At 71.1% G+C, this 57,061-nt stretch carries 49 protein-coding genes, 1 tRNA gene and 2 pseudogenes; 41 read left to right on the top strand and 11 right to left on the bottom strand.

All coding sequences use genetic code 11. The annotated features are described in order from the left end of the window. Positions 1–14: 14 nt before the first annotated feature. The 19 genes and pseudogenes from BUE48_RS22050 to BUE48_RS21960 all read left to right on the top strand — a co-directional run bounded on the left by BUE48_RS22050 (position 15) and on the right by BUE48_RS21960 (position 20,569). On the top strand, positions 15–1,046 hold the full coding sequence (locus tag BUE48_RS22050) for a threonine ammonia-lyase (protein ID WP_012854733.1): 1,032 nt from the start codon (positions 15–17) through the stop codon (positions 1,044–1,046). A gap of 13 nt (positions 1,047–1,059) precedes the next feature. After that, positions 1,060–1,317 carry a DUF4229 domain-containing protein gene (locus tag BUE48_RS22045; protein WP_012854732.1) on the top strand — a complete coding sequence of 86 codons (258 nt, stop codon included), beginning with the start codon at positions 1,060–1,062 and terminating at the stop codon, positions 1,315–1,317. Positions 1,318–1,381: 64 nt separating this feature from the next. Beyond that, positions 1,382–2,092, top strand: coding sequence for a demethylmenaquinone methyltransferase (locus tag BUE48_RS22040; RefSeq protein ID WP_286990886.1), 711 nt, complete (start codon positions 1,382–1,384; stop codon positions 2,090–2,092). A 173-nt stretch (positions 2,093–2,265) separates the two neighbouring features. Further along, the gene (locus BUE48_RS22035) at positions 2,266–3,522 is read left to right on the top strand and encodes a geranylgeranyl reductase family protein (RefSeq protein WP_012854730.1); all 1,257 of its coding nucleotides are present in this window, start codon (positions 2,266–2,268) and stop codon (positions 3,520–3,522) included. Positions 3,523–3,846: 324 nt separating this feature from the next. Then, the gene (locus BUE48_RS22030; protein WP_012854728.1) at positions 3,847–4,206 is read left to right on the top strand and encodes an NADH-quinone oxidoreductase subunit A; all 360 of its coding nucleotides are present in this window, start codon (positions 3,847–3,849) and stop codon (positions 4,204–4,206) included. A 91-nt stretch (positions 4,207–4,297) separates the two neighbouring features. Further along, positions 4,298–4,849, top strand: a complete 552-nt coding sequence (locus BUE48_RS22025) for a NuoB/complex I 20 kDa subunit family protein (protein WP_012854727.1) — start codon at positions 4,298–4,300, stop codon at positions 4,847–4,849. Continuing rightward, positions 4,850–5,596: an NADH-quinone oxidoreductase subunit C gene (locus BUE48_RS22020; RefSeq protein ID WP_012854726.1), complete on the top strand. Its 747-nt coding sequence runs from the start codon at positions 4,850–4,852 to the stop codon at positions 5,594–5,596. It abuts the gene before it with no gap. Further along, positions 5,596–6,895 (top strand): annotated as a pseudogene (locus BUE48_RS22015) (NADH-quinone oxidoreductase subunit D). The gene BUE48_RS22020 and the pseudogene BUE48_RS22015 overlap by 1 nt, the downstream one beginning before the upstream one ends. Further along, positions 6,895–7,617 carry an NADH-quinone oxidoreductase subunit NuoE gene (gene nuoE / locus BUE48_RS22010; protein ID WP_012854724.1) on the top strand — a complete coding sequence of 241 codons (723 nt, stop codon included), beginning with the start codon at positions 6,895–6,897 and terminating at the stop codon, positions 7,615–7,617. Before BUE48_RS22015 ends, nuoE begins: the two are co-directional and overlap by 1 nt. Further along, positions 7,614–8,915, top strand: a complete 1,302-nt coding sequence (gene nuoF / locus BUE48_RS22005) for an NADH-quinone oxidoreductase subunit NuoF (protein ID WP_012854723.1) — start codon at positions 7,614–7,616, stop codon at positions 8,913–8,915. The genes nuoE and nuoF overlap by 4 nt, the downstream gene beginning before the upstream one ends. After that, positions 8,912–11,328, top strand: a pseudogene (locus tag BUE48_RS22000) (NADH-quinone oxidoreductase subunit G). The gene nuoF and the pseudogene BUE48_RS22000 overlap by 4 nt, the downstream one beginning before the upstream one ends. Further along, positions 11,325–12,641, top strand: coding sequence for an NADH-quinone oxidoreductase subunit NuoH (gene nuoH, locus BUE48_RS21995; protein ID WP_012854721.1), 1,317 nt, complete (start codon positions 11,325–11,327; stop codon positions 12,639–12,641). The pseudogene BUE48_RS22000 and the gene nuoH (BUE48_RS21995) overlap by 4 nt, the downstream one beginning before the upstream one ends. After that, positions 12,628–13,212, top strand: coding sequence for an NADH-quinone oxidoreductase subunit NuoI (gene nuoI / locus BUE48_RS21990; protein WP_012854720.1), 585 nt, complete (start codon positions 12,628–12,630; stop codon positions 13,210–13,212). Before nuoH (BUE48_RS21995) ends, nuoI begins: the two co-directional genes overlap by 14 nt. Beyond that, positions 13,209–14,135, top strand: a complete 927-nt coding sequence (locus tag BUE48_RS21985; protein ID WP_012854719.1) for an NADH-quinone oxidoreductase subunit J — start codon at positions 13,209–13,211, stop codon at positions 14,133–14,135. Before nuoI ends, BUE48_RS21985 begins: the two co-directional genes overlap by 4 nt. Continuing rightward, entirely contained in the window at positions 14,132–14,431 is a 300-nt protein-coding gene (gene nuoK / locus BUE48_RS21980; RefSeq protein WP_012854718.1) for an NADH-quinone oxidoreductase subunit NuoK, read from the top strand. Before BUE48_RS21985 ends, nuoK (BUE48_RS21980) begins: the two co-directional genes overlap by 4 nt. 10 nt (positions 14,432–14,441) lie before the next feature. After that, a complete protein-coding gene (gene nuoL, locus BUE48_RS21975) occupies positions 14,442–16,352 on the top strand; it encodes an NADH-quinone oxidoreductase subunit L (RefSeq protein ID WP_012854717.1) in 1,911 nt (636 codons plus the stop codon). Positions 16,353–16,419: 67 nt separating this feature from the next. Next, the gene (locus BUE48_RS21970; protein ID WP_286990885.1) at positions 16,420–17,970 is read left to right on the top strand and encodes an NADH-quinone oxidoreductase subunit M; all 1,551 of its coding nucleotides are present in this window, start codon (positions 16,420–16,422) and stop codon (positions 17,968–17,970) included. Then, complete coding sequence (gene nuoN / locus BUE48_RS21965) at positions 17,967–19,532, top strand: NADH-quinone oxidoreductase subunit NuoN (RefSeq protein ID WP_012854715.1); 1,566 nt, start codon at positions 17,967–17,969, stop codon at positions 19,530–19,532. The genes BUE48_RS21970 and nuoN overlap by 4 nt, the downstream gene beginning before the upstream one ends. Positions 19,533–19,627: 95 nt before the next feature. Then, positions 19,628–20,569 carry a polyprenyl synthetase family protein gene (locus BUE48_RS21960; RefSeq protein ID WP_286990961.1) on the top strand — a complete coding sequence of 314 codons (942 nt, stop codon included), beginning with the start codon at positions 19,628–19,630 and terminating at the stop codon, positions 20,567–20,569. On the opposite strand, the gene rarD is transcribed toward BUE48_RS21960, so the two are convergent. Beyond that, positions 20,545–21,459, bottom strand: a complete 915-nt coding sequence (rarD, locus tag BUE48_RS21955; RefSeq protein WP_012854713.1) for an EamA family transporter RarD — start codon at positions 21,457–21,459, stop codon at positions 20,545–20,547. The two genes, BUE48_RS21960 and rarD, sit on opposite strands and share 25 nt — an antisense overlap. A 110-nt stretch (positions 21,460–21,569) precedes the next feature. On the opposite strand from rarD, the gene msrA reads away from it, so the two are divergent. The 5 genes from msrA (at position 21,570) to BUE48_RS21930 (ending at position 26,899) form a co-directional block, all read left to right on the top strand. Next, positions 21,570–22,202: a peptide-methionine (S)-S-oxide reductase MsrA gene (msrA, locus tag BUE48_RS21950; protein WP_041442658.1), complete on the top strand. Its 633-nt coding sequence runs from the start codon at positions 21,570–21,572 to the stop codon at positions 22,200–22,202. 702 nt (positions 22,203–22,904) lie between these two features. Further along, entirely contained in the window at positions 22,905–23,435 is a 531-nt protein-coding gene (locus BUE48_RS21945) for a nuclear transport factor 2 family protein (protein ID WP_041442655.1), read from the top strand. Further along, a complete protein-coding gene (locus BUE48_RS21940; RefSeq protein WP_286990883.1) occupies positions 23,432–24,292 on the top strand; it encodes an LLM class F420-dependent oxidoreductase in 861 nt (286 codons plus the stop codon). The genes BUE48_RS21945 and BUE48_RS21940 overlap by 4 nt, the downstream gene beginning before the upstream one ends. 103 nt (positions 24,293–24,395) lie before the next feature. Further along, entirely contained in the window at positions 24,396–25,052 is a 657-nt protein-coding gene (locus BUE48_RS21935) for a TMEM175 family protein (RefSeq protein ID WP_012854709.1), read from the top strand. A gap of 833 nt (positions 25,053–25,885) precedes the next feature. After that, positions 25,886–26,899, top strand: coding sequence for an SDR family NAD(P)-dependent oxidoreductase (locus tag BUE48_RS21930; RefSeq protein ID WP_012854708.1), 1,014 nt, complete (start codon positions 25,886–25,888; stop codon positions 26,897–26,899). Positions 26,900–26,947: 48 nt separating this feature from the next. Here the strand turns inward: BUE48_RS21930 and BUE48_RS21925 are convergent, their stop codons facing one another. Further along, positions 26,948–27,532, bottom strand: a complete 585-nt coding sequence (locus tag BUE48_RS21925; protein ID WP_041442649.1) for a TetR/AcrR family transcriptional regulator — start codon at positions 27,530–27,532, stop codon at positions 26,948–26,950. 176 nt (positions 27,533–27,708) lie between these two features. On the opposite strand from BUE48_RS21925, the gene BUE48_RS21920 reads away from it, so the two are divergent. Beyond that, positions 27,709–29,265: an MDR family MFS transporter gene (locus BUE48_RS21920; protein ID WP_148233078.1), complete on the top strand. Its 1,557-nt coding sequence runs from the start codon at positions 27,709–27,711 to the stop codon at positions 29,263–29,265. 898 nt (positions 29,266–30,163) lie between these two features. Here BUE48_RS21920 and BUE48_RS21915 read toward each other — a convergent pair. Beyond that, entirely contained in the window at positions 30,164–30,775 is a 612-nt protein-coding gene (locus BUE48_RS21915; RefSeq protein WP_286990882.1) for a TetR/AcrR family transcriptional regulator, read from the bottom strand. A gap of 82 nt (positions 30,776–30,857) precedes the next feature. On the opposite strand from BUE48_RS21915, the gene BUE48_RS21910 reads away from it, so the two are divergent. Continuing rightward, the gene (locus BUE48_RS21910) at positions 30,858–32,474 is read left to right on the top strand and encodes an MDR family MFS transporter (RefSeq protein WP_012854704.1); all 1,617 of its coding nucleotides are present in this window, start codon (positions 30,858–30,860) and stop codon (positions 32,472–32,474) included. Positions 32,475–32,538: 64 nt separating this feature from the next. Here the strand turns inward: BUE48_RS21910 and BUE48_RS21905 are convergent, their stop codons facing one another. The 5 genes from BUE48_RS21905 to BUE48_RS21885 form a co-directional block, all read right to left on the bottom strand. After that, positions 32,539–33,174: a SecDF P1 head subdomain-containing protein gene (locus tag BUE48_RS21905; RefSeq protein WP_286990880.1), complete on the bottom strand. Its 636-nt coding sequence runs from the start codon at positions 33,172–33,174 to the stop codon at positions 32,539–32,541. Positions 33,175–33,625: 451 nt separating this feature from the next. After that, positions 33,626–34,699, bottom strand: coding sequence for a 2-oxoacid:ferredoxin oxidoreductase subunit beta (locus tag BUE48_RS21900; protein WP_012854702.1), 1,074 nt, complete (start codon positions 34,697–34,699; stop codon positions 33,626–33,628). Continuing rightward, a complete protein-coding gene (locus BUE48_RS21895; protein ID WP_286990877.1) occupies positions 34,692–36,533 on the bottom strand; it encodes a 2-oxoacid:acceptor oxidoreductase subunit alpha in 1,842 nt (613 codons plus the stop codon). The genes BUE48_RS21900 and BUE48_RS21895 overlap by 8 nt, the downstream gene beginning before the upstream one ends. A 591-nt stretch (positions 36,534–37,124) precedes the next feature. Beyond that, positions 37,125–38,321: a hypothetical protein gene (locus BUE48_RS21890; RefSeq protein WP_286990875.1), complete on the bottom strand. Its 1,197-nt coding sequence runs from the start codon at positions 38,319–38,321 to the stop codon at positions 37,125–37,127. 252 nt (positions 38,322–38,573) lie between these two features. After that, a complete protein-coding gene (locus BUE48_RS21885; RefSeq protein WP_286990874.1) occupies positions 38,574–39,830 on the bottom strand; it encodes a hypothetical protein in 1,257 nt (418 codons plus the stop codon). A gap of 145 nt (positions 39,831–39,975) precedes the next feature. Here BUE48_RS21885 and BUE48_RS21880 point away from each other — a divergent pair, with 145 nt between their 5' ends. The 4 genes from BUE48_RS21880 (at position 39,976) to nuoH (BUE48_RS21865) (ending at position 43,020) form a co-directional block, all read left to right on the top strand. Continuing rightward, complete coding sequence (locus BUE48_RS21880) at positions 39,976–40,392, top strand: NADH-quinone oxidoreductase subunit A (RefSeq protein ID WP_245536916.1); 417 nt, start codon at positions 39,976–39,978, stop codon at positions 40,390–40,392. 63 nt (positions 40,393–40,455) lie between these two features. Beyond that, entirely contained in the window at positions 40,456–41,427 is a 972-nt protein-coding gene (gene nuoB / locus BUE48_RS24620) for an NADH-quinone oxidoreductase subunit NuoB (RefSeq protein ID WP_286990873.1), read from the top strand. Beyond that, a complete protein-coding gene (locus BUE48_RS21870) occupies positions 41,424–42,059 on the top strand; it encodes an NADH-quinone oxidoreductase subunit C (RefSeq protein ID WP_012854696.1) in 636 nt (211 codons plus the stop codon). The genes nuoB and BUE48_RS21870 overlap by 4 nt, the downstream gene beginning before the upstream one ends. Next, complete coding sequence (nuoH, locus tag BUE48_RS21865; RefSeq protein ID WP_012854695.1) at positions 42,052–43,020, top strand: NADH-quinone oxidoreductase subunit NuoH; 969 nt, start codon at positions 42,052–42,054, stop codon at positions 43,018–43,020. Before BUE48_RS21870 ends, nuoH (BUE48_RS21865) begins: the two co-directional genes overlap by 8 nt. Before the next feature lie 30 nt (positions 43,021–43,050). On the opposite strand, the gene BUE48_RS21860 is transcribed toward nuoH (BUE48_RS21865), so the two are convergent. Next, positions 43,051–43,713: a ComEA family DNA-binding protein gene (locus tag BUE48_RS21860; protein ID WP_286990870.1), complete on the bottom strand. Its 663-nt coding sequence runs from the start codon at positions 43,711–43,713 to the stop codon at positions 43,051–43,053. Positions 43,714–43,924: 211 nt separating this feature from the next. Here BUE48_RS21860 and BUE48_RS21855 point away from each other — a divergent pair, with 211 nt between their 5' ends. From BUE48_RS21855 to htpX, 7 genes are all read left to right on the top strand, one after another. Beyond that, on the top strand, positions 43,925–44,461 hold the full coding sequence (locus tag BUE48_RS21855) for a NuoI/complex I 23 kDa subunit family protein (RefSeq protein WP_012854693.1): 537 nt from the start codon (positions 43,925–43,927) through the stop codon (positions 44,459–44,461). Beyond that, complete coding sequence (locus tag BUE48_RS21850; protein ID WP_012854692.1) at positions 44,458–45,012, top strand: NADH-quinone oxidoreductase subunit J family protein; 555 nt, start codon at positions 44,458–44,460, stop codon at positions 45,010–45,012. The genes BUE48_RS21855 and BUE48_RS21850 overlap by 4 nt, the downstream gene beginning before the upstream one ends. Beyond that, on the top strand, positions 45,012–45,398 hold the full coding sequence (gene nuoK / locus BUE48_RS21845; RefSeq protein WP_012854691.1) for an NADH-quinone oxidoreductase subunit NuoK: 387 nt from the start codon (positions 45,012–45,014) through the stop codon (positions 45,396–45,398). Before BUE48_RS21850 ends, nuoK (BUE48_RS21845) begins: the two co-directional genes overlap by 1 nt. After that, the gene (locus tag BUE48_RS21840; RefSeq protein WP_286990869.1) at positions 45,395–47,491 is read left to right on the top strand and encodes an NADH-quinone oxidoreductase subunit 5 family protein; all 2,097 of its coding nucleotides are present in this window, start codon (positions 45,395–45,397) and stop codon (positions 47,489–47,491) included. The genes nuoK (BUE48_RS21845) and BUE48_RS21840 overlap by 4 nt, the downstream gene beginning before the upstream one ends. Then, entirely contained in the window at positions 47,488–48,993 is a 1,506-nt protein-coding gene (locus BUE48_RS21835) for a complex I subunit 4 family protein (protein ID WP_041440217.1), read from the top strand. Before BUE48_RS21840 ends, BUE48_RS21835 begins: the two co-directional genes overlap by 4 nt. Positions 48,994–49,060: 67 nt before the next feature. Further along, on the top strand, positions 49,061–50,566 hold the full coding sequence (locus tag BUE48_RS21830) for an NADH-quinone oxidoreductase subunit N (protein ID WP_012854688.1): 1,506 nt from the start codon (positions 49,061–49,063) through the stop codon (positions 50,564–50,566). A gap of 114 nt (positions 50,567–50,680) precedes the next feature. Then, entirely contained in the window at positions 50,681–51,535 is an 855-nt protein-coding gene (gene htpX, locus BUE48_RS21825) for a zinc metalloprotease HtpX (RefSeq protein WP_012854687.1), read from the top strand. A 30-nt stretch (positions 51,536–51,565) separates the two neighbouring features. Here htpX and map read toward each other — a convergent pair whose 3' ends face one another. Continuing rightward, on the bottom strand, positions 51,566–52,333 hold the full coding sequence (map, locus tag BUE48_RS21820) for a type I methionyl aminopeptidase (RefSeq protein ID WP_012854686.1): 768 nt from the start codon (positions 52,331–52,333) through the stop codon (positions 51,566–51,568). Positions 52,334–52,381: 48 nt separating this feature from the next. Between map and BUE48_RS21815 the strand changes: the two genes are divergently transcribed. Next, on the top strand, positions 52,382–52,660 hold the full coding sequence (locus tag BUE48_RS21815; protein ID WP_012854685.1) for a helix-turn-helix domain-containing protein: 279 nt from the start codon (positions 52,382–52,384) through the stop codon (positions 52,658–52,660). 319 nt (positions 52,661–52,979) lie between these two features. Here the strand turns inward: BUE48_RS21815 and BUE48_RS21810 are convergent, their stop codons facing one another. Then, positions 52,980–53,468: a YajQ family cyclic di-GMP-binding protein gene (locus BUE48_RS21810; protein WP_012854684.1), complete on the bottom strand. Its 489-nt coding sequence runs from the start codon at positions 53,466–53,468 to the stop codon at positions 52,980–52,982. A 164-nt stretch (positions 53,469–53,632) separates the two neighbouring features. Between BUE48_RS21810 and BUE48_RS21805 the strand changes: the two genes are divergently transcribed. The 3 genes from BUE48_RS21805 (at position 53,633) to folP (ending at position 56,104) form a co-directional block, all read left to right on the top strand. Then, positions 53,633–53,717 (top strand) — tRNA-Tyr (locus tag BUE48_RS21805). 299 nt (positions 53,718–54,016) lie between these two features. After that, entirely contained in the window at positions 54,017–55,108 is a 1,092-nt protein-coding gene (locus tag BUE48_RS21800) for a hypothetical protein (protein ID WP_286990868.1), read from the top strand. 90 nt (positions 55,109–55,198) lie between these two features. Beyond that, complete coding sequence (folP, locus tag BUE48_RS21795) at positions 55,199–56,104, top strand: dihydropteroate synthase (protein WP_286990867.1); 906 nt, start codon at positions 55,199–55,201, stop codon at positions 56,102–56,104. The last annotated feature ends 957 nt before the right edge of the window (positions 56,105–57,061 follow it).

The following is a 57,061-nucleotide window of genomic DNA, read 5'->3' as shown; positions in this document are numbered from 1 at the left end:
ATAGTCTCAGCCTCATGTCCGGAGTGACCCGACACGATGAGACGGTCCTGCGGCAGCCGGCGCCGGAAGGGCGTGGCGGATCGCCGGCCGCCGAACTGGTGACGCTGACCGACATCAAGGCGGCGGCGGCCCGGCTGAGCGGGGTGTGCGTCCGCACCCCGCTGATCCCCTACCCCCTCGCCGAGCCGCCCCTGCTGATCAAAGCCGAGTCCCTGCAACCGGTGGGGGCGTTCAAGCTGCGCGGCGCCTACAACGCCATCGCCCGGCTGCCGCGGGAAGTGCGCGCCCGCGGGCTGGTCGCGCACTCCAGCGGCAACCACGCCCAGGCCGTGGCCTACACCGCGCGCCGCCTGAAGATCCCCGTGGTGCTGGTCATCCCGCACACCGCCCCCGGGGTGAAGGTGGAGGCCTGCCGGCGGCTGGGCGCCGAGATCGTCTTCGTCGAGCCCACCCACGAGGCCCGCGTCGCCACCGCCGAGCGCCTGGCCGAGGCGCACGGCTTCGCCCTGGTTCCCCCGTTCGACCACCTGGACGTCATCGCCGGCCAGGGCACCGTCGGGCTGGAGATCGCCCAGGACGCGCCGGAGGTGGAGGTGGTGCTGGTGCCGGTCGGCGGGGGCGGGCTGATCGCCGGGGTGGCCGCCGCCGTGCGCGCGATGCGCCCGCAGGCCAAGGTGATCGGGGTGGAGCCGGAGCTGGCCGCCGACGCCCGCGCCTCGCTGCTGGCCGGCCGGCCGGTGACCTGGCCCGCCGAGGACGTCGGCCGCACGATCGCCGACGCGCTGCGCGCCCAGCGGGTCGGCTCGCTCACCTTCGCCCACATCAAGGAGCATGTGGACGACATCATCACGGTTCGCGAGCCGGAGATCCGCGAGACCATGCGGCGCCTGGCCCGGCAGGCCCGCCTGATCGCCGAGCCCGGGGGAGCGGTCGCCGTCGCCGCCTACCTGTTCCACCGCGACGAGCTGCCCGCCGCATCGGCGTACGTGGCGGTGCTGTCGGGGGGCAACGCCGACCCTGCGCTGCTCACCGAGGTCCTCGCATAGACTCGGCAGCGCCATGCGTTCCGTACTCGTTTACACCGCCGCCAGGCTGGCCGTGTTCGCCGTCACAGCCGGCATCCTCTACCTGGTGCTGCCGCTGGACTACGCCGACTCCGCCTCCTGGATGGTCCTGCTGGCGGTGGCCGTGCTGGTCAGCGGGATCGTCAGCTACGTGCTGCTGGCGCGCCAGCGCGAGGCGTTCTCGGCGGTCGTGGTCTCCGGCATCGAGGAGCGGCGCCGCAGATTCGAGCAGTCCCGCGCCAAGGAGGACTGAGCCCGGGCGCGTCCACCCCTCACCGCCGTGGGCGCGGCCCGGCGCGCCTCCTAAGGTGTTGGACATGACCAGGGCTTCTCTTGACAAGCGGCCGGAGGAAGTGGCCGCCATGTTCGACGGCACCGCCGAGCGGTACGACCTGCTCAACAGCCTGATGACCGGCGGGCTGGACCGGCGGTGGCGCCGTGCGGTGGTGGCCGCGCTGGACGTCCGGCCCGGGGAGCGGGTCCTGGACCTGGCGGCGGGCACCGGCACCTCCTCAATCCCCTTCGCCGAGGCCGGTGCGCGCACGGTGGCCTGCGACTTCTCCTTCGGGATGCTGACGGTGGGCCTGCGGCGTACCGGGCGGCTGCCGGAGGGGAGCCGGCCGCGCTTCGTGGCCGGGGACGCGCTGCGCCTGCCCTTCGCCGACGGCGTCTTCGACGCCGTGACCATTTCGTTCGGATTGCGCAACGTAGCCGATACCGATCTGGCGCTGCGCGAGCTGCGCCGGGTCACCAAGCCCGGCGGCCGGCTGCTGGTGTGCGAGGTCAGCCACCCTCCCAACAGGCTGCTGGCGCTGGGGCACCGGCTGCATCTGCGCTACGGGCTGCCCCTGCTGGCGCGGGTCAGCTCCAACCCCGACTCCTACCGCTACCTGGCCGAGTCCACCCTGGCCTGGCCGGGGCAGCGGGAGCTGGCGCAGCGGCTGATCGCGGCCGGCTGGGGGTCGGTGCGCTGGCGGAACCTGACGTTCGGCGTGGTGGCCCTGCACCACGCGGTCAACCCCGCCTGAGTCTCAATCAGATCGCAAAAACGGGACGAACGGCCCCTTGGATCCGGACAAGGATGTTCGGACCGCTCCAAAGGCGGCGGGGAGTTAGGTACACATCACTCTCGCCGAAGGAATAGACTCCCTCTGGATCCTTGTGAAGTCCTTCACAAGCGAACGAGCGAAGGAACACCGCAGTGACCGAATCCTCCGGGCGGGCGGACGCCATCGTCGTCGGTGCGGGACCCGCCGGCTCGTCCACCGCCTACTGGCTGGCCCAGGCCGGCCTGGACGTGCTGTTGCTGGAGAAGGCCACCTTCCCCCGCGACAAGATCTGCGGTGACGGCCTCACCCCCCGAGCCGTACGGGCCCTGATCTCCATGGGCGTCGACCTCGATGCGCCCGGCTGGGCCCGCACCAGGGGCCTGCGCATCTACGGCGGCGGGGTCAAGATCGAACTGGACTGGCCCGAGCTGGCCTCCTTCCCCGACTTCGGCCTGGTGCGCGCCCGCACCGACCTGGACCGGCTGCTGGCCGAGCACGCCGCCAAGGCCGGCGCCCGGCTGCAGCAGGGCTGCAACGTCACCGGCCCCATCGTCGACGAGCGCACCGGCCGCATCGTCGGCGTCACCGCCAAGTACCAGGGCCAGGAGGTCTCCTACCGCGCCCCGCTGGTGGTCGCCGCCGACGGCAACTCCAGCCGGCTGTCGCTGGCCATGGGGCTGCGGCGGCGCACCGACCGCCCGATGGGCGTGGCCGTCCGCCGCTACTACCGCACCCCCCGCCACGACGACGAGTACCTGGAGTCGTGGCTGGAGCTGTGGGACGGCCAGCGGCTGCTGCCCGGCTACGGCTGGGTGTTCCCGCTCGGCAACGGGCTGTCCAACGTCGGGCTGGGCCTGCTCAACACCAGCAAGGCGTTCCAGAACGTCGACTACCGGGCCATGCTGCGCAAGTGGACCGCCGGCATGCCCGAGGAGTGGCAGATCGACGAGGACCACGCCACCGGCCCGATCCGCGGCGCCGCCCTGCCCATGGGCTTCAACCGCCAGCCCCACTACACCCGGGGCCTGCTGCTGGTGGGCGACGCCGGCGGCATGATCAACCCTTTCAACGGCGAAGGCATCGACTACGGGCTGGAGTCCGGCAAGCTGGCCGCCGAGACCATCGTGCAGGCGCTGGCCCGCTCCACCCCCGGCCGGCGGGAACGCACCCTGCACCAGTACCCGCGCATCCTCAAGGAGCAGCACGGCGGCTACTTCACCCTCGGCCGGATCTTCGTGCAGGCCATCGGAGATCCCCGGGTGATGAAGTTCCTGACCAGGCACGGGCTGCCGCATCCCACCCTGATGCGCTTCACCCTCAAGCTGCTGGCCAACCTCACCGACCCGCGCGGCGGCGACGCGATGGACCGGGTGATCAACGCCCTGAAGAAGGCGGCGCCGGCGGCATGAACTCGGCGAGGGGACGCATCGTGACACGGCCGGGCACACCGGGCCCGGCCGTGCTGCGGCGATCCCACTGCGCCGCACGTCCGGGAGCGCAAAAGACGGCGTTCCGGACGTTCGCCACAGAACCGACCGACATGGGGCACCCCCCGCGGGACGTGCACATCGGCGTCCTGGCTAAGGTGGCCACCCGTGGCCATGGCGCATCTCACAACCGCGCCGTGACCGGTGCCACGGTGGCGAGCTCGCCCCGCGCCTCGCTGGAGGCGACCCCATCGGCGGCGTCCAGCCCGTACAACGCCGTACGAACCGAGGAGGGGGTGTAGAGACATGGATCTCTACGTTCCGATCGTCGTGCTGGGAGCACTGGGATTCGCCTTCGCGGCCTTCTCGGTGTTGATGTCCGCCGTCGTCGGCCCCAAGCGCTGGAACCGGGCCAAGCTCGAAGCCTATGAGTGCGGCATCGAGCCCACCCCCCAGCCGGTGGGCGGCGGACGCTTCCCGATCAAGTACTACCTGACGGCGATGCTGTTCATCGTCTTCGACATCGAGATCATCTTCCTGTACCCGTGGGCGGTGGCCTTCGAGAGCATGGGGATCTTCGCGCTGGTCGAGATGGTGCTGTTCATCGTCACCGTCCTGGTCGCGTACGCCTACGTGTGGCGGCGCGGCGGTCTGGAGTGGGACTGAAGATGAGCCGCGAGTCCAGCCGCATGCAGCCGGCGCTGCGGCGCAAAGACGGTGAACCGGCCGCACAGCGAGTGAGGAGGGCGGGCGAGCCATGGGCCTAGAGGAGAAACTCCCCAGCGGATTCCTGCTGACCACGGTCGAGCAGGTGGTGGGCTGGGCTCGCCGGAGCTCGACCTGGCCGGCCACCTTCGGGCTGGCCTGCTGCGCCATCGAGATGATGGCCGCCGGCGACCCCCGCCACGACTTCTCCCGCTGGGGCATGGAACGCGCCTCGGCCACGCCGCGGCAGGCCGACCTGATGATCGTGGCGGGCCGGGTGAGCCAGAAGATGGCGCCGGTGCTGCGGCAGATCTACGACCAGATGACCGAGCCCAAGTGGGTCATCGCCATGGGCGTGTGCGCCTCCTCCGGCGGCATGTTCAACAACTACGCCGTCGTGCAGGGCGTGGACCACATCGTCCCGGTCGACATCTACCTGCCCGGCTGCCCGCCGCGGCCGGAGATGCTGATCGACGCCATCGTCAAGCTGCACGACAAGATCCAGAACACCAAGCTGGGCCCGCACCGCAAGCGGCAGATCCAGGAGCTGGAAGAGGCCAAGCGCCGCCGCCTGCCGCTGCTGGGACAGCAGGGAGCGATCTAAATGAGCAGTCAGAACCCCGAGCAGCAGGCCGAGCAGGCCGCCGACCGGCTGCCCGCCCCGGCTGCGGCCGACCCGCTGGCCCAGCCGATCGTCCGCAAGGGCATGTTCGGCGCCAAGACCAGCGGCGACACCTCCGGCTACGGCGGGCTGGTCGTCCGGCAGGCCCCCAAGGTCTCCAGCCCCCGCCCCTACGGCGGCCCGGAGGGCACCGGCACGCCGGGCGAGTTCGACGAGGTCGCCGACGCGCTGGAGCGGGCCTTCCCCGACTTCGGCGAGGCCGTGGAGCGGGTGGTGGTGGACCGCGGCGAGATCACCTTCGTGGTGCGCCGGCAGTACCTGCCGCAGGTCGCCCAGACCTTGCGCGACGATCCCGCCCTGCGTTTTGAGCTGTGCACCGGGGTGTCGGGCGTGCACTACCCCTCCGACACCGGCGCCGAGCTGCACGCCGTCTACCACTTCCTGTCGATGACCCACAACCGGCGGATCCGCATCGAGGTCACCTGCCCCGACGCCGACCCGCACATCCCGTCGATCGTGTCGATCTACCCGACCAACGACTGGCACGAGCGGGAGACCTACGACTTCTTCGGGATCATCTTCGACGGGCATCCGGCGCTGACCCGCATCGAGATGCCCGACGACTGGGTGGGTCACCCCCAGCGCAAGGACTACCCCCTTGGCGGAATCCCGGTCGAGTACCGAGGCGCGGAGATCCCGCCGCCCGACCAGCGGAGGTCGTACGCCTGATGAGCTCTGCCAAATACACCGAGTACGACGCCTACGCCGCCGAGGAGGCGACCGAGGGCAAGGTCCTGGGCGTGCAGGGCGGCGACTGGGACCAGGTCGTCACCGCCGCCGCCGAGGACGGCTCCGATGAGCGGCTCGTGGTCAACATGGGCCCCCAGCACCCCTCCACCCACGGCGTGCTGCGGCTGATCCTGACGCTGGACGGCGAGACCGTCGACGAGTGCCGGGTGAACATCGGCTACCTGCACACCGGCATCGAAAAGAACATGGAGTTCCGCACCTGGGCGCAGGGCCCGGCGTTCTGCACCCGGATGGACTACCTCTCGCCGATCTTCAACGAGACCGCCTACTGCATGGCGGTGGAAAAACTGCTGGGCATCACCGACCAGATCCCCGAGCGGGCCCAGATCATCCGCGTGATGATGATGGAGCTCAACCGGATCTCCTCCCACCTGGTGGCCATCGCCACCTTCGGGCTGGAGCTGGGCGCCACCACGGTGATGCTCAACGGCTTCATCGAGCGCGAGTACGCCCTGGACGTGTTCGAGGAGATCACCGGGCTGCGGATGAACATGGCCTACGTCCGGCCGGGCGGCGTCGCCCAGGACATCGGGCACGGCGGGTTCACCAAGGTCCGCGAGTTCCTGGACCGCATGCCGGGGCGCATCAAGCAGCTGCGCAAGCTGATGGACGCCAACCCCGTCTTCCTGGCCCGCACCAAGGACATCGCCTACCTGGACCTGGAGGGCTGCATGGCCCTCGGCGTCACCGGGCCGGTGCTGCGCGCCACCGGGCTGCCGTGGGACCTGCGCAAGACCCAGCCGTACTGCGGCTACGAGAAGTACGAGTTCGAGGTGGCCACCCAGGACACCTGCGACGTGTACGGCCGCTACCTGGTGCGCATGCAGGAGATGGAGGAGTCCCTCAAGATCATCGAGCAGTGCCTGGACCGGCTGTCGGTCACCAAGGGCCCGGTGATGATCGAGGACAAGAAGATCGGCTGGCCCGCCCAGCTGGCCATCGGCACCGACGGAGGCCCTCATCCACCACTTCAAGCTGGTGACCGAGGGCTTCAGGGTCCCGGCCGGCCAGGCGTACGCGGCGGTGGAGTCGCCCCGCGGCGAACTGGGCGTCCACGTGGTCAGCGACGGCGGTCCCCGCCCCTACCGCGTGCACTTCCGAGACCCGTCCTTCACCAACCTGCAGGCGACGCCGGCCATGACCGAAGGCGGCATGGTCGCGGACGTGATCGCGGCCGTCGCCAGCATCGACCCCGTGATGGGAGGGGTGGACCGCTGATGGCGTACTCACCCGAAACCCGCGCCCAACTCGAACGGGACGCCAAGGAGATCATCGCGCGCTACCCCAAGCCGCGCTCGGCCCTGCTGCCGCTGCTGCACCTGGTGCAGTCGGTGGACGGCCACATCACCTCCGACGGCATCGAGTTCTGCGCCGAGCAGCTGGGCATCACCCCCGCCCAGGTCACCGGGGTCGCCACCTTCTACACCATGTACAAGCACAAGCCCGTCGGCGAATACCACGTCGGGGTGTGCATCAACACGCTGTGCGCGGTGATGGGCGGCGACCAGATCTGGGAGGAGCTGTCCGAATACCTCGGCGTCGGGCACGACGAGGCCACCGAGGACGGCAAGATCTCGCTGGAGCGCCTGGAGTGCAACGCCGCCTGCGACTACGCGCCGGTGGTCATGGTCAACTGGGAGTTCTTCGACAACATGACTCCCGAGAAGGCCAAGCAGCTGGTCGATGACCTGCGCGCCGGCAAGGAGGTCGCCCCCACCCGCGGCCCGAAGCGGCTGTGCACCTGGAAGGAGGCCTCCCGGGTGCTGGCCGGCTTCCCCGACGGCCGGGCCGGCGAGGGCGTGCAGGCCGGCGAGCCGACCCTGGCCGGGCTGAAGCTGGCCAAGGAACGCAACTGGCAGGCTCCCCCGCCGCAGGCGTCCGCTCCCGAGGCCGACGAGCCCGCCGCAGGCTCCCAGACACAAGGGGACACCCACAAATGAGCACGACTCTCACCCCGGTGCTGTCCCGCAACTGGGACCAGCCGGACTCCTTCACCCTGGCCGCCTACGAACGCACCGGCGGCTACCAGGCCATGCGCAAGGCGCTGCGGATGGAACCGGACGCCATCGTCCAGGCGGTCAAGGACTCCGGGCTGCGCGGCCGCGGCGGCGCCGGCTTCCCCACCGGCATGAAGTGGGGCTTCCTGCCGCCCAACAGCCCCAAGCCCCGCTACCTGGTGGTCAACGCCGACGAGTCCGAGCCGGGCACCTGCAAGGACATCCCGCTGATGATGGCCAACCCGCACGTGCTGGTCGAAGGCATCATCATCAGCGCCTACGCGATCCGCTCCCACCACGCCTTCATCTACGTGCGCGGCGAGGTGCTGCATGTCATCCGCCGCCTGCAGCAGGCGGTCGCCGAGGCCTACCAGGCCGGCTACCTCGGCAAGGACATCCTCGGCACCGGCTACGACCTGGACGTGGTGGTCCACACCGGCGCCGGCGCCTACATCTGCGGCGAGGAGACCGCGCTGCTGGACTCCCTGGAGGGCTACCGCGGCCAACCCAGGCTCAAGCCTCCCTTCCCGGCCGTGGCGGGGCTCTACGGCGGCCCCACCGTGATCAACAACGTGGAATCGATCTCCTCGGTTCCCTCGATCGTGGCCAACGGGCCCGACTGGTTCGCCTCGATGGGCACCGAGAAGTCCAAGGGTTTCGGGATCTTCTCGCTGTCGGGGCACGTGACCCGGCCCGGCCAGTACGAGGCGCCGCTCGGCATCACGCTGCGCGAACTGCTGGAGATGGCCGGCGGCATGCGCAAGGGCCGCGATCTGAAGTTCTGGACCCCCGGCGGCTCGTCCACCCCGCTGTTCACCAAGGAGCACATGGACGTGCCGCTGGACTTCGAGAGCGTCGGCGCGGCCGGCTCCATGCTCGGCACCCGGGCGCTGCAGATCTTCGACGAGACCACCTGCGTGGTGCGGGCGGTGCTGCGCTGGTCGGAGTTCTACGCGCACGAGTCGTGCGGCAAGTGCACCCCCTGCCGCGAAGGCACCTACTGGTACAAGCAGATGCTCAGGCGGCTGGAGAACGGCCAGGGCACCGAGGAGGACCTGGAGACGCTGCTGGACCTGTCCGACAACATCCTCGGACGGTCCTTCTGCGCGCTGGGCGACGGCGCCACCAGCCCGGTGACCTCGTCCATCAAGCTGTTCCGCGACGAGTACATCGCGCACATCACCGAGGGCGGGTGCCCGTTCGACCCCGCCAAGTCGACCGTTTGGGCAGGTGAGCAGTGACGGTCACCGACAAGACCTCCGCAGAGGTCGAACAGCGGCCGAAGATGGTCAAGTGCACCATCGACGGCTTTGAGATCGAGGTGCCCGAGGGCACGCTGATCATCCGGGCCGCCGAGCTGCTGGGCATCCAGATCCCCAGGTTCTGCGACCACCCGCTGCTGGACCCGGTGGGCGCCTGCCGCCAGTGCCTGGTGGAGATCCCCGACGCCGGCAACGGGCGCCCGATGCCCAAGCCGCAGGCCTCCTGCACCACGCAGGTGATGCCCGGCATGGTGATCAAGACGCAGCTCACCTCCCCGGTGGCCGACAAGGCCCAGCACGGGGTGATGGAGCTGCTGCTGATCAACCACCCGCTGGACTGCCCGATCTGCGACAAGGGCGGCGAGTGCCCGCTGCAGAACCAGGCGATGTCCAACGGCGCACCTTCCCCAAGCCGATCGCGCTGTCGTCGCAGATCCTGCTGGACCGCGAGCGGTGCATCCAGTGCGCCCGCTGCACCCGCTTCTCCGACCAGATCGCCGGCGACCCGTTCATCGACCTGTTCAAGCGGGGCGCCCAGGAGCAGGTCGGGGCGGCCGACGGCCGGCCGTTCCAGTCCTACTTCTCCGGCAACACGGTGCAGATCTGCCCGGTGGGCGCGCTCACCGGGGCCGCCTACCGGTTCCGCTCCCGGCCCTTTGACCTGGTGTCGGTGCCCACGGCCTGCGAGCACTGCGCCTCCGGCTGCGCGCTGCGCACCGACCACCGCCGCGGCAAGGTGACCCGGCGGCTGGCCGGCGACGACCCGCAGGTCAACGAGGAGTGGAACTGCGACAAGGGCCGGTGGGCCTTCACCTACACCACCCAGCCCGACCGGCTCGTCTACCCGATGGTCCGCAACGCCGACGGGGTGCTGGAGACCACCTCCTGGCCGGAGGCGCTGGCCGCCGCGGCCCGCGGCCTGGCCGCCGCCCGCGGCCGCGCCGGGGTGCTCACCGGCGGGCGGCTCACGCTGGAGGACGCCTACGCCTACGCCAAGTTCGCGCGGGTGGCGCTGGGCACCAACGACATCGACTTCCGGGCCCGGCCGCACTCGCCCGAGGAGGCAGACTTCCTGGCCTTCGCGGTGGCCGGGCACGGCATCGAGGTCTCTTACGCCGACCTGGAGAAGGCCCCGGCGGTGCTGCTGGCCGGGTTCGAACCGGAGGAAGAGTCCCCGATCGTCTTCCTGCGGCTGCGCAAGGCGTACCGGAAGAAGGGCCTGAAGGTCTACTCGATCGCCCCGTTCGCCACCCGCGGGCTGGCCAAGATGGGCGGCACGCTGCTGCGGTCGCTGCCCGGCGGGGAGGCCGAGGTGCTGGGCGCCCTGGTCACCGGGGACGAGCCGGCCGTCGAGGAGCTCAAGGCCCCCGGCGCGGTGATCCTGCTCGGCGAGCGGCTGGCCACCAGCCCCGGCGCGCTGTCCAGCGCGGTGCGGCTGTCCCAGGTCACCGGCGCCCGCTTGGCCTGGGTGCCGCGGCGGGCCGGGGAGCGCGGCGCGCTGGAGGCCGGGGCGCTGCCCACGCTGCTGCCGGTGGGCCGTCCGGTCGCCGACCCGGCCGCCCGCGCCGAGGTCGCCCGGGTCTGGAACGTGGCCGAGCTGCCGGCTGCACCCGGCCGCTCCACCGGCCAGATCCTGGCCGCCGCCGCGGCCGGGGAGCTGGAGGCGCTGCTGATCGGCGGGGTGGACCCCTACGACCTGCCCGATCCCGAGGGCGCGCTGGCCGCCATCGAGGCCGCTCCGTTCGTGGTGAGCCTGGAGCAGCGGGCCAGCGCCGTCACCGACCGCGCCGATGTGGTGCTGCCGGTGGCCGCGGTGACCGAGAAGGCCGGCACGTTCGTCAACTGGGAGGGCCGCGGCCGCCAGTTCGACGTGGTGCTGAAGGTCCCCGGCAGGCTGTCGGACCTGCGGGTGCTGGACGCGCTGGCCGGTGAGATGGACGTCCACCTGGCGCTGCCGGGGCCGGAGGCGGCCCGCCGCGAGCTGGCCGAGCTGGGCACCTGGCGGGGCGAGCGGGCCGGCGCCCCGTCGGCGACCGCCGCGGTCACCCGCGAGCCGCTGCCGGGCGAGGCGCTGCTGGCCACCTGGCGGCAGCTGCTGGACCTGGGCCGGCTGCAGGACGGCGAGCCGTACCTGGCGGGCACCGCCAAGCCCTCGCTGGCCCGGCTGTCGCCCGCCACCGCCGCCGAGATCGGCGCCGGGGACGCGGTGACCGTCAGCCACGGCGACCGGTCGCTGACGCTGCCGCTGGAGATCACGCCGGACCTGCCGGACCGGGTGATCTGGCTGCCCACCAACTCGCAAGGCTGCGCCCTCTACCGCGACCTGGGCGCGGACACGGGCGCGATCGTCTCGATCGCCGCGGCCGAGGCCGACAGTGGAGGTGCCGAATGAGCGTGCCGCTGGCCGCCACCGCCGATCCCACCATCTCCTCCTTCGGGCGCGACCCGTGGTGGCTGATCGGCGGCAAGGTGCTGGCCATCTTCATCTTCCTGGTGCTCACCGTCTTGATGACCATGTGGATCGAGCGCCGGGTCATCGGCCGGATGCAGCTTCGGGTCGGTCCCAACCGGGCCGGGCCCTTCGGGCTGCTGCAGGGCCTGGCCGACGGCATCAAACTGGCCCTCAAGGAGGACATCACCCCACGTCAGGTGGACAAGGTGGTGTTCATCCTGGCCCCGGTCATCGCCGCGGTTCCGGCGTTCGTGTCGTTCGTCATCATCCCGTTCGGCCCGACGGTGTCGATCTTCGGCCACCAGACCCCGCTGCAGGGCACCGACCTGCCGGTGGCGGTGCTGCTGGTGCTGGCGATGGCCTCGATGGGCGCCTACGGGATCGTGCTGGCCGGCTGGTCGTCGATGTCGCCGTACGCCCTGCTGGGCGGGCTGCGCTCGGCCGCCCAGGTGATCTCCTATGAGATCGCCATGGGGCTGTCGTTCGTGGCGGTGTTCCTGTTCGCCGGCACGATGTCCACCTCGGGGATCGTGGCGGCCCAGGCCGACCGCTGGTTCGCGGTGATGCTGCTGCCCTCGTTCATCGTCTACGTGATCACGATGATGGGCGAGTCCAACCGCATCCCCTTCGACCTGCCCGAGGGCGAAGGCGAGATCGTCGGCGGGTTCCACACCGAGTACTCGTCCCTGAAGTTCGCGATGTTCTTCCTGGCCGAGTACATCAACCTGGCCACCCTGTCGGCCCTGGCCACCACGCTGTTCCTGGGCGGCTGGCGGGCCCCGGCGCCGATCTCCACCATCTGGCCGGGCGCCAACCAGGGCTGGTGGCCGGTGCTGTGGTTCATGATCAAGATCGGCCTGTTCATCTTCTTCTTCATCTGGCTGCGCGGTTCGCTGCCGCGGGTGCGCTACGACCAGCTGATGAAGCTGGGCTGGAAGGTCCTGATGCCCTTCTCCCTGGGCTGGATCCTGCTGGTGGCCACCGTCCGCGGGCTGCGCAACGCCGGCTACGACATGACCCAGGTGGCGATCTGGTCGGCCGTGGCCATCGGAGTGCTGCTGGTGCTGTCGATCGTGTGGGACATGGCCCGCGGCGACCGGGACTCCGGCAAGGAGATCGTCCCGGACCTGCAGGCCGCCGAGCCGGAGCGCGCCGGGGCCTTCCCGGTGCCGCCGCTGGACGCCCCGCACTACCACGGCGTCGGCCGCCGCGACGTCACCGCGCACAAGGAGGTGGCCAGTGGGTCTCACTGACTTCCTGAACCCGGTCAAGGGCTTCGGTGTCGCTTTTCACCAGATGTTCCAGAAAAGCGAGACCGTCCAGTACCCGGAGGTGAAGAAGCCCACCGCCCCCCGGTTCCACGGCCGGCACCAGCTCAACCGCTGGCCGGACGGGCTGGAGAAGTGCATCGGCTGCGAGCTGTGCGCGTGGGCCTGCCCGGCGGACGCCATCTACGTGGAGGCCGCCGACAACACCGAGGAGGAGCGCTACTCCCCGGGTGAGCGCTACGGCCGCGTCTACCAGATCAACTACCTGCGCTGCATTCTGTGCGGGATGTGCATCGAGGCGTGCCCCACGCGCGCGCTGACGATGACCAACGAATACGAACTGGCCGACGACAACCGCGAGAGCCTGATCTACACCAAGGACATGCTGCTGGCGCCGCTGCGCGAGGGCATGGAGGCGCCGCCGCACCCCATGCGGCTCGGCGAGACCGAGGAAGACTACTACCGCCTCGGCCTCAAGGAGACCGACGACTCCGATGGGGGGCGGCGTTCCGGCGGCGATGCGGCGGTCCGCGCCGAGAGCGGTGAGAAGAAGTGATCGAGCAACTGACCGGCTCCGCGACCCCGGTGCTGGCACAGACCGACGCCCAGCCGGGTGAACCGGTGGTGTTCTGGCTGCTGGCCGTCGTCAGCGTGGCCGCCGCCTTGGGCATGGTGTTCCTGCGCAAGGCGGTGCACTCGGCGCTGATGCTGGCGGTGGTCATGCTGTCGCTGGCGGTGCTGTACGCGGTGCAAGACGCCCCCTTCCTGGCGTTCGTGCAGGTCATCGTGTACACCGGCGCGGTGCTGATGCTGTTTTTGTTCGTCCTCATGCTGGTGGGCGTCTCCTCCACCGACTCGCTGGTGGAGACCATCCGCGGCCAGCGGATCTGGGCGGCGATCGCCGGGCTGGGCTTCGCCGTGCTGGTGATCTCCGGCCTGGGCAACGCCGCGCTGTCGGACTCGATGGGGCTGGCGGCGGCCAACGCCGAGGCCGGCGGCAACGTCCAGGGCCTGGCGCGGCTGCTGTTCACCAAGTACGTGTTCGCGTTCGAGGTGACCAGCGCGCTGCTGATCACCGCGGCGCTGGGCGCGATGGTGCTGGCCCACCGCGAGCGCACCAGCCCCAAGCCCACCCAGAAGGAACTGTCCAAGCGCCGGTTCCGTCCCGGCGGCCACCCGACCCCGCTGCCCGGCCCCGGCACCTACGCCCGGCACAACGCGGTGGACATGCCGGCGCTGCTGCCGGACGGCAGCATCTCGGAACTGTCGGTCAACCCCGTCATCGCGCGCCGCGCCGGCACCGCCCGGATGCACGCCGACCTGGAGGGCCAGACCGAAGAGCAGGCGGTCGAGCGGGACGTGACCGCGGTGCGGGCGGTCACCGACTCCGCACGCGACGCCGACGCCGAGTCCCGGGAGGTCAAGTCGGGCACCCCCGCCGCCGGCGGGGACGCGAGTGAAGGCGAGGCAGGCTCATGAGTCCCGGCCACTACCTGACGCTGTCGGCGCTGCTGTTCACCATCGGCGCCACCGGCGTGCTGGTGCGCCGCAACGCCATCGTGATGTTCATGTGCGTGGAGCTGATGCTCAACGCCGCCAACTTGGCGTTCGTGTCGTTCGCCCGCATGCACGGCAACCTCGACGGCCAGATCATCGCCTTCTTCGTGATGGTGGTCGCCGCCGCCGAGGTCGTGGTGGGGCTGGCGATCCTCATGACGATCTTCAGAACCCGCAGGTCGTCGTCGGTGGACGACGCCAACCTGCTGAAGTACTGAGAGGCGGGAGATGAAGGCAGAAGGCATCCAGGCCGCAGCCTGGCTTCTCATCGCCCTCCCGCTGGCGGGCGCGGCGATTTTGCTGCTGGGCGGCAGGCGCACCGACAAGTGGGGCCACCTGCTCGGCACCGGCATGTCGCTGGCGTCGTTCGCGGTCGGGTTGGCGATGTTCGTCCAGATGCTCGGCTACGACCCCGGCGAGCGGCGGCGGCTGGTGCATCTGTACGAGTGGTTCACCGTCGGGGACTTCCACCTCGACATGGGCCTGCTGATCGACCCGTTGTCGATCAGCTTCGTGCTGCTGATCACCGGTGTGGGTTCGCTGATCCACATCTACTCCATCGGCTACATGGCCGAAGACGAGCACCGGCGGCGGTTCTTCGCCTACCTGAACCTGTTCGTGGCGGCGATGCTGCTGCTGGTGCTGGCCGACAACTACGTCGGCCTGTTCATCGGCTGGGAGGGCGTCGGGTTGGCGTCCTACCTGCTGATCGGGTTCTGGCAGTACAAGCCGTCGGCGGCGACCGCGGCCAAGAAGGCGTTCGTGGTCAACCGGGTCGGCGACCTGGGCATGGTCATCGGCATCTCGCTGATGTTCGCCACGTTCGGCACCGTGGCCTTCACCGACATCCTCGGTGAGGGAGCCCACCACGTCGGCGCCGCCCAGCAGATCAGCGAGGGCACCGCCACCGCGATCGGGCTGCTGCTGCTCCTGGGCGCCTGCGGCAAGTCCGCCCAGCTGCCGCTGCAGTCCTGGCTTCTGGACGCGATGGAGGGCCCCACCCCGGTCTCGGCGCTGATCCACGCGGCCACCATGGTGACCGCCGGCGTCTACCTGATCGTCCGCTCCGGCCCGATCTTCGAGATGGCGCCGGACGCCCAGCTGGCGGTGACGATCGTGGGCGCGGCCACGCTGCTGGCCGGTGCGATCATCGGGTGCGCCAAGGACGACATCAAGAAGGCGCTGGCCGGCTCGACCATGTCGCAGATCGGCTACATGGTGCTGGCGGCGGGGCTGGGCCCGGCCGGGTACGTGTTCGCCATCGCCCACCTGATCGCCCACGGCTTCTTCAAGGCCGGGCTGTTCCTGGGCGCCGGGTCGGTCATGCACGCCATGAACGACGACGTGAACATGCGCCACTACGGCGGGCTGCGCACCGCCATGACGATCACCTGGGCCACCTTCGGGCTGGGCTACCTGGCGATCATCGGGGTGCCGCCGCTGGCCGGCTTCTTCACCAAGGAGGGCATCATCACCGCCGCCTTCGACAAGGGCGGCACCTCCGGCATGATCCTGGGCACCTGCACGGTGGTGGGCGCGGCGATCACCGCCTACTACATGTCCCGGGTGATGTTCATGACCTTCTACGGCGACAAGCGGTGGGAGGACGACGTCCACCCGCACGAGTCGCCGAAGGTGATGACCATCCCGCTGATGCTGCTGGCGGTCGGCTCGGTGGCCGCCGGCTGGGTGCTGGTGCTCGGCTCCTTCCCCGGCTTCCTGGAGCCGGTGGTCGGTGAGGAGGGGCACCATGAGTTCCACTGGATCACCGTGCCGAGCGTGACGGTGCTGGTGCTGATGCTGGCCGGTGTGGCGCTGGCCTGGCGGCAGTACGGGGCCCGCCCGGTGCCGCGCAAGGCCCCGGCCGGCTCCTTCCTGACCGTGGCCGCCCGCAAGGACCTCTACGGCGACTCCATCAACGAGTCGCTGTTCATGCGGCCCGGCCAGTGGCTGACCCGGCTGGCGGTCTTCTTCGACAACAAGGGCGTGGACGGGATCGTCAACGGCCTGGCCGCCGCGATCGGCGGCACCTCGGGCCGGGTGCGCCGGCTGCAGACCGGCTTCGTGCGCTCCTACGCCCTGTCCATGTTCCTCGGCGCGGCGGTCGTCGTGGCGGCCCTGCTGGCGGTGAACGCCTGATGCGCCCTGTCCAAGCCTGCCCGATTGCCGCCGCCGCGGCGGCGGCCCTGCTGGTGGTGAACGTCTGATGAACGACTTTCCCTGGCTGAGCGTCCTGATCGCGCTGCCCGCGCTGGGCGCGCTGGGCGTGGCGCTGCTGCCGCGCGGCCGGGACGCACTGGCCAAGCAGGTGGCGCTGGGAGTGTCGGTACTGGTCGCCGCCTTGGCCTTCGTCATGGCGGCCGGCTTCGAGGTCGGCGGCCCGCGCCACCAGTTCGAAGAGGTCTACGAGTGGATCCCCGCCTTCGGGGTGCACTGGGCGCTCGGCGTCGACGGCGTCGCCCTGGTGCTGATCCTGATGTCGGTGATCCTCGTCCCGCTGGTCATCGTGGCCTCCTGGGGCGAGGCCGACCGCTACGGCGGGGTGGTCGCCGAGGGCGAGCGGCCCCCGGCCAAGTCGGTCAAGACCTACTTCGCGCTGATCCTGGCCCTCGAGGCCATGATGGTCGGGGTCTTCGCGGCCACCGACGTCTTCCTGTTCTACATCTTCTTCGAGGTCATGCTGGTCCCGGTGTACTTCCTCATCGGGATCTTCGGCGGCCCGCAGCGCTCGTACGCGGCGGTGAAGTTCCTGCTGTACTCGCTGCTGGGCGGGCTGCTGATGCTGGTCGCGGTGATCGCCCTGTACGTGCAGGGGCCGAACACCTTCCTGATGTCGGAGCTGCAGGGCCTCAAGCTCGACCCGGCCGTGGCCAAGTGGCTGTTCCTGGGCTTCTTCATCGCCTTTGCGATCAAGGCGCCCATGGTGCCGGTGCACACCTGGCTGCCGGACACCGCCGCCCAGGCCCCGGCCGGCGCGCTGGTGCTGATCGTCGGCGTGCTGGACAAGGTCGGCACCTACGGCATGCTCCGGTTCTGCCTGGAGCTGTTCCCCGAGGCGTCCAAGTGGGCCGCCCCGGTGGTGCTGACCTTCGCGGTGATCAGCGTCATCTACGGCGCGGTGCTGGCGATCGGGCAGGTGGACCTGAAGCGGCTGATCGCCTACACCTCGATCTCCCACTTCGGGTTCATCGTGCTGGGCATCTTCGCGATGACCTCCCAGGGCCAGTCCGGCGCCGCGCTCTACATGGTCAACCACGGGTTCTCCACCGGCGCGCTGTTCCTGATCGTCGGGTTCCTCATCGTGCGCCGCGGCTCGGCCCGCGTCGACGCCTTCGGCGGGGTGCAGAAGGTGGCGCCGCTGCTGGCCGGGGCGTTCCTCATCGCCGGGCTGTCGGGACTGTCGCTGCCGGGGCTGGCGCCGTTCGTCTCGGAGTTCCTGGTGCTGGTCGGCACCTTCAGCCGCTACCAGGTCGCCGCGGTCATCGCCGCGCTGGGCATCGTGCTGGCCGCCGTCTACATCCTGTGGATGTACCAGCGGACCATGAACGGGCCCACCGCCGAGGCCGTCGCCGGCTTCAAGGATCTGTCCCGGCGGGAGCTGACCGCCATCGCCCCGATCCTGGCGATCATCGTGGCGCTGGGCTTCTTCCCCAAGCCGGTGCTGGATGTGATCGACCCGTCGGTCCAGCAGACGCTCCGTCAGGTCCAGGTGAGCGATCCCACGCCCACCGTCGCTGAGAAGGGGGCTCGTCCGTGAGCGCCGGAGTGCACATCATCGCGGCTCCCGGGAGCATTCCCGCGCCGCACATCGAGTACGGCCAGCTGGCGCCGCTGCTGATCGTCTTCGGCGTGGCGGTGGCCGGGGTGCTGGTGGAGGCGTTCGTCGGCCGCTCCTGGCGCTACCGCGTCCAGGTGCCGCTGGCCTTCGCCGGGCTGCTGGCCGCCCTGGTGTGGACGGTGGTGCTGGCCTGGCGGGAACAGCCGTTCCACGTGGCGGCCATGGGCGCCATCGGGGTGGACGGGCCGACCCTGTTCATCCAGGGCACCATCCTGGTGCTGGCGCTGGTCAGCCTGCTGCTGATCGCCGAACGCAGCGCCGCCCACTTCACCGCCCAGGCCTCGGCGCTGCCGGGCAGCGAGGCCGAGCAGCAGACCATGACGGCGGGGATCCGGCAGACCGAGATCTTCCCGCTGATGATGTTCGCGGTGGGCGGGATGCTGCTGTTCCCGGCCGCCAACGACCTGCTGACCATGTTCGTGGCGCTGGAAGTGCTGTCGCTGCCGCTGTACCTGCTGTGCGGCCTGGCCCGCCGGCGGCGGCTGCTGTCGCAGGAGGCGGCGGTCAAGTACTTCCTGCTGGGGGCGTTCTCCTCGGCGTTCTTCCTGTACGGGGTGGCGCTGCTGTACGGCTTCGCCGGGTCGGTGCGGCTGTCGGACATCGCCGACCAGGCCGGCCGCGGCGCCGGCGGCGAGCCGCTGCTGCTGGGCGGGATCGCGCTGGTCAGCGTCGGGCTGCTGTTCAAGCTGGGCGCGGCGCCGTTCCACATGTGGAAGCCGGACGTCTACCAGGGCGCCCCGACCCCGGTCACCGCGCTGATGGCCTCCACCACGCTGGTGGCGGCCTTCGGGGCGCTGCTGCGGGTCTACTACGTGGGCTTTGAGACGCTGCGCTGGGACTGGCGGCCGGCGATGTGGGGGGTGGCCATCCTCACCATGGTGGCCGGCGCGGTCATCGCGGTCACCCAGACCGACATCAAGCGGATGCTGGCCTACTCCTCCATCGCGCACGCCGGCTTCCTGCTGACCGGTGTGGTCGCCACCTCCCAGCAGGGGCTGTCGAGCACCCTGTTCTACCTGGCCGCCTACGGATTCACTACCATCGGAGCGTTCGCCGTGGTCACCATGGTGCGCGACACCGGTGGCGAGGCGGCCCACCTGCGCCGCTGGGCGGGGCTGGGCAAGCGCTCGCCGATGGTGGCCGGGGTGTTCGCCTTCTTCCTGCTGGCCATGGCCGGTATCCCGCTCACCAGCGGGTTCACCGGCAAGTTCGCGGTGTTCTCGGCGGCGGTGGACGGCGGTGCCACCCCGCTGGTGATCGTGGGCGTGCTGGCCTCGGCCGTGGCGGCCTTCTTCTACGTCCGGGTGATCGTGATCATGTTCTTCAGTGATCCGGTCGCCGACGGGCCGTCGGTGGTGTTCAGCCCGGCCACGGTGACTGCGGTCGCCCTCGGCGTGGCGGTTACTGTGGTACTCGGCGTGCTGCCCCAGCCGGTGCTGGACCTGGCCGGGGATGCCGCCGCTCAGATGTTCGTTCGTTGACGGGGGCCGCCTGCGGGCGGCCGTCCCGTAGGGGGTTCTCGGTGAGCAGTGGGGTGCCGTTCGACCTGTCGGTCGATGCCGCGCTCGCAGCGGATATGCGGGAGCGGCTGGCGGCGGTGGAGGAGCTGCTGGTCCAGTCGGTCACCAGCGACGACCCGCTGCTGGCCGAGGCGTCCAAGCACCTGGTGGAGGCCGGCGGCAAACGGTTCCGCCCGGCGCTGGTGCTGCTGGCCTCCCACTTCGGCGACCCGGCCGCCGCGGGCGTGGTGCCCGCGGCGGTGGTCGTCGAGCTGACCCACCTGGCCACGCTGTATCACGACGATGTGATGGACGAGGCCACCGTGCGGCGCGGCGAGGAGTCGGCCAACGTCCGCTGGACCAACACGGTGGCCATCTTGACCGGCGACTACCTGTTCGCCCGGGCCTCGGACCTGCTGGCCGACCTGGGGCCGCAGGCGGTGCGGATCCAGGCGCGGGCGTTCGCCCGCCTGGTGCGCGGGCAGATCGCCGAGACCTCCGGGCCGGCCCCGGACGCCGACCCGCTCGAGCACTACCTGCAGGTGGTGGCCGACAAGACCGCCTCGCTGATCGCGGTCTCCGGGCATCTGGGCGCGCTGCTGGCCGGCGCTCCGCAGCAGGTGGTGGAGACCATCACCTCCGCCTGCGAGAAGATCGGCGTGGCCTTCCAGCTGTCGGACGACATCTTGGACATCGCCTCGGAGTTCGAGCAGTCCGGCAAGACCCCCGGCACGGACCTGCGGGAGGGCATCCGCACCCTGCCGATGCTGCACGTGCTGTCCTCCACCGACCCGGCGGATGCCCGGCTGCGCGAGCTGCTGTGCCAGGACCTGACCGACGAGGAGCTGCACGCCGAGGCGCTGGCGCTGCTGCGCGCCCACCCGGCGATGGACCGCGCCCGGGAGGACCTGCGGCGGTGGGCCGAGGACGCGCGGGCGGAGCTGCTGACGCTGCCGGACATCCCGGCCCGTGCCGCGCTGACGGGCCTGTGCGACTACGTGGTCTCCCGCACCGGCTGAGCGGCTTTGACCCGGGCCCGGCGGGCGGCGCGGAACCCGTCCGCGGTCAAGATCACCAGGGCGGTCCACACCAGCAGGAACCCGATCCACCGGCCGGCGGGCATCGGCTCGTGCTGCACCAGCAGCCCGATCAGGAACTGCAGGACCGGCGTCAGGTACTGCAGCATGCCCAGGGCGCTCAGCGGGATCCGGACCGCCGCCGCGTTGAACAGCATCAGCGGCACCGCCGTGACCAGCCCGCTGCCCGCCAGCAGCAGCGCGTGCCCCAGGCCCGCGTGGCCGAACGCCGCGCTGCCCTGCCCCTGGAGCAGCAGCGCATAGGCCAGCGCCGGCAGGAACAACACGGCGCTCTCGGCCGCCAGGCTCTCGGCCGACGGCATGTCGGCGAACTTCTTGACCATGCCGTACAGCCCGAACGAGCAGGCCAGCGTCAGCGCGATCCAGGGCGGGCGGCCGTAGTCGACGGCCAGCACCAGCACCGCCACGGCGCCCAGCCCGATCGCGCCCCACTGCCAGGGGCGCAGCCGTTCCCGGAACACCAGCACTCCCAGCAGCACGCTGATCAGCGGGTTGATGAAGTAGCCCAGCGCGGCTTCGAGGGTGTGCCCGGTGTTGACCGCGTAGATGAAGGCGCCCCAGTTGGCTCCGATCACCGCCGCCGCCAGCGCCAGCAGCGCCAGCGTGCGCGGCGTCAGCTCGCGCACCCATCGCCAGCTTCGGCGCACCGCCAGGATCACCAGCACGGTCACCAGCGACCACATGATCCGGTGCCCCAGGATCTCCGTCGCCCCGGCGGGCTTCAGCAGCGGCCAGTAGAGCGGAAACAGCCCCCACAGCCCATAGGCCGCGATCCCGGAGGCCAGACCACGCCGATCGATCACGCCCGTCACAGTATCAGCCGGTAATTACCGAATATATGTGACGTTCATGTCGCTGCCGGTGATGCGCCGGATACCCTGAAGAGGTGTTCGGCATCTTCAACACCGCCTTCAAGACCGAAATGGTCCCCGCGGACAAGGCCCTGCCCGGTCGCGACACCCCCATGCCGGTGCCGCCCGCCCACGAGGTACTGGGCACCCCGCTCGCCCCGCCCTACCCGGAGGGCAGCGAGATCGCCGACTTCGCCCTGGGCTGCTTCTGGGGCGCCGAGCGCACGTTCTGGCAGGTCCCCGGCGTCATCACCACCGCCGTCGGCTACCAGGGCGGCTACACGCCCAACCCGACCTACGAGGAGGTCTGCAGCGGCCTGACCGGCCACGCCGAGGCCGTCCGCGTCGTCTACGACCCCGCCAAGGTCACCTACGAGCGGCTTCTGCGCGTCTTCTGGGAGTCCCACGACCCCACCCAGGGCATGCGCCAGGGCAACGACATCGGCACCCAGTACCGCTCGGCCATCTACACCCACTCCGAGGCCCAGCGCAAGGCGGCCGAGGCCTCCCGCGAGGCCTACCAGAAGGCCCTGACCGCCGCCGGCCACGGCACCATCACCACCGAGATCGCCCCCGCCGGCCCCTTCTACTTCGCCGAGCCCTACCACCAGCAGTACCTGTCGGACGCCAAGAATCCCAACGGCTACTGCGGCCTGGGCGGCACCGGCGTCTCCTGTCCGGTGGGCATCGCACCCGCCGAGTGACCACATCGGCCTCGCCCCCTGGGTTTGCGGCACACCTCTCGGGTCAGATGCACGACCGGGGGCCCGCTGCCGGACCAGGCCGTGTCGGGCCGACTTCCACTGCCCTGGCCTGCCTTTACTCTGGGGCCCTCATCCCCCCTTTAAGGGATCGCAACGCGGATGAGGATGTGGCGGCGGATGCGCGTCCAGTCGCCCTCATCCACCCTTTAAGGGAGCGCAACGCGCACCGGGCCGCGGTCTCCCACTCGGAGAGCCCCGTCCTCGTCCGCTCTGCGGGAGATCGCAGCATCTCGAACGAGCCGCCCGGTGGCCTTCAGAGCGACGGGCCCTCATCCACCTTGTGAGAGGGACCGCAAGATGACGCACTAGAAGCGAATAGAGGAGTTCCCCGCGTCCTCATCCGCCCTGCGGGGGATCGCAACGTGGCGCCTTGGATGGGTGTGGCGGAGCCGGCACGTCCTCGTCGGCGCTATGAGGGATTGAAGCGAACGGCCTGGTCAGGGAGCGGGCCCGCTGCCGTGGATCCGCATCTCTCCGGTACGGGGCCGGGGTGCTTCCGGTCAGTGAGACCGGGGCGTTCGTGGTCGTCCCGGATGCCTAGGTTGGGCGTGCGGCGGCAGGCGGGCGGGGACGCGGGTCCTGGTCGCGTCGGCCGCCGGACGGCAGGTTCGTCGCAGTGGCCCGCGTTGTTCCGGGGTGGTCGTGGCACGGGAGCGTTCGCAGTGGTGGGATCGGCAGCAGATCCACGACGTCGTGCTGCGGTACTGCCGGGGGATCGACCGGCTGGACTTCGAACTGGTGCGTTCGGCCTACCATCCCGGTGCGATCGACCACCACACCGGCTTTGACGGGACCGTCGAGGAGTACCTGGCCTGGGTGGAGCCCAGGCTGCGGGCGCGGCGGGGCGGGACCATGCACATCGTGGCCAACCACCTGGTCGATCTGTACGGAGATGAGGCGGTCTCGGAGGCCTACGGCATCTCCGTGCACTGGGGGGAGCCGGCCGACAGCGTCCGGGCCAACTTCACCAGCGGGGTGCGGTTCGTCGATCACATGACCTACCGGGACGGGCGGTGGGCCATCTGCGAGCGCTGGGCGGTCCGTGAGTGGACCAGGTCCGAGGTCGGGCGGTTCGTGCCCAAGGAGGGGGAGGGGCCGTCGGGGCGCCGGGACGAGCTCGATCCCCTCATCGTGCTGCAGCGGCGCATCGCATCGAGAAGGGCGGGGTCGTGAAGGTCGGTATCAGCTCTCCCATCGTCGCTCTGGCCGGTAACCGACCCGAGTGGGAGCACCGGGCCGGGGTCGCCGAACTGGTCCGGGTCGCCAAGGCCGCCGACCGGCTCGGGTACGACTTCATGACCTGTCCCGACCATGTGGCCGTGCCGCCGGGGTTGCCGCGCGGTGAACGCTTCTACGACCCGCTGGCGACTTTCTCGTTCCTGGCGGCGCACACCGAGCGGCTGCGTTTTCTGCCGTACGTGCTGGTGCTGCCCTTCTACCACCCGCTGGAGCTGGCCAAGCGGTACGGCACCCTCGACCATCTCAGCGGCGGCCGGCTGATCCTCGGGCTGGGCGTGGGCAACCTGCGCGAGGAGTTCGATCTGCTGGGCAAGCCCTTCGACGATCGCGGGCCGCGGGCCGATGACGCGCTGCGCGCCTTGCGGGCGGCGCTGTCCTCCCGGGTCGTCTCCTACGAGGGGGAGTACTTCTCGTTCAAGGAGATGGTGATCGATCCGCACGCCGTGCAGTCCCGGGTGCCGCTGTGGATCGGGGGCCACAGCATGCGCGCGCTGCGCCGGGCGGTCACGCTCGGGGACGGGTGGGCCCCGGCGCCCCAGGCGTTCCGCGGCCCGTCGCCGGAGCGGATGCGGCAGATGCTCGACTCGGTGCAGATTCCCGAGGGCTTCGACGTGGTGTTCACGCCCAATCGCCGCATCGACGCCATCGGCAGGCCCGAGCAGGTCACCGAGCTGATGCGGACCGCCGCCGAGGCGGGGGCCACCCGGATCAACCTCACCGTGCGGCACGAGTCGCTGGAGCACTACCTGGAGCAGCTGGAGGCCTTCGCCGAGATCGCCTTCTCCGGCTGAGGGGCGTTTCCCGCTTCCGGGACGGCTCAAAGGCCGCTCAGCGCCGGGCAAACGGGGGAGCGTCCCGCCGGTGCCGCGTTCGCCGCGCGCTTAGGTTGGCCGCATGCCGGAGGGCGCGCAGCGGAGCCGGGGCGACGGGCTGGTGGATCGGGAGCGGCTGCTGGGGTTCGCCGACGCGGTGATCGCGATCGCGATCACCCTGCTGGCGTTGGGCATCCAGGTGCCGGCGGGGCTGACGGAGCCCCAGCTGCGGCAGGTGCTGCACGGCGCGCTGCCCGATCTGTGGGCTTATGCGCTGAGCTTTGCGGTCATCGGGTTGTTCTGGCTCGGCAACCACGGCCTGTTCGCCATGGTCGCGCAGGTGGACGGGCCGATGGTGATGCTGGAGCTGGCCTTGCTGGCGTGCATCGCGATCCTGCCGTTTCCGACCCGGCTGATCAGTGACTACGGCAACGTCTCCGTCGCGGTGGCCGGGTATGCCGGGACCCTTGCGCTGGCGGGGGCGCTGATGACGGTCATGTCGCTGCGGTTGCGCCGGCCGGGTCCGCTGCGGGCGCCGGGCGTTCCCCAGCGCCGGGTCCGTTCGGAGATCACCGACAACGTGGTGTTGACCTTGGTGTTCGGGGTGTCCGCCCCCGTGGCGTTCCTTTCGCCTTCCGCGGCCATGTACCTGTGGCTGCTGCTGCTCCTGCGCCGGGTCGCGCAGAGCTTGGGCGGACGTGTGCGGGGCGCTCGCCGGCCCGGTGAACGCGCGGACTGACGGCGGCGGGGGCCCGTCGGCCCGTGGGCGGCGGCTGCGCACGAAAGCCGATGGCGCGAAGAATGCCGGAGCGCCGCCGAAGAAATGTCATGAAAAAGCGGGAAGGTGGGTCGATCTCATGCCCTGGGTCTGGTTTACCCGATTGTTTTCCCCTTGACCAATGCGAAGGAGACAGATCGTCGTCGATCTGTCTCGCTGCTTCTTCGCGCATGACGGCGGGCGCCCACGTCGGGCGTCCGCTGCACAGAGGGGTAGTCGGGGCAGGGAAGAGCGACGGCGGGATTTACCACGGCGTTGCCAGACCCGTCCGTCAATGCGTCAAGAGGTACGCGATTACCAGAACGATGATGAGCTCGGCCATGTCATTAGAGTAGGTCGGCGGGTTGGCCGGATGCGGCAACCTGGAGGTTACAAGAATCTGACCTCGGAGTTGGAAGGTGCGAATCTTTCCAACTTCTCCCCTTGTTTCGGTGGGGGTGTTGCGGACTCTTCGCCCAGGTCAGAGCGGTGTTCCGGAGCGCGGTCCGCTTTGTGTCGCCACTGTGATCAGTGTCACTCGAGTGACGAAAATCACGAATGGGGTGATATGTCTGGATCGGCTCTCCGCTCCAGGGCGGGTGAGAAAGGTTCACCGTTCAAGTTCGGGTGAGCAGCGACCTGACAGCGTTTGGCCTGGGAAGTGAGCAGTTCCCGGCCCTACCGTGCCCCGGCGACCGCTGAGTGCCGTCCCCGAACGGGGACGGGGTGCATCGGGATCCGCTGGGAGGCTTCATGCGGCAGACCAAGCCGGGCACCGAGCCGTCCGACGCCTGCGAGCCGGCCGGGGGGAGACGATGAAGGTCCTGGTCACCGGGGCGAGCGGTTTCGTGGGCTCGCATACCGTCAAGGCGCTGGTGGAGGCCGGGCACCAGGTGCGCGCGGCGGCCCGCTCGGCGCACCGGATCCGGCGGGCGCTGCGCCCGCACGGCTGCGCCGACGCGGTCGAGACGGTCGAGGTGGACCTCACCTCCCGCGAGCCGGTGGTGCGGGCCCTGACCGGCTGTGACGCCGTGGTGCACACCGCCGCCGTCCACTCCTTCGACGCCCGGCGCCGCCCGGAGCTGCACGCGATCAACGTGCGCAGCACCGACCTGGTCCTCGGCAGCGCCTACGGGCTGGGGCTGAACCCGATCGTCCACGTCTCCTCCTTCACCGCGCTGCTGCCGGCCGCGCAGTCGCTGACGGCGAGCTCCCCGGTCGGCGACCCGCCGGTGCCCTGCGGGCGGTCCAAGGCCCTGGCCGAATGGATCGCCCGGCGCTGGCAGCTCGCCGGGGCGCCGGTGACGATCGTCACCCCGGGGATGGTGTGGGGGCCGCACGATCCGGCCTGCGGCGAGAGCACTCTGCTGGCCCGCTCCGTCCTGCAGGGCAGGCTCCCCTTCCGGCTGCCGGGCGTCGTGCCGGTGGTGGACGTGCGCGATCTGGCCGCCGTGCACGTGGCGGTGCTGAGCGCGGGCGTGGCCCCGCGCCGCTACCTGGCCGTCGCCGAGACGCCGGCCATGGCCGAGATCCAGCGGCTGGTCGCCGCGGCCGGCGGGGGCAGCCCGGCCCGGCTCGCCGTGCCCGCGCCCGTGCTGTCGGCCGCGGGCAGGCTCGCCGATCTCCTCCAGCGGATGCTGCCGGTCCGGCTGACGTTCGGCCGGGAGGGCACCTGGACCGCCCTGCACTGCCCGCCCGGCGCCGACGCCTCGGCCACCACCGCCGACCTCGGCGTCACCTTCCGCTCCGCGGCCGAGTCCGTCCTGGACACCGTGCGCTGGCTGATCGGTTCCACCGAGCAGGGCCCGCTCCGGGAGGAGGCGGCATGAGCTTTTCGGCCGGCCGGGAAGGGGCCGGCCTTCCGGGGACGGGATCCGTCACTGAAAGGGGCGGGCCTGCTCGTCCATGACCTCGTGGACGATCTCCTGCAGCGGGCGCGGGGGATGGGTGTCCGTCCACATCTGCACGGCGATGCGCACGCTGGACAGGAAGGCGGCGGCCATGACGCGGGGGCGCAGTGCATCGGGCGGCAGCCCTTCGCGCTCGGCGATCAACGCGGTGAGGTTCTGCTCGGCGGCGGCGTAGTTGGCCATCTGGCGGGCCGCCAGGGAGGGGTGCCGCTTGGCCAGCCGGGCCCGCATGGACCACTCGGGGTCGGGGCGGCGGCCCAGGCTCCGGTAGTAGTCGTCGACGGCGTTGCGCAGCGCCGTCCAGGACGGCTCGTCGGGCGGGCGGGCGGCGAAGGACTCCAAGATGGCCCGCATCCGCTGCTCGTCGCCGTACAGGAGGGCGTCTTCCTTGCCGGCGAAGTAGTTGGAGAAGGTCCGCCGGGAGACTCCGGCCGCGTCCGCGATGGCCTCCACGGTGACCTTGTCCAGGCCGTGTTCGATCGCCAGCCGCATCGCGGCGTCGTGCAGCGCCTGGCGCGTGGCCGCCTTCTTGCGCTCGCGCAGGCCCGGCATGGTCTTCACGGCACCCACCTTAGCGACCGGAGTAAACTTGCCCATCGGGTAAATTTTCCCAGTGGGAATAGACTACCGGCTGGTAGTCGTTGGTCTCCCGCATCCGCCCCCTTCCCCTTCCACACGCCGTCACCGGGAGGCAGTACTTGAGCATGCATTCGTCCCCGCCTGCGCCGATGAGCCGTCGGCAGACGCTGGAGGCACTGGCCGGCCTCATGCTGGTGTTGTTCGCCGCCATGCTCAGCGCCACGGTGGTGGGCACCGCGCTGCCGCGGATCATCGGGGCGCTGCACGGCAGTCAGTCGCAATACACCTGGGTGGTGACGGCGACCCTGCTGACCTCCACCGCCGTCACCCCCATCTGGGGCAAGCTGGCCGACCTGTACAACAAGAAGCGGCTGGTCCAGCTCTCCATCGCGATCTTCCTGGTGGGCTCGCTGCTGGCCGGCCTGGCGCAGAACACCGAGCAGCTCATCGCCGCAAGGGCCTTCCAAGGGCTGGGCATGGGCGGCCTGCAGATCCTGGTGCAGATCGTGATCGGCGCCATCATCCCGCCCCGTGACCGCGGCAAGTACATGGGCTACATCGGCGCGGTGATGGCCGTGGCCACCGTCGGCGGGCCGCTGCTGGGCGGGCTGATCGTGGACGTCTCCTGGCTGGGCTGGCGCTGGTGCTTCTTCATCGGGGTGCCGATCGCGCTGGTGGCCGCCGTCCTGCTGCAGCTGACGCTGCACGTGCCGACGGTGCGCAAGGCCGACGTCAAGATCGACTACTTGGGCGCCACCCTGATCACCGGGGGCGTCAGCCTGCTGCTGGTCTGGGTCACCTTCGTGGACGGCTCCTTCGCCTGGCTGTCCTGGCAGACCGCCGCCATGGTGGGCGGGGCGCTGCTCATCCTGGCGCTGGCGGTGTGGGTGGAGTCGCGGGCCGCCGAGCCGGTGGTGCCGCTGCCCATCGTCATGCGGCGCAACACCGCCCTGTCCATCGTGGCCAGCCTGGCGGTGGGCTCGGCGATGTTCGGCGGCGCGGTCTTCCTCGGCCAGTACTTCCAGATCGGCCGCGGCTACAGCCCCACCAAGGCGGGCCTGCTGACCATCCCGATGATGGCCGGGGTGCTGCTGTCGTCCACGGTCATCGGGCGGCTGACCAGCAAGACCGGCAAGCCCAAGCCGTTCATCGTGTTCGGCACCGTGGTGCTGACCGCGGGCTTTGCGGTGATGAGCGTCATCGACCACGAAACCTCGCTGGTGCTGCTGAGCGCCGGCATGCTGCTGATCGGCATCGGGGTCGGCGCCTGCATGCAGAACCTGGTGCTGATCGTGCAGAACTCGGTGGCGCTGAAGGAACTGGGCGCGGCCAGCGGCACGGTGACCTTCTTCCGCTCACTCGGCGGGACGATCGGGGTGTCGGTGCTGGGCGCCGTGCTGGCCAACCGGGTCACCGCCCTGATCACCGAGAAGCTGTCCGCGGCGGGCATGGGCGCGGGCGCCGGCAAGGCCACCGGCAGCCTGGACCTGAGCGCGCTGCCGGCCCCCGTCGTGGAGATCGTCCGGGCCGCCTACGGCGACGCCACCGGCCACATCTTCCTGATCTCCGCAGGGCTGGGGGTGGTCAGCATCCTGGCGGCGCTGGCGCTCAAGCCGGTCACCCTGCGCGACACCCTCGACCTGGTCCCCGCGCCTTCGGAGCGGGCGGCCTCCGCCGATGCGGCCGAGGCCGCGCCGCGGCCGTAACGCCGGGGACCCCTCCGGAAAGCGGCGAGGCCGCGGACCATGCGGTCCGCGGCCTCGAAGCCGTCGTGCTCGGGCGACCCTTTCGCGACCCTCGTCCCGGGAGCCTGCGGGGGAGCCCCGGCGGCGCGAACCTCCCGTTCCGCCGCAGGGCACACCGCCGGCCCCGGTCGCCGTACCCGTACCGGCCGCCTAGGCGGCGGGAGCCTTTCCCGGCACATGGCCCGGGATGCCGGGACGGGAGCCCCGGCGGCGCCCGGTGCCGTGCCGTCGCCGGCCGTCGCATTCGCCGGCCGTGCCGCGCCCGTCTCAACCTGCGGAGACGGCATGGCGGAAAGGGCTCAGTACGGCAGGATCCGTCCAGACGGCGTCCGGAGGTCCATGGGTGTCGGCTGACGCGGGGGCCTGGGGCGTTTGACGATTTGCTGCCGTGCCATGATGATCATCTCCCCCCTCTCGGCGGAAGTTAATCCACCGATCGAGCTGATCTTTGTGTCGTGCAACGACGCGGGCACGCCGCCTTGAACTGGCGAGCTTATTCGACCCGATGAGTTGTCTCGACCTCTTTTTCCGGTCATCAATGTGTCTTCTCCGTTGCGGCGCCCCGGCGGCACGGATGCCGGTCCGACCGCAACGAGGTGCAGGGATACCCCCGGAATCGCCATGAGAACACACCCATGGGACGAGACGGGACATGACCGTCTGCGGCCAAGGGCGGCTCTCGCAAGGGCGGGAGCCGCTTTGACGGTGCCGGCTCGCAGAGAGAGGGAAATCACACTTTCCCTAATTGTTGAGCCCGCTTCAACGGCCGTTCTGCCTGATCACCAGGGGTGAGGGCCGGATTCCGCCGCGTCCGGGCGCCCTTGCGGCGCCGGGCGGGTCCGCGGCGGATCGGGAGGACTCACCCGTCCCGGCCGGGCTCGGGCAGGGGCGCCAGCGCGGCGGCGAACATGGCGGTCAGGTGGGCGGTGAGGGCCTCGGGATCGGCCGCGCGCAGGTCGGCCAGGCCCAGGATGCGCCGCACCGAGCCGATGCCCATCACGATGGAGGCGGCGGCGGTGGCGCGCAGCCGGGCATCGGGCCCCTGCAGCCGGGCGGCCAGCGGCTCGACCAGGATGCGTTCCAGGTGACGGCGGATGATCGGCTGGATCTGCGGGTCGCCCACCGAGCGGTCCAGGGTGCGCAGCACCGGGCCGGCCTGGCCGTGGTGGATCAGCCGGACCACGTGCTCGGCCAGCCTGCCCGGCAGCTCCGCCGCCTCGCCCTCCAGGACGTGCGGCAGCGCCGACTCCCCGGCCAGCACCTCGCCGAACAGCGCGGCCTTGGACCCGAAGTACCGGTTGACCAGCGCCACGTTGGCCTCGGCGCGGGCGGCGATCGCCCGCACCGACACATGGTCATAGCCGTGCTCGGCGAACAGCTCGCGGGCCGCCTCCAAAAGCCGCCGCCGGGTGGCGGCCCGGTCGCGCCTGGGCCGCGGGGCGGGGCCGTCGTTCGCCTGCTTCGGTCGCATCGGGTGACAGTATCCCGCCTTGACTTGTAAACGAGCGTATACATACTCGTGTGCAGAACACGGCTGATCAGGGGGGGACAGGGTGGGGCACGGCGCGGCGGGCGGCTATACGCACCGGCAGGTGCTCAAGATCCTCAGCGGGCTGCTGATGGCCATGATCACCGCGGTGATCTCCACCTCGGTGACCACCATCGCGCTGCCCACCATCATGGGCGAGCTGGGCGGGCAGGAACAGCTCGCCTGGGTGGCCAGCGCCCCGCTGCTGGCCATGACCGCCTCCACCCCGCTGTGGGGCAGGCTGTCGGACATCTTCGGCCGCAAGCGGATGTACCAGACCGCGCTGCTGCTGTTCACCGCCTCCTCGATCGCGGCCGGCCTCTCCCAGAACGTCGGCCAGCTCATCGCGTTCCGGGCGCTGCAGGGGATGGGCGCCGGCGGGGCGATGGCGCTCACCCAGGTCATCCTCGGCGACATCGTCGAACCCCGGCAGCGCGGACGCTACTCCGGCTACCTGGGCGCCGCCTACGGCCTGTCCACCGTGACCGCCCCGCTGCTCGGCGGCTTCCTGGTGGACGCCCCGCGCCTGGGCTGGCGCTGGTGCTTCTTCGTCACCGTGCCGCTGGCGCTGGCGGCCCTCGCCATCACCCAGTGGACCCTGCACCGGCCGCCGCGCGAGACGGGCCGGGCCCGGCCGAAGATCGACTGGGCGGGGGCGGTCACCATCACCGGCGCGGCGAGCACCGCGCTGATCGTGCTGTCCCTGGGCGGCAAGGAGTTCCCCTGGAACTCTCCGTGGACCTACGGCCTGACCGCGCTGACCCTGGTGCTGCTGGGGGCGGCGGTGGCGGCCGAACGGCGGGCCGCCGCGCCCATCCTGCCGCCCCGCCTGTTCGCCGACCGCACCTTCGTGCTCGCCTCGGCGGCCTCGCTGATGGTGGGCGTGGGCATGTTCGGGGTGATGACCTACCTGCCGCAGTACCTGCAGGTGGTGCAGGGCATGACACCCACCGTCTCCGGGCTGCTGGCCCTGCCGATGACGATCGGCGTCCTGCTGGGCAGCACCGTCTCCGGGCAGGTGGCCGCCCGCACCGGGCGCTGGAAGATGTTCCCGGTGACCGGGACGGCGCTGCTGGCGGCCGGGATGTTCCTGCTGTCGCGGCTGCAGGTGGACTCCGGTCCGGTGGCGGTCGGCATCGGCTGCGGGACGGCCGGGCTGGGCCTGGGCATGACCATGACGATGCTGGTGCTGGCCACGCAGAACGCCGCCGACCGCGCCGATATGGCCGCCGCCACCTCGGGCGTCACCTTCTTCCGCAGCATGGGCGGCGCGGTCGGGGTGGCCGCGCTCGGCGCCGTGCTCACCGCCCGGCTCACCGCCGCGCTGACCGAGCGGCTGCGCGCCGCCCGCCTGCCGGTGCCCGAGCGGGTCGGCACCGGGCTGGGCACCCCCGAGGAGATCCACGCCCTGCCCGAGCCGCTGCGGGGCCTGCTGCTGGCGTCCTTCACCGAGGCGGTCCAGGCCGCCTTCCTGGTCGGGGTGCCGATCGCGCTGGCGGGCCTGGCGGCCGCGCTGGCCCTCAAGGAACTGCCGCTGCGCACCTCCTCCGCCCCCGCCGAGGACCGGCGGCCCCCGGCCGCGGCGGCACCGCCCGCCGATGCCGGGCGGGCCGCGGGCGCGGTGAGCCACCGGCGGACTTGAGGAAGGACGTCCGCCGGCGGCGTCCGAACGCGCCGAGCGGGAGACCCCGGCGGCGGGATCGGGTTCAAGGCCCCCGCAGGATGCTCACCAGGCGGTCGGCCTCGGCCCGGCCGAGACTGCCGGTCACCACCACCTTGCCGTCGGTGATCGGCACCTCCACCCGCGGCGCGGTCACCAGCCGGCCGTTGACCACGAACGCCACCGAGCGGCCCGCGGCGATGCGGGTCAGCTCGCCGAACGCCCGCCGGTCGGCCGCGATCAGGTCGATCGCCACGTCATAGCTGCCGGCCGTCCGCCCCGGCTGCACCCGCAGGCCGGCGACCTGCCGGATCGCGATGCCGCTGCTGAGGTGGTAGCACCTGGCCTCCGAGGGGGTGGTCTGCTCGGTGATGCCCTGGGTGCCGGCCGGGCAGGCGCCGGCGACCACCTGGGTGACCGGGTAGACGTGCAGGGGTGAGGCCAGCGGCACCGGCTCGGGCCGCTCGGCGGTCACGATCAGCGCCCCGGTCAGCGTGATCGTGATGATCAGCGCCGCCAGCGTGACGACCACCGCCGCCAGGGCGGGCCGCCGCCGGGTGGAGCGCAGCCCGGCGCGGGCCCGGCGCTGCTCCTGGAGGCGGCGCAGGGCGGCCGCCCGGCGCGCCCGCTCGGCGGCCCGGCGATCCGGCGGCGCGGCGCTCTCCTCGGCCGGGGGCGCCATGGGCTCTGGTTGCTCGGCGGCCGGGGACGCCGGTCTCTGCTCGGTCCGCTCGCCGCCGGCGCCCGGCGCGGAACGCTTGAAAAGCCGCAGACCTCTGCGTCCCGCCCGAAGGAAGCCGCCGCGTCCCCTCCGGGCCGGGCGGCCGCGTCGCCTGCCCGTGCCGCGTTCACGGGCCGGGCCACCCGGCGGGGGCGGCGGTGGCGGAGGAGGGAACTGCGCGCCTGGGGCGACAAAGCGTCCGAAAGCGTCTTTGGCCGGGGCACCGGGACGTCGCTCGTTGCGGCCTGGCACGGCCCGCATCCTTCACCTCCCCCCTCCTCCTGCGCCCCAAGTCTTTCAGCGCCGTTGCGATACCGCCACCGTGGCGGCCCGGATGTGACCAAGTGGCCACAAGCGGCAGGCCCCGGCCCTCTTGGAAAAGAGGACCGGGGCCGCTGCGGACCGCCCGCCGTCAGCCGTCGATGCGCCAGGTGTCCCCGCTGGCCAGCAGGGCGGCCAGGTCGCCGGGGCCCTCCCGCTCGATGGCCTGCTCCACCTGGGCCCGCATCTGCTCGTCGTAGGCCGGGCGCTGCACCTGCCGGAAGATCCCGATCGGGGTGTGCCGGAAGGCCGGGGAGTCCAGCCGCGACAGCGCGAACGCCAGCGACGGGTCGGGGTGGTGGGCGTCGTGCACCACGATCTGCGCGGGGTCCACGTCGGCGACGCTCGCCACCTCCAGGCCGCCGGTGGGCGTGCGGCGCAGGCACTTGTCCCGCTCGGCGCCGAAGATGATCGGCTCGCCGTGCTCCAGACGGATGGTGATGTCGTCGCGCACCCCCGGCTCCTTGAGCGGGTCGAACGCGCCGTCGTTGAAGATGGGGCAGTTCTGGTAGATCTCCACCAGCGCGGTGCCCTTGTGCTCGGCCGCCGCCCGCAGCACCGACTGCAGGTGCTTGCGGTCGGAGTCGATGGTGCGCGCCACGAAGGTGCCCTCGGCGCCCAACGCCAGCGAGATCGGGTTGAAGGGGGTGTCCAGCGAGCCCATCGGGGTCGACTTGGTGATCTTGCCGACCTCCGAGGTGGGCGAGTACTGGCCCTTGGTCAGCCCGTAGATCCGGTTGTTGAACAGCAGGATCTTCAAATTGACGTTGCGGCGCAGCGCGTGGATCAGGTGGTTGCCGCCGATGGACAGCGCGTCGCCGTCACCGGTGACCACCCACACCGACAGGTCCGGCCGGGAGGCGGCCAGCCCGGTCGCGATCGCCGGGGCACGGCCGTGGATGGAGTGGAACCCGTAGGTGTTCATGTAGTACGGGAACCGCGAGGAGCAGCCGATGCCGGAGACGAAGCAGATGTTCTCCCGGCGCAGCCCCAGCTCGGGCAGGAAGGACTGCACCGCGGCCAGGATGGCGTAGTCCCCGCAGCCGGGGCACCAGCGCACCTCCTGGTCGCTCTTGAAGTCCTTGGCGGTCTGCTTGACGTCGGTCTTGGGCACCAGCGACAGCCCACTCCGGCCGTTGGGGGAGCCGTTGAGCACTTCACTCACTGTCGATCACATCCTGGATCACACCGGCCAACTCCTCGGACTTGAACGGCAGCCCGCGCATGCGGTTGTAGCCGATCACGTCCACCAGGTACTTGGCGCGCAGCAGCAGGGCCAGCTGGCCGAGGTTGATCTCCGGCAGCAGGACCTTGTCGTAGGAACGCAGAACCTCGCCGAGGTTGGCGGGGAAGGGGTTGAGGTGGCGCAGGTGGGCCTGGGCGACGTGCCCGCCGCGCTCGCGCACCAGCCGCACCGCCGCGGCGATGGAGCCGTAGGTGCAGCCCCACCCCAGCACCAGCACCCGCGCCCGGCCGGAGGGGTCGTCGACCTGCAGCGGCGGGATGTCGGCGGCGATGCCGTCGATCTTGGCCTGCCGCAGCCGGACCATGGTGTCGTGGTTGTCGGGGTCGTAGGAGATGTTGCCGGCGCCGTCGGCCTTCTCCAGACCGCCGATGCGGTGCTCCAGACCCGGCGTGCCCGGGATGGCCCAGGGCCGCGCCAGCGTCTTGGGGTCCCGCTTGAACGGCTGGAAGTCCTCCTGACCCGGCTCGGCGAAGGCGGGGTCGATGGTCGGCAGCGACTCCACGTCCGGGATCCGCCACGGCTCCGAGCCGTTGGCCAGGTAGCCGTCGGTCAGCAGCACGACCGGGGTGCGGTACTTGACGGCGATGCGGGCGGCCTCGATCGCCGCGTCGAAGCAGTCGGCGGGGGACTGGGCGGCGACGACCGGCACCGGCGCCTCGCCGTTGCGGCCGAACATCACCTGCAGCAGGTCGGCCTGCTCGGTCTTGGTGGGCATGCCGGTGGACGGCCCGGCCCGCTGCACGTCCACCACCACCAGCGGCAGCTCGGTGGCCACCGCCAGCCCGATGGTCTCGCTCTTGAGCGCCACGCCCGGCCCGGAGGTGGTGGTCACCCCCAGCGACCCGCCGAAGGAGGCGCCCAGCGCCGCGCCGATCGCGGCGATCTCGTCCTCGGCCTGGAAGGTGCGCACCCCGAACCGCTTGTGCTTGGACAGCTCGTGCAGGATGTCGGAGGCCGGGGTGATCGGGTAGGAGCCGAGGAACAGCGGCAGCCCGCTGCGCACCGACGCCGCGATCAGGCCGTAGGCCAGCGCGGTGTTGCCGGTGATGTTGCGGTACAGCCCGGGCGGGTGGGCGGCCGGCTTGACCTCGTACTGCACCGAGAAGGTCTCGGTGGTCTCGCCGTAGTTCCAGCCCGCCTGGAAGGCCGCGATGTTGGCCTTCATGATCTCGGGCTTCTTGGCGAACTTGCGCTCCAGGAACGCCAGCGTGCCCTCGGTGGGCCGGTGGTACAGCCACGACAGCAGCCCGAGGGCGAACATGTTCTTGGCCCGCTCGGCGTCCTTTTTGGTGATGTCGAAGTCCTCCAGCGCGCTGACCGTCATGGAGGTCAGCGGCAGCGCGTGGACCTGGTATTCGGCCAGCGAGCCGTCCTCCAGGGGGTTGGCGGCGTAGCCGACCTTGGCCAGGTTGCGCTTGGTGAACTCGTCGGTGTTGACGATCAGGGTCCCGCCGGGCGGCAGATCGCCGATGTTGGCCTTCAGCGCCGCCGGGTTCATCGCCACCAGGACGTCCGGGGCGTCCCCGGGGGTGAGGATGTCGTGGTCGGCGAAGTGCAGCTGGAAGCTGGAGACCCCGGGCAGCGTGCCCGCCGGGGCCCGGATCTCGGCCGGGAAATTGGGCAGCGTCGACAGATCGTTGCCGAATGACGCGGTTTCCTGGGTGAAGCGATCGCCGGTCAACTGCATGCCGTCGCCGGAGTCGCCGGCGAAACGGATGATGACGCGGTCGAGCTGCTGGACCTGTTTGGTCACAGAGGAAGACCTCCTCGACGCGCAGCACCCGGGACCCGGGGAGGCGTCCGGATCCCGTGATGCTACTTAGGCTTACCTTTCATGGTACGTCCGGCCGTACCGGATCTCCCGGCGGACGCATGGTGCCGCCGGGCCGTCCGGCGCTCGGCCCGGCGGTGGGCGCCAAGACCCCCGCCTCCTTGCGCGGCGCCCCGTGCGGGCACAGTGCACCCCGGCTCGGGACGTATCGCATCGGTCGGCGGTGGAGACGGCGTCCACTCCCGGTGGACGGCCCAGGCGCGCCGCTCGCACAGGGGTACGGGGCGGGCGGCGCGGAACGTTCACCTTCGGGACGTTGCGGCCGGACACAGACGGCTGGCGAGCCGGCACAGGTCCACATGCAACCGGCGGACCAGTGCCACGGGCACGGAAGGTGCCGAAGACCGGGCCGAAGGCGGGCCCGGTGGTCCCGGCGGCTTGACGTTCACCCCCAGCACTATAGTTCTTTAGAATCCAGTTCGGTTTGCTGGCCCGCAATAACCGCTCAATGTCTTTGCCGCACTTCGCCGTACGGCCTGACCAGGCAGTCTTCCCCTGCTCGCGAAGGCGGGCTCAGCCGGCCCGGCGCTCTTGATCGACCGCCGCCAGCAGCTCGGCGACCTGCCGCGCCGACAGCGCCTCGGCCACCACCCGGGCCTGCGCGGTGTACTCGTGCCGCCCGGGCACATCCCGCGCCCGCCGCATCCACTCCCGCCAGCCCCGGCTGGTGACCGTGCAGCTCAGCGTGGCCTTGCGGGAGGCGTTCAGCGGCTGCACGTCCGTGCACGAGCCCAGCGCCCGGCCGTCGGCGCTGATCGTGGCGGTCATCCGCACCCGCGGCGCGGCGGTGGTGGCCGATGAACCGTCGTTCGCCACCACCGGGGAGCGGGTGGAGACCTCCAGGCGCACCGTGCAACCGCTGACGTTCTCGTTGCAGTTGACGAACTTCAGCCCGCCGTGCTCAAAACGCACCCCCGGGTCGCGCGCCCCGCCGAGCGCGGCCACCCGCCTGCGCAGCTCCGTCAGCACCGGGGCGGCGTCGGGCACCGCCGTCACATCGAAGCGGGCCCCCGCCACGCCCTCCACCCGCAGCAGCTCGTGCGGCTGGGCGACGGTCACCGAGTAGGTGCCGAGCGCGGTCTGGATGCGGTACACCGGCCGTCCGTCGACCTCCCCGGAGCCGCCGCCGGGGAAGCGGCGCACCAGCTCGGCGATGGAGGAGGGGGCCAGGAACGACCTGATGTCGAAGCCCAGCGTGGTGACGGGCGCCTTGGCCCACCGCCCGGCGAAGTCCTCCGGCAGCGCGGTCGGCCCGGCGCTGTTCGCCCAGAACGCCGCCGGCCCCTTCAGGTACGTGGCGCCGCCCACGCTCACCAGCAGGGCCCGCCGGCCGTCCCGGGTGATCGTGCCGATCGCCGAGCCGGACCGGGTCACCGACAGCGTCGCCCAGGCGGGACGGCCGCCGGAGGTGAACGCCCCGCTGTAACGCAGCGCCGGCAGCTCCTTCAGCCGCGCGGCGACCTCGGCCGTCCACGGCGGGGCCGCCGACCGGCTGGGGCTTTGCACCCCGCTCGCCGTCCGGTCGCCCGGGGCGTCGTCCGCCCGCAGCCCGGCGGTGATCACCGTGCCGACCAGCGCCGCGACCGCCAGTCCCGCGACGAGCGGGCGGGGAAGGCTGGGAATGCGCAGCCGCCGGCGCGGCCCGCCGCCGGCGGGTCCGCCCGCCGGTGGGCTCGGCTGCCCGGACGGCAACGATTGGGGTGAGCTCACCGCCGACGATCCTCCTGGTGCGTGCTGACCGGTCCGGGCCGGACTCGGCATGCCAGGATCTCAGCCCGGCGGCCCGCCCCGAAACCCCGGCATCCGATAGTGCCGGATGAACCGCCCCACCGGGGGGAACATCCGGCACCCGTGCCGCGGCTCACTGAACCTTTGACAGCCGCCGTCTCCGCTATCTGGGGACGGGGACGGCGCTGTCAGGGACGATGCCGTGACCTGGCAGGCCACGCGCTGAAATAAGGCTCATTCCCGGTCGAGCGCGCTTTGCAGCTCCTGAAGCCGGCCGGGGGTGAAGGCCATGGCGACCACCCGGGCCTGCATCCAGGCGGGCTTGCGCAACTTGGTGCGGCGGTAGAAGTCCGACCACTGCGCGCCGGAGACCCGGCATTCGGCCCACACCGACTCAAGGCCGGTGGTGGTGGCGGTGGTGCTGCACTCGCCCAGCCGGCGGCCGGTCCGGGTGGTCTCGGTGATCCACACATAGACGCTGACCTGCGTGGACTCACTGCCCGCACCGGAGGTCCACAGCCGGACGCGGACGGTGCAGCCGGAGGCGTTGCCGTTCTTGCAGCCCTCGATCTTCTGGGGGCGCGAGGTCCTGGTGGTGTCCCAGGCGTCCTTCAGCTCGCCGACCAGGGAACGCAGCCGGCCGATCACGGCGTCGGCGTCGGACCCCGAGTGCGCGGTGACATCGGCGTTGAAGTAGGGAACGACGCTTTCGACCCGCAGCAGCCGGTCGTCTTCGGACACGTAAAAGGTGCCGGTGAGCGTGGTGATCTTCACCGCCGCGCGTCCCCGCAGCACGGTCTCGGTGTCCGAACGCACGGTGGCCTTGGTGACCGAGCGCATCTTGGCGGCCAGCGCCGCGGGAGTGAGGTGCTGCTTGAAAGAGAAGGTCAGGCGGTCGGAGGACAGCTTGCCCCACTGCTCACCGCTGCCGGGCAGGTCGTTGACGTTGGTGCTGCGCAGATGCTGCGCCCAGTAAGACCGGTCGGCCTTGACGAACAGCTCCTCACCGGTGTTCAGCAGGGTCATCCGCCGTCCCTGCCAGGTCACCGGGCCGGTGACCCGGCCGCTGGAGGTGACCTGGACCTGGCCGGAGATCCGTTCCGTGCCGAAGGTGCCCTGCAGGGTGAGCGCGCGGGCGGTCCCCAGCGAGCGGGCCGCGGCGGCCAGCCGTTCGGTGGGGGTCTTGTCCTCTTTGTTCAGCAGCACGACGAAGGCGGCGGCCAGGATCAGCACCACCACCAGCCCCCCGCCCAGCAGGATGGCCACCGTCGTCCCGGCGCCGGCCCGGCGCGGGGGCGGCAGCGGCGGCTGCGGGCCCGGCAGGCCGAACGGCGGTGGAGTCCCGGGAGCCGCGAACGGCGGCGGGGTGGTGCCCGGCTGGAACGGCGGCGGAGTGCCGGGCTGCTGCCCGTGCGGTTGGTCGGGCGGCGGCCACGAAGGGCCGCCTGGCGGTGGATTCCAGCCGGGGGGCGGTGGCGGGGGGCTGCTCATCGAAGCGCATTCCTTCCGGGGAGCGGACGTGCTGGAGCGTGCTTTCAGTGTGATGCAGGAACGGTCATTATGGTTTGTCCCCCTTTCCGCCCCTGTGCGTTGCCTGCTCCCCCCGGAACTTGCACGTCCTCGGGGATACTTGGCCGTGACGCCCGCAGAGCGCGGGGCCGGACGCAGACGGGAGGTGGCCGCGGTGGACTACTTCGGCTCGTACCTGGTCGTCGTGGTGCTCCTCCTGCTGGGCGGCGGCATCGTCGCCGGCGGGCTGGCGGTCAACCGGATGCTGCGGCCGCACCGGCCCACCCCGGAAAAGCTGATCACCTACGAGTGCGGCGTCGACCCGGTCGGCGAGGGCTGGGCGCAGTCGTACGTGCGCTACTACGTCTTCGCCTACCTGTATGTGGTCTTCGCCGTCGATGCGGTCTTCCTTTTCCCCTGGGCCACGGTGTTCTCGGCCCCCGGTTTCGGGACCACCACCCTGGTCGAGATGTTCGTGTTCCTGGGCTTCCTGTTCACCGGCCTGATCTACGCGGGCCGCAAGGGCGTGCTGTCGTGGCTGTGATCGCCGGCGGGGCCCGCGGGCCGGGACTCGGCGGCGACGCGCGGGGACTGTAAGAATGCATCGGTGAGCACCGTCGATCTGCCGCCGCCCGGCGTCGGTCCGCTGTCGCGGCTGGCCCCCAAGCCGATCAAGTTCGTGCTCAACTGGGGCCGCCGCTACTCGCTGTGGGTGTTCAACTTCGGGCTGGCCTGCTGCGCGATCGAGTTCATCGCCGCCTCGATGAGCAGGCACGACTTCATCAGGCTGGGGGTGATCCCGTTCGCCCCCGGACCCCGCCAGGCCGATCTGATGGTGGTGTCGGGCACGGTGACCGACAAGATGGCGCCCGCGGTCCGCCGGCTGTATGAGCAGATGCCCGAGCCCAAGTACGTCATCTCGTTCGGGGCCTGCTCCAACTGCGGCGGCCCCTACTGGGACTCCTACTGCGTGACCAAGGGCGTCGACCAGATCATCCCGGTGGACGTCTACGTCCCCGGCTGCCCGCCGCGCCCGGAGGCGCTGCTGCAGGGCATCGTCCGCCTCCAGGAGAAGATCGCCGCCGAGTCGCTGGGCGACCGGTACGGCGGTGGCGGCGAGCCGGTGGCCCCGCCGCCGCCCCCCGCGCCGCGGCAGGCCACCGTGCTGCGCCGCCCGATCCAGCCGCCGCCCCCGCCCCAGGAGCCGCCCGGCAGGCTGCGGCCCGTCCCGCCGGTCCCCAAGTGGGCCTCCGACGAGGACGCGTCCGCCGACTGGGCCCCGGCGGACCAGCCCACGGAGAAGCTGCCGGTGGCCGGGGCCGATCAGCCCACCGACCGGCTGCCGGTGGTCGGGCCCGCGGCGGACGCCGAGCGGACCGACCGGCTCCCCGCGGTCGGCTCTCCCGGCCGGGCCGAGGAGGCCGGGCCTCCCTCCGGCGTCCCAGAGCCCTCCCCGGACGCCCCGACCACCGAACTGCCCGTGATGCCGCCGCAGGGCGGCGCGGACCTGTCCTTCATCCCCGGTTTCGATGCGGAGGCCGACGAGGATGAACCCGGCGAAAGGCGGCGGGAGCGATGACCGCCGTGGACCCGGCCGCCGCCTGGGCCGAGCGCTTCGGCGAGGACGCGGTCGTGACCGACGCCTTCGGGCAGCCGGTGGTGGACGTGCCCGCCGCCTCCTGGCCGGCCGCCCTCGACTTCGCCCGGACGGAACTGGGCTATGACTACTTCGACTGGCTGACGGCCGTGGACGAGCTGGACGACGGCTTCCGCGTCGTCGCCCACGTCTACTCCCTGCGGCACCGCCGCCGCCTGCTGCTGCGCACCCTGGTGCCGCGCCGGGACCCGCGGCTGCCGTCGGCGACCGGCGTCTACCGGGGCGCCGACTGGCACGAACGCGAGACCTTCGAGATGTTCGGCATCGTCTTCGACGGCCACCCCGACCTGCGGCCCCTGCTGCTGCCGGACGGCTTCCAGGGGCACCCGCTGCGCAAGGACTTCGTGCTGGCCGCCCGGGTCGCCAAGCCCTGGCCCGGCGCCAAGGAACCCGGCGAGAGCGGAAGCGGCGCCCCCAGCCGCCGCCGCGTCCGCCCTCCCGGCGTCCCGGAGAACTGGGGGCCCCAGGCCGCCCCGGCCCGCTCCCGGCGCCCGGGGCCGCAGGCCGGGCGCGGCGGGCGGCCCCGGGGAACCGACGGAGGCGGCGATGCCTGAGCTCGCCGAGACGGTGCTCAAACTGGCGCTGCTGGCGGCGGCGTTCGCGGTGCTGCCGCTGCTGGTGGGACAGGCCGAGCACAAGGTCATGGCGCACATGCAAGGGCGGCTCGGCCCCATGTACGCCGGCGGGTTCCACGGCTGGGCGCAGCTGGTGGCCGACGGGGTGAAGTTCATCCAGAAAGAAGACGTCATCCCGCGCGACGCCGACCGGTGGGTGTTCAAACTGGCGCCCGCGGTGGCGCTGGTGCCCTACCTGGTGGTGCTGGTGGTGGTGCCGGTCGGGCCGGGCGGCCAGGTGGTGCTGGACCTCGGCGTGGGGCTGTTCTTCGCGCTGGCGGTGATGGGCGTCGGCGTGATCGGCGCGATCATGGCGGGCTGGGCCAGCGCCAACAAGTACTCGCTGCTGGGCGGGATGCGGGTGGCCGCCCAGCTGATGTCGTATGAGCTGCCGCTGGTGCTGGCGGCGGCGTCGGTGGCGATGGCGGCCGGCAGCCTGTCGCTGACCGAGATCGTCGCCGAGTGGCGCTGGTGGTGGCTGCCCTGGCAGGCGATCGGCGCGGTGGTGTTCTTCATCGCCGGGCTGGCCGAGCTGCGGCGGCCCCCCTTCGACATGCCGGTGGCCGACTCGGAGATCATCTTCGGCCCCTACACCGAGTACGGCGGGCTGCGCTTCGCATTGTTCCTGCTGGCCGAGTACGCCGGGATCGTGGTGCTGTGCGCGCTGACCACCGTGCTGTTCCTGGGCGGCTGGCACGGCCCGTTCCTGAACGAGCAGCTGGGCTGGGCGTGGACGCTGCTGAAGACGTTCGCACTGGCGTTCGTGGTGATCTGGCTGCGGGTCAGCTACCCGCGGCTGCGCGAGGACCAGCTGCAGCGCCTGGCCTGGGCCTGGCTGGTGCCGCTGGCGCTGCTCCAGCTGGCCCTCACCGGCATCGTCAAGATCGCCGTCGGGGCCTGAGGGCCGCGGCGCCGCCCGCCCGGACGCGGGTCAGGGCAGGAAGATCGTGTACTCGCCGAGCGTCGGCACCAGATGCGCCGGCAGGTCGGCGTCGACGGCCAGCTCCTCCACCGACACGAAAGGCCCCCGCTCCCGCCGCAGCCGGTCGATCCGCGCGGCCAGCTCGGGCGTCACGCCGGGCAGGGTGGCCAGCACGTGCGGCGGTGCGTGGTTGACGTCGATCAGCCCGCCGTCGTCGTAGGAGCGCGGCTGGTCGGGACGGCCGATGCCCAGCTCGCGGGCCAGCACGGGGTCCTCGGCGGCCAGTTTGCGCGCCCGCTCGCGCAGTTTCCGGCGGTGCTGGGCGGCCTGGACGGCCTGCTCGTTGCCGTCCGCCAGGGGAGGCGGGGAGGAGAAGACGCGCTTGCGGACGGCGAAGGCGTGCACCGTGCCGCCGAAGCACAGCAGCATCGCCAGCGTCGCGGCGATCGAGCCGGCCGTGCCCTCATCGTCGATGAACACCCACGCCACCGCCCAGATCGCCAGGTACGCGGCGGCGGACAGCGCCAGGTCCACCGTCCGGCGCCGGAAGGCGGCGTAAATGAACGCGAAAGGGGTGACGGTGCCGACGGAGATGAGCGGCAGGGACGCCCACAGGATGCTCGCGGCCTTGCGCTGCGGCCGCTGAGGGTGCGGCGGCGTTTTCGACGGCACCGGGAGGGGCTGCTGGGCGGGAGGAACCGAAGGGTTCGCGGAATAGCGGGGGTCACCCGGCACGGGACGCTGCGGGGGCTCCTGAAAGGGCTGATTTCCCGGCCACGCCATGAAGAGCTCCTAGCTGCCGAACACCGCACGACTCACTTCTGAGACGCCCGCCGGGCGGGCGACGTTCACATCCCCGAGCGCCGTAGGCAATCATGGGGCCGTGGCACGGGTACCGGGAGGCGGGCTGGCCAAAGGGCTGGCCGTCACATTGCGGACGATGACGCGGCGATCCGTCACGCGTCAATACCCCCAGGTGCGGCCCGACCTGCCGCCGCGCAGCAGGGGGGTCATCGCCTTGCTGGAGGAGAACTGCACCGTGTGCATGCTGTGCGCACGCGAGTGCCCCGACTGGTGCATCTACATCGACTCCCACAAGGAGACGCTGCCCGCCGAGGGCGGCGGACGCCCCCGCACCCGCAACGTCCTGGACCGTTTCGCGATCGATTTCGCGCTGTGCATGTACTGCGGGATCTGCGTGGAGGTCTGCCCGTTCGACGCGCTGTTCTGGTCGCCGCAGTTCGAGTACGCCGAGTACGACATCGCCGAACTCACCCACGAAAAAGACCGGCTGCGCGAGTGGATGTGGACGGTGCCGCCGCCCCAGGCGCATGATCCGGCGGCCGAGACCCCCAAGGAGGTGACGGCCGCCGAGCGGGCCGGCCGCCGCGCCGCCATGCGACGGGGCGGGCCGCGATGACCGCGGCGGAGGTCGTCTTCGCGTTGCTGGGCGTGGTGGCGGTGGGCTCGGCCGTGTTGGTGGTGACCACCCGGCAGCTGGTCCACGCGGCGCTGTGGCTGGTGGTCGCCTTCGGCGCGCTGGCCGGCTGCTACCTGGTGCTGACCGCCGAGTTCGTGGCCTGGACGCAGGTGCTGATCTACGTCGGCGCGGTGGTGGTGCTGCTGCTGTTCGGGATCATGCTGACCCGCGCCCCGATCGGCCGGGTGCCGCGTTCGGGCGCGGACGACCCGCTGGACTCCGGTAACCGCTGGGCCGCCCTGGCCGTGGCGCTGGCCACCGCCGCCGTCCTGGTCACCGTGCTGGTGATGGGGTTCAAGGACGCCTACATCGACCTGGAGGCCGGCGGGGGCGGGGCCGAGCCGCTGGGCGGCAGCCTGTTCCGCACCTGGGTGCTGCCGTTTGAGGTGCTGTCGGTGCTGCTGCTGGCCGCCCTGGTCGGCGCCATCGTGCTGTCCCGCACCGACATCGGCGCCCGCGACGAGGAAGACGACGGGGAAGGGGACGGTTGATGCACGCCGCCTATCCCGTGGTCGTCGCGGCGCTGCTGTTCTCCGTGGGCGTGTACGGGGTGCTGGCCCGCCGCAACGCGATCTTGGTGTTGATGTCGGTCGAGCTGATGCTCAACGCCGTCAATTTGAACCTGGTCGCCTTCGATGTGCTGTGGCGCGACCGGCTGCACGGCGGCCAGGTGATGACCCTGTTCACGATTGTCATCGCCGCCGCCGAGATCGGCCTGGGCCTGGCGATCGTGCTGCTGGTCTTCCGCAACCGGCGGATGATCGAAGTGGACCGGCTGCGCACCCTCACCGAGCAGACCGCCCCCGCGGGAGAGGAGACGCCGCAGGAGCCCCGGCGGCCGGCGGCCGCGGCGGCGCGTGAGGGGGACACCGCATGATCACCCTCGCCGCGCTGGCGACCCTGCTGCCCTTCCTGGCCGCCTTCGCCGGCATGCTGCTGGGCCCGTGGACGTCCCGGCTGCTGGGCGCCGCACCCCCGGCTGCGCAGGCCTTCGGGACCGCTGACGGCGCCGGGCGCTCTGGAGCCGGTGGCCCGGAAGCCGGGGAACTTTCCAAGACCTCTGCCGAAGACACTGAGACCCCGGGAACCGCCGGGACGTCCCCGGAACCGGAGAAGACATCCGCCGAGGCGCCGACCATGCCGCTGCCGGTGAGCGGACCGGAACCGGCCGCCCCGGCCCGGTACGCGGCAGGCGATTCGGCCCTGCGCGGGCTGCCGCGCAACGGGCCCGCCCTCATCGCCTGCCTGCCGATGGCCGTGGCGACCGTGCTGGCGCTGATCGTGGCGGTGGCGGTGTGGCGCCACCCCGGCGTCCGCACCGGCACGCTGACCCTCATCCCCACCGGCACGATCGACATCGCGCTCGGGCTGCGGGTGGACGGCCTGGCCGCGCTGGTCGCCCTGATGGTCTGCGGCGTGGCGCTGGCCGTGCAGCTGTACTCGGTCGCCTACATGGCCGAGGACCGGCGCTACTCCTCCTATGCGGCGTTCATCTCGCTGTTCACCGCCGCGATGCTGCTGGTGGTCTACTCCGGCGACCTGCTGGTGCTGTACGTCGGCTGGGAGGTCATGGGGGTCTGCTCCTACTTCCTGATCGGCCACCACTGGCAGGAGCGGGCCAACTCGCGGGCGGCGGTCAAGGCGTTCCTGATCACCCGGCTCGGCGACGTCGGCTTCCTGATCGGGATCTTCGTCCTGGGCGTCGGCGCGGGCACCTTCTCCATCGGCGGGGTGCTGGAACGCCTCCCCGACCTGCCCCAGGGCACGGTCACCGCCGCCACGCTGCTGCTGCTGGCCGGGGTGGCCGGCAAAAGCGCCCAGTTCCCCCTGCACACCTGGCTGCCGGACGCGATGGCCGGCCCGACGCCCGTCAGCGCGCTGATCCACGCGGCGACGATGGTGGCGGCCGGGATCTACGTGGTGGCCCGCCTCTATGCGGCCTTCGCCGCCTCGGCGGCCGCGCTCACCGTGCTGGGCGTGCTGGCGGTGATCTCCATGCTGGGCTCGGCGCTGGCGGCGCTGGCCCAAGACGACCTCAAACGCGTCCTGGCCTACTCCACCATCAGCCAGCTCGCCTGCATGGCGGCGGGGCTGGCGGTGGGCGCCCCCGTCGCCGCGATCTTCCACCTGGTGGCGCACGGGGCGTTCAAGGCGCTGCTGTTCCTGGCCGCCGGGTCGGTGATCTTCGTGACCGGTTCCGGCCTGCTGCGCCGCCACGGCGGGCTGCGCCGGGCGATGCCGGTCACGTTCTGGGCGATGACGATCGGCTATGCGGCGCTGGTCGGCCTGCCCCCGGTCAGCGGGTTCTTCAGCAAGGACGCCATCGTGGGGGCGGCCTGGCACGCGGCCGCGCACGGAGAGCGGCCGGCGCACCTGCCCGGCGGCGTGGCCTGGCTGATCTGCCTGGCGCTGCTGGCCACCGTCGCGGTGACCGCCGCCTACGCCATGCGCGCCTGGCTGATGACGTTCTTCGGCGAGCCCCGCGCGGCGTTCCCGGCGCGTGAGGCGCCGCCGCTGATGACCTGGCCGGTGGCGGCCCTGGCGGTGCCCGCCGCACTGCTGGGCTTTTTCGGGCTGGGCGCGCCCGAGCTGCGTCCGCATCCGCTTTCGGCCCTGCTGTCGCTGCTTGCGGCCGCCGCCGGGGCCGTTGCGGTCTACCTGGTGTGGAACCGGGACCCGGCGGCCGACCCCGCCGGTGGGCTCGGGCCGCTGCGCCGGGTCCTCGAGCGCGCCTTCTATGTGGACGAGGTCTATGCCGTGCTGGTCGTCCGGCCGGTGCGGGCGGCGGCGCGGGCCGTCCTCGCCGTGGACCGGCGCGGCATCGACGCGGCGGTGGTGGGCGTCGCCGGCCGGTCGCGCCGGGCCGGCGGGCTGCTGCGGCGGACGCAGACCGGTGATGTGCAGACCTACCTGACGGGCCTGCTGGCCGGTGTCGTGGTCATCGCGGTCGGGGTGGTGGTCTTGCTGTGATCCTGCTCGTCATGCTGGCGGTGCCGGCACTGGGCGCGCTGGCGCTGCTGCTGCCCGCCGCCCGCTTCCTGCCCACCGACACCGCCGTCCGCCGCTACGGCGCGGCCGTCACCGGGATCACACTGCTGCCGGCGCTGCTGGCCGCGGCGGCCTTCGACCACGGCGACCCGCGCCGCATGCAGCTGGAGTTCGACCGGGCCTGGGCGCCGGCCATCGACCTGCGCTTCCACCTGGGCGTGGACGGAGTGTCGCTGCCGCTGGTGCTGCTGACCGCGCTGCTGACGTTCCTGTGCCTGGTCTACACGCTGCGGCACCCCCCGCAGGGCGGCTCGGCCCGGCTGCTGATCGCCTCGGTGCTCGTCCTCGAAGTCGGCATGCTCGGCACGTTCGTCGCGCTCGACCTGCTGCTGTTCTTCGTCTTCTTCGAGGTCGTGCTGATCCCCATGTACCTGGTGATCGCGCTGTGGGGCGGCGCCGGACGCCGGGCGGCGGCCTGGAAGTTCATCCTCTACACGCTGCTGGGTTCGGGCCTGCTGCTGGCCGGGCTGCTGGTGGTGGGGACGAACGCGGGCACCCTCGACATGACCGCGCTCGCCGAGGCCCCCGGCCAAGGACTGACGCGCACCGCGCAGATCACGGCGTTCGCGCTGATCGGGCTGGGCCTGGCGATCAAGGTGCCGATGTGGCCGCTGCACACCTGGCTGCCGGACGCCCACACCGAGGCGCCCACCATCGGGTCGGTGCTGCTGGCCGGGGTGCTGCTGAAGATGGGCACCTACGGGCTGGTCCGCATCGCGCTGCCGGCGGCCCCGGAGGGGGCGGTGGTGTGGGCGCCGTGGCTGGGGCTGATGGCCGTGATCGGGATCGTCTACGGCGCACTGGCCTGCCTGGCCCAGCGCGACCTCAAACGGCTGATCGCCTACTCCTCCATCGGCCACATGGGCTTTGTGCTGCTGGGCATCGCCACGCTCACCCCCGTCGGGGTGAACGCGGCACTGCTGGGCAACATCGCCCACGGCCTGATCACCGGGCTGCTGTTCTTCCTGGCCGGCGGCGTCAAAGACCGCTACGGCACCGGGGAGCTGGACTCCCTGGGCGGCGGGATGCTCACCAAGGCCCCGCTGCTGGCGTCCTTCCTGACGTTCGCCTCCGTGGCGAGCCTGGGACTGCCCGGCCTGGCCGGCTTCTGGGGCGAGATGCTGGCGCTGCTGGGCGCCTACCGTCCCGCTGAGGCGCTGCCGCGGGAGACGTTCGTGACGTTCATGGCGGTCGGCGCGCTGGGCGCGGTGCTGACCGCCGCCTACTTCCTGCGGCTGCTGGCCAAGATCACCCACGGGCCGGTGGCCGAGCACCGCCGGCGGGACGCGCTGCCGGGGCTCACCTTGGCCGAGTACGCCGCCTGGGTGCCGCTGGTCGCGCTGACGCTGCTGGTCGGCCTGTGGCCCAAGCTGCTGCTCGACCTGACCACCGCCCCGGTCACGGCACTGCTGGGAGGCGGCTGATGACCGCCGTCCATTCCGCCGCCGGGCCGGCTCGTCGTCCGAAGGCGGGTTCCACGGGGAGGCGTGGATGATCCAGTCGATCGACTACGCGGCCATCGCGCCGCCGCTGATCGTGGCGGTGGCGGCGATCGGGCTGCTGCTGGCCGACGCCTTCGGGGCGTCCGCCCGGCTGCTGGGCGCGGCCTCCTGCGGCGCGGTGGGGGCGGCGCTGGCCGCGGTGGCGGCGCTGGCGGCGGGGGACCGGCGGGCCACCTTCTGCCTGCCCGAAGGGCTGCGCGCCGGCGGGCCGCCGTCGTGCTCGTACGTCACCGACGACTTCACGCTGGTCTTCCAGGGCGTGGTGCTGCTGGCGGCGCTGGTGGTGGTGCTGCTGTCACTGGAGGAGATCACCGCCCCCGGGGCGCGGCTGCCGGCCGGGGAGTTCCACTTCCTGCTGCTGGCCGCCATCGCCGGGGCGCTGACCCTGGTGGCCGCCCGGGACCTGGTGCTGCTGGTGGTGGCGCTGGAGACGCTGTCGCTGCCGGTGTTCGCGCTGGTGGCGCTGCGCCGCCGGGACGGGGTGGCCACCGAGGCGGCGCTGAAGCTGTTCTTGGTCTCGGTGACCTCCACCGCGGTGATGCTGCTGGGGGTCAGCCTGGTCTACGGGGTGACCGGCGCCATGCACCTGGACCGGGTGGCCCCGGCGCTGGAACGGGTCCCCGGCGAGCTGGAGCCCGTTGCGGCGCTGGGCGTGGTGCTGGTGCTGGCGGGCTTCGCCTTCAAGGTCGCGGCGGTGCCGTTCCACTTCTGGGCCCCGGACGTCTACCAGGGGGCGCCGCTGCCGGTGGCGGCGTTTTTGTCGGTGGTCTCCAAGGCCGCCGCCTTCGCCGGGCTGGCCATCGTGGTCGCCCTGGGACTGCCCGCCTACGCGCACGTGTGGGGGCCGGTGCTGGCCGTCCTGGCGGCGGTCACCATGACGGCGGGCAACCTGGTGGCGCTGCGGCAGCGCTCGGCGATCCGGCTGCTGGCCTGGTCGTCCATCGCCCAGTCCGGCTACATGCTGGCCCCGCTGGCGGTGGGGGACCGGCGGCTGCCGGAGGCGGTGGCGGCCACCGTCGCCTATGTGGCGATCTACGCGGTCATGAACATCGGGGCGTTCGCCGTGGTGATCGGGTTCCGCCGCCGCGCCGGCGCCCCGCCCGCCGGGCCGGCCCCCGCCTGGGACTCCCTCGACGACTACCGCGGCCTGGCCCGGCGCCACCCGGGGACGGCCGCCGCCATGGCGTTCTTCCTGATCTGCCTGGCCGGGCTGCCGCCGGGGGTGATGGGCCTGTTCGCCAAGATCGTCGTCTTCCGGGCCACCGTGGCCGGCGGGGTGACCTGGCTGGCCGTGGTCATGGCGGTCAACACCGTGATCGGCCTGTACTACTACCTGGCCTGGGCGGCCCGCCTCTTCGCCGCGCCCGCCGGCCGGGTGGGGCCGATGCCGCGCACCCCCGCGCTGCGGGCGGCCATCGCCGCCGCCGCGGCCGGCGCCCTGGTGCTGTCGGCGGCCCCGCAACTGGTGCTGCAGGCGGCGTCCGCCACCATGTGACCGCCCCGCCGCAGGGAACGTTTATCGAGGTCAGACCGTTGTCTGAACGATTGCGCCGCAAGGGTTTCCGCCATGGGCGAAAACCCCGGCTCGGTAACCGGGAGGCCGACGGAAGTGCAGTTCAACGCTGTCAAGACGGCCGTTTTGCTCGGCGCGCTCTCGGCGCTGATGCTGACGGCGGGCTGGGCGCTGGGCGGCAGGGCGGGCTTCGCCGTCGCGTTGGTCCTCGCCTTGGCCGTCAACGGCGTCTCCTACTTCTTCAGCGACCGCATCGCGCTGCGCGCGATGCGCGCCCATCCGGTCAGCGAGGTCGAGGCCCCGACGCTGTACCGGCTGGTCCGGGAACTGTCCACCGCGGCCCGCCGGCCGATGCCCCGGCTGTATGTGTCGGAGACCCTGCAGCCCAACGCCTTCGCCACCGGGCGCAACCCGCGCAACGCCGCCGTCTGCTGCACCCGCGGCATCCTGCGCATGCTGGACGAGCGGGAACTGCGCGCGGTGCTGGGCCATGAGCTCTCCCACGTCTACAACCGCGACATCCTGATCTCCTCGGTGGCCGCGGCCCTCGCCACCGTCATCACCTCCCTGTCCCACCTGGCGATCTTCCTGCCGGTCGGCCGCTCCGAGGACGAGGAAGGGCCGGGGCTGCTCGGCGCCCTGCTGATGATGATCCTGGGGCCGATCGCCGCCGGCATCATCCAGCTGGCCGTCAGCCGGACCCGCGAGTACCAGGCGGACGCCTCCGGGGCCCGCCTCACCGGCGACCCGCTGGCCCTGGCCTCGGCGCTGCGCAAGATCGAGGCGGGCACGCAGGCCATGCCGCTGCCCCAGGACCCGCAGCTGGCCTCCGCCAGCTCCCTGATGATCGCCAACCCGTTCCGCGGGGCCGGCATCGGCAACCTGTTCTCCACCCACCCGCCCACCGCCGAGCGCGTCGCCCGCCTGGAACGCATGGCGGGCCGCCGCTGAGCCGGCGCACGACGGCTTTTCAGGGCCTTTTCAGGGCACGGTGAGGACCACCGGGCCGTCGGCGGTGATGGCCACGGTGTGCTCGAAGTGGGCGGCGCGGCTGCCGTCGGAGGTGACGATGCTCCAGCCGTCGGCCAGCGTGTAGCCGTGGTCGTCCCCGCCCTCGTGGAACATCGGCTCGATCGCGATGGTCAGCCCCTCCCGCAGCCGCAGGCCGCGCCCGGGGCGTCCTGTGTTGGGCACCGAGGGCTCTTCGTGCATCGCGGTGCCGATGCCGTGCCCGCCGCAGCCTTCGAGGATTCCATAGCCGGCCTCCCGGCCCACCTGCTCCACCGCATGGGAGATGTCGCCGATGCGCGCACCGGGCCGGGCCGCCTCGATTCCCCGCTCCAAGGCCCGCTTGGTGGCCTCCATCAGGCGGGCTGCCCCCGCGTCGGGCGGCCCGATCGAGATGGTGATGGCCGCGTCCCCGTGGTAGCCGCCGACCTCGGCGCCGCAGTCGATCGACAGCAGGTCGCCCTTGCGCAGCCTGCGCCCGTCCGGGATGCCGTGTACGACCACCTCGTTGACCGACAGGCACAGCACCGCGGGGTAGGGGGTCGGCGCGAACCGCGGCCGGTAGTGCAGGAACGACGGCCGCGCCCCGTGCTCCTTGATGCAGCGCGCCGCGATCGCGTCCAGTTCCGCCGGCGTCACACCGGGCTCGGCCGCCGCGGCGACCCGCTCCAGGGTGATGGCGACCACCCGGCCCGCCTCCCGCATCACCGACAGTTCGCGGGGGCTCTTGTAACTCACCATGACGGGTATTCTAATACCAGTATTTTTATCCTTAGTAGAGTCGTCGCCATGGTGCGTACCCCGCTGACCGAAGAAGAGCGCGACCGGGGCAGGGCCCTCGGCCGGGCATTGCGCGCCGCCCGCGGATCGCGCAGCGCCGCCGCCGTGGCCCAGGAGGCCGGCATCTCCCTCGACACCCTCCGCAAGATCGAACGCGGCGCCATCGCGGCCCCGGCCTTCTTCACCGTCGCCGCCCTGGCCCGCGTCCTCGACCTCGACCTCGGGGCGCTGGCCCGCACCCTGATGCCGGACGACTCCGCCGACCGGCAGACCCCACTGGCCGGCTGAGCCGCCGAACCGGCCGGTGCAGACCCGGCGGCTCCCGCCATGACCCGGGACTTTCCGCAGACCCCTCAGCGGCGGGCCGCTCTTTCGCCGACCGCTTCGGAAAATTTCACGGCCGTCTCGAACCTCCCCGGCCGCCCCTGCATCACAACGAACGAGGGCGCGCCGGACAGCCTTTGGCGGGGTACGGCTCCCGGCGCGCCCCCTTTGCGTCTCCCGGGGCCGTGAGCGGCGCGGCCGACGCCCGGGACGCCACGCGGCCGGTGCGCCCCCTCCCCTTGGCGACCCGGCCGCGTGGTCTGCGAATCCCCGTGGCGGTTTCTCAGCGGTAGTTGACGAACTGCAGCGCCACGTCCAGGTCCTTGCTCTTCAGCAACGCGATCACCTTCTGCAGGTCGTCCTTCTTCTTGGAGCTGACCCGCAGCTCATCCCCCTGGATCTGGGCCCGCACCCCCTTGGGCCCCTCCTCCCGGATGATCTTGCTGATCTTCTTGGCGTTCTCCTGGGAGATGCCTTCCTTCAGCCCGACGTGCAGCTTGTAGACCTTCCCCGACAGCTTGGGCTCCCCGGCGTCCAGCACCTTCAGCGAGACGCCCCGCTTGACCAGCTTCTCCTTGAGCACATCCAGGATCGCGTTGGCCCGCTCCTCGGTGTTGGCCTGGATCTCGATCCCGTCCCCGGACCGCTTGATCCCCGCGTCGACGTTGCGGAAGTCGAACCGGGTGGCCACCTCCTTGGCGGCCTGGTTCACCGCGTTGTCGACCTCCTGCCGGTCCAGCTTGGAGACGATGTCGAACGACGAGTCCGCCACGGAACAACCCCTCTCAATGCTCACAACGCCTGTGCGGCCAGCCCGGGCCACGTAGCGACCAACCCTAGTCAGCCGCCCCCGCCGACGACCTTCACCGCCTTCGATGTCACGAGTACTCGCCAGGTCCGCTAAGCTTTGTCCGTCGCCATCGGACGACACACCACGGCGGGTTGCCCGAGTGGCCAATGGGAGCGGACTGTAAATCCGTCGGCTTCGCCTACCCAGGTTCGAATCCTGGACCCGCCACCAGCAGCCAAAGCGGCCCTTCACCAGGAACAACACCGGTGAAGGGCCGCTTTGCGTTGTTGCCGCGAGTCTCCGCCAGTGACCGTGACTCACCGCCCGTACGGGCACGCTTGGGGCACGCCCGGGGCACGCCCTCGACGCCGGGGTGATCCTTTCCTCACCTTGTCGTGTCCTCCGCTCGGCCTAGACTGCTGTCGGTCACATGGCGGACAACAGATAGGGGACTCATGGTTCAAGATGCCATCCCTCCCCAACCGCAACACTCAGATGACGCCTTGAGAGTCTCCCGGCTCACGGAGCAGATGGCTACCGCCTCACAGTCCGAGCGGCCCGCCCTGCTAGTCGAGCTGCTCGCTCCGAAAACGTCCGCTGATCCTGCGGACTGGATCATTGATCTCGTGACTCTTGTCGAGGAACACGGGTTTTCCCTGCCCCAGATCCGGCTTGCGGCGACTGACCTCGCCTGGCTAGCGCGCACGAACGGTCAGCGGTACCCGAACGAGGATGATCGAGGGCGCGTCCTCGCCGCGTCTGATAGTCGTACGGCGCGGCTCTGCCTCGCGTACATCACGGGCCAGCGTCTACGCTTCGATTTCAAGTTCGAACAACTTCATCGTGCGTGCGTAGAATGGCTGCAAGAGTTCGGCGATGACGCCCTAGTGATTGCTCTCGCTGCGTTTGCAGCTCTCGGTTCGCGTGCATCGAACGGACTAAGTCTTTTTCAGCGTGCGGTTGACGCGCCGGATGCTGACGTCAAGAGCAACCAAGTAGCTCTGACGGGCATATGGTTCGCGGATCACCTGCCGGAGCAACCGCAACTTTTGCTGCGCCTCTCTGATGAGATGATGGCACGTGGCCAGGAAGACCCAATCGTCTACTATCGGCGGGCGACGGCGTATCGCAAGCTCCGGCGGTTCGATGACGCGCTTTACGAGATCGACCGCGCCATCGATGGTTTGGCCGTGGGGGATAACCTCGTTCACGAGCAGCTTGCTCAAGAGCGTCGGGCGATCATCCTCTCTCGCGACTTGCAGCGGCAGATTGACGAGAGTGCGCAGATCCTTTCTGAGAGGATCACTGCTCGGATTGACGAGCGGATCTCTGAGGCGTCGGCAGAGATGGAGCAGCGCATTAACGAGGCTTCGGCGAGGCTCGCGCAACGCGTTGACGTGGCCCAGGAAATGGTGACCTCGGGCCTGCTTAAAATGGTGGAGATCCTCGGCCTTTTCGTCGCGCTCATTGGCTTTCTCGCTGGATCCGCTACGGTTGTACTCAAGGCGCGCGGCTTCGGCCAGCAGGCCGTCGCGATGGCGGTGGTCGTGGTTGGGACCCTCACCTTCTTCGGTCTGCTACGGCTCATCGTGGGGCTGAGGCGCCGGGCACGCTCTAGCTGAGGGGTAGCCGGCTACCTGTTCCCCCGTCCATGCTGTGTTGCCTGGTAGGGCTATGCTTGGGTGCTAGCTCTCGACGAAGGTGGGGCGACGGTGACGGAAGCCAATACCAAGATCTACCATCCGGAGATCATCTGCCCTCAGCGGACGATCGGTAGCCGGACGTTCGACTTCTCGCGCCAGGTTGCCGTCATGGCGATAATCAATCGCACCCCTGATTCCTTTCACGATCGGGGCCGTACCTTCGCCCTTGAAGCCGCCGTGACGGCCGTCGAGAATGCGATCATCCATGGTGCCGACTGGCTCGACATCGGCGGCGTGCCGTTTGCTCCGGGACCTCCGGTAAGTGAGGCAGAGGAAATCGACCGCGTTGTTCCCGTCATTGAGGCAGCTCGTGCCCGTACCGACGCGGTGATCAGTGTCGAAACGTATCGCCCGGAAGTGGCTCGTGCCGCATTCGCTGCGGGCGCCAACGTCCTGAACAACACGAGTGGTCTGCATGACCCGGCTTTGGCTGACGTGGTTGCCGAGGCAGGTGCCGGTCTCATCATCACGCACAGTCTCGCCGAGCCTCGTACGCCTTACCCTCGTCCCACCTACAACGATGTGGTGACCGAGGTCGCCGAGTTTCTGAGAGCTCGCGTCGCTCTTGCGGAAAGTCGTGGCGTCCCCGCTGACCGCATCATCATCGATCCGGGGCATGACCTCAACAAGAACACATATCACTCGTTGGAGCTGACCCGACGCCTGCCCGAGATCGCTGAGATAGGCTACCCACTGCTAGTGGCGGTCTCTAACAAGGACTTCATTGGAGAGACGGTCAACCGTGAGCAGTTGGACCGCATAGAGGCAACAATCGCTACCGTTTCGGTCTGCATCATGCAGGGCGCGCGAATCGTCCGTGTGCATGACGTCGCTGAATTGGTTCCTGCCGTCCGGATGGTTGAGTCGATCCTAGGTTGGCGCCCTCCGGAACTGGCCCGGCACAACCTGGTGTGACCACAAAGAAGAACGATCACCGACTACCGTGAGTTCGGGCCGGAGTGCTCATTCGCGCGAACGGCGCGCAAGGTGTGACAGACAGTATCGCGCGAATGAGCACTCCGGGGCGCGGGGGTCTGGGGGCGGTGGAGCCCCCAGAGTCGCGCTCGCCGTTCGGCGTCGTCATGGGCGTGCTCTCGTCCACGGACGACCGGCCCGGCGCGGCGGGACCGGACCGGAGAGGCCGCACGCCCGGCGCGCCGGGGCGGGCGGCCGCCGGCGGCGCGAAGCGCCGCCCTTGACCACGTAGAGAAAGTTCTCATCCGCGTGTCTCCACGAGGTGTTGCGCACTGCTGACTGCGCTCTCGTGAGTGCTGGCCTGGCTTGAGAATGACGCACGCCCCGCCTTCCTCCGCGCCAGGAAGACGGGGCGTGCATGGTGAGGGCAGAAGCACCGTGCTGCTAGGGCGCTGTGCTACTGCCCTGGCGCACTGGTCGTAGATCCATAGCAGGCGGAACGCGGGCCGGAGCCAGAACCGGAGTCAGGCAGGAGAGTGGGGCGCGTCGCGCGCCATCGGTCCCCTGCTGACTCGCTGTCCTGGATGTCTGCGTGCCAGTGTCGAGGGGCTGCGGAGATCAGGGCCTCAAGCGCGTCGTCGGCAACGGCCTCGTCGTCGCCGTCGAGGGCGGCAACCAGCAACCCCCACAGCTCCCGCGTGATAGCGGTCGTTTCGTGTGTGCTCACTGTTCCCCCTAGGCAGTCGGAGGGCCAAGCCTGCGTCGTTGGGGTTGAAGGATTGGCTGCTGTCCCCGTCGTTGGTGGGGAGGGGCGGGGTGGGGCGGGTGTCGACGCATCCCAGCAGCGTCGAGACGACGTCCCAGCTCAGCGGGAGTCGCCGCCTCAATCAGACGGTCGCCATCGTTGCTGCAGATGGCAGCCCACCAGTGCAGGGTGTGCGTGCCGACCCAGACCAT

The sequence above is a fragment of the Thermomonospora sp. CIF 1 genome, from assembly GCF_001896795.1.
Taxonomy (GTDB): Bacteria; Actinomycetota; Actinomycetes; order Streptosporangiales; family Streptosporangiaceae; genus Thermomonospora; species Thermomonospora curvata.
This window is presented reverse-complemented; position numbering and strand designations above follow the sequence as displayed.

Excerpts from the sequence above, each read along its gene's own strand:
- BUE48_RS21905 (WP_286990880.1), bottom strand. The coding sequence starts at position 33,174 with ATGGCGCCCCCGGCCGAGGAGAGCGCCGCGCCGCCGGATCGCCGGGCC.
- nuoH (WP_012854721.1), top strand. The coding sequence starts at position 11,325 with ATGAGCGTGCCGCTGGCCGCCACCGCCGATCCCACCATCTCCTCCTTC.
- BUE48_RS22045 (WP_012854732.1), top strand. The coding sequence starts at position 1,060 with ATGCGTTCCGTACTCGTTTACACCGCCGCCAGGCTGGCCGTGTTCGCC.
- nuoK (WP_012854718.1), top strand. The coding sequence starts at position 14,132 with ATGAGTCCCGGCCACTACCTGACGCTGTCGGCGCTGCTGTTCACCATC.
- BUE48_RS21920 (WP_148233078.1), top strand. The coding sequence starts at position 27,709 with ATGAGCCGTCGGCAGACGCTGGAGGCACTGGCCGGCCTCATGCTGGTG.
- BUE48_RS21915 (WP_286990882.1), bottom strand. The coding sequence starts at position 30,775 with ATGCGACCGAAGCAGGCGAACGACGGCCCCGCCCCGCGGCCCAGGCGC.
- nuoL (WP_012854717.1), top strand. The coding sequence starts at position 14,442 with ATGAAGGCAGAAGGCATCCAGGCCGCAGCCTGGCTTCTCATCGCCCTC.
- BUE48_RS22020 (WP_012854726.1), top strand. The coding sequence starts at position 4,850 with ATGAGCAGTCAGAACCCCGAGCAGCAGGCCGAGCAGGCCGCCGACCGG.
- BUE48_RS21850 (WP_012854692.1), top strand. The coding sequence starts at position 44,458 with ATGACCGCGGCGGAGGTCGTCTTCGCGTTGCTGGGCGTGGTGGCGGTG.
- BUE48_RS21930 (WP_012854708.1), top strand. The coding sequence starts at position 25,886 with ATGAAGGTCCTGGTCACCGGGGCGAGCGGTTTCGTGGGCTCGCATACC.
- nuoF (WP_012854723.1), top strand. The coding sequence starts at position 7,614 with ATGAGCACGACTCTCACCCCGGTGCTGTCCCGCAACTGGGACCAGCCG.
- BUE48_RS22040 (WP_286990886.1), top strand. The coding sequence starts at position 1,382 with ATGACCAGGGCTTCTCTTGACAAGCGGCCGGAGGAAGTGGCCGCCATG.
- nuoK (WP_012854691.1), top strand. The coding sequence starts at position 45,012 with ATGCACGCCGCCTATCCCGTGGTCGTCGCGGCGCTGCTGTTCTCCGTG.
- BUE48_RS22030 (WP_012854728.1), top strand. The coding sequence starts at position 3,847 with ATGGATCTCTACGTTCCGATCGTCGTGCTGGGAGCACTGGGATTCGCC.
- BUE48_RS21830 (WP_012854688.1), top strand. The coding sequence starts at position 49,061 with ATGATCCAGTCGATCGACTACGCGGCCATCGCGCCGCCGCTGATCGTG.
- BUE48_RS22025 (WP_012854727.1), top strand. The coding sequence starts at position 4,298 with ATGGGCCTAGAGGAGAAACTCCCCAGCGGATTCCTGCTGACCACGGTC.
- nuoH (WP_012854695.1), top strand. The coding sequence starts at position 42,052 with ATGCCTGAGCTCGCCGAGACGGTGCTCAAACTGGCGCTGCTGGCGGCG.
- BUE48_RS22050 (WP_012854733.1), top strand. The coding sequence starts at position 15 with ATGTCCGGAGTGACCCGACACGATGAGACGGTCCTGCGGCAGCCGGCG.
- BUE48_RS21840 (WP_286990869.1), top strand. The coding sequence starts at position 45,395 with ATGATCACCCTCGCCGCGCTGGCGACCCTGCTGCCCTTCCTGGCCGCC.
- msrA (WP_041442658.1), top strand. The coding sequence starts at position 21,570 with ATGGTCCCCGCGGACAAGGCCCTGCCCGGTCGCGACACCCCCATGCCG.
- BUE48_RS21970 (WP_286990885.1), top strand. The coding sequence starts at position 16,420 with ATGAACGACTTTCCCTGGCTGAGCGTCCTGATCGCGCTGCCCGCGCTG.
- nuoE (WP_012854724.1), top strand. The coding sequence starts at position 6,895 with ATGGCGTACTCACCCGAAACCCGCGCCCAACTCGAACGGGACGCCAAG.
- BUE48_RS21960 (WP_286990961.1), top strand. The coding sequence starts at position 19,628 with ATGCGGGAGCGGCTGGCGGCGGTGGAGGAGCTGCTGGTCCAGTCGGTC.
- BUE48_RS21815 (WP_012854685.1), top strand. The coding sequence starts at position 52,382 with ATGGTGCGTACCCCGCTGACCGAAGAAGAGCGCGACCGGGGCAGGGCC.
- BUE48_RS21800 (WP_286990868.1), top strand. The coding sequence starts at position 54,017 with ATGGCTACCGCCTCACAGTCCGAGCGGCCCGCCCTGCTAGTCGAGCTG.
- BUE48_RS21925 (WP_041442649.1), bottom strand. The coding sequence starts at position 27,532 with ATGCCGGGCCTGCGCGAGCGCAAGAAGGCGGCCACGCGCCAGGCGCTG.
- BUE48_RS21870 (WP_012854696.1), top strand. The coding sequence starts at position 41,424 with ATGACCGCCGTGGACCCGGCCGCCGCCTGGGCCGAGCGCTTCGGCGAG.
- BUE48_RS21885 (WP_286990874.1), bottom strand. The coding sequence starts at position 39,830 with ATGAGCAGCCCCCCGCCACCGCCCCCCGGCTGGAATCCACCGCCAGGC.
- map (WP_012854686.1), bottom strand. The coding sequence starts at position 52,333 with ATGGTGAGTTACAAGAGCCCCCGCGAACTGTCGGTGATGCGGGAGGCG.
- BUE48_RS21935 (WP_012854709.1), top strand. The coding sequence starts at position 24,396 with ATGCCGGAGGGCGCGCAGCGGAGCCGGGGCGACGGGCTGGTGGATCGG.